The 57671-nt window shown below is 43.2% G+C and carries 51 protein-coding genes and 1 tRNA gene (2 of these 52 cut by a window edge); 6 read left to right on the top strand and 46 right to left on the bottom strand.

What is annotated here, in order from left to right:
• The 25 genes from fliD to ACW6PM_RS00400 all read right to left on the bottom strand — a co-directional run.
• Nucleotides 1-1554 carry the 5' portion of a flagellar filament capping protein FliD gene (gene fliD / locus ACW6PM_RS00520; protein WP_456055834.1) on the bottom strand. 1149 nt of this gene lie to the left of the window's left edge, so the window shows 1554 of its 2703 coding nt (coding positions 1-1554); it begins with the start codon at nt 1552-1554; its stop codon lies beyond the left edge, outside the window.
• A gap of 9 nt (nt 1555-1563) precedes the next feature.
• Complete coding sequence (locus ACW6PM_RS00515; RefSeq protein WP_456055833.1) at nt 1564-2025, bottom strand: flagellar protein FlaG; 462 nt, start codon at nt 2023-2025, stop codon at nt 1564-1566.
• Between the two features lie 227 nt (nt 2026-2252).
• Entirely contained in the window at nt 2253-3584 is a 1332-nt protein-coding gene (gene dnaB / locus ACW6PM_RS00510) for a replicative DNA helicase (protein WP_022293521.1), read from the bottom strand.
• Between the two features lie 11 nt (nt 3585-3595).
• Nucleotides 3596-4042, bottom strand: coding sequence for a 50S ribosomal protein L9 (rplI, locus tag ACW6PM_RS00505; RefSeq protein WP_012744013.1), 447 nt, complete (start codon nt 4040-4042; stop codon nt 3596-3598).
• A complete protein-coding gene (locus ACW6PM_RS00500) occupies nt 4039-6096 on the bottom strand; it encodes a DHH family phosphoesterase (protein WP_456055832.1) in 2058 nt (685 codons plus the stop codon). Before ACW6PM_RS00500 ends, rplI begins: the two co-directional genes overlap by 4 nt.
• A 296-nt stretch (nt 6097-6392) precedes the next feature.
• Nucleotides 6393-7328, bottom strand: coding sequence for an SPFH domain-containing protein (locus ACW6PM_RS00495; RefSeq protein WP_015515859.1), 936 nt, complete (start codon nt 7326-7328; stop codon nt 6393-6395).
• Nucleotides 7329-7334: 6 nt separating this feature from the next.
• The gene (locus ACW6PM_RS00490) at nt 7335-7778 is read right to left on the bottom strand and encodes an NfeD family protein (protein WP_012744016.1); all 444 of its coding nucleotides are present in this window, start codon (nt 7776-7778) and stop codon (nt 7335-7337) included.
• A gap of 154 nt (nt 7779-7932) precedes the next feature.
• Nucleotides 7933-8190, bottom strand: a complete 258-nt coding sequence (rpsR, locus tag ACW6PM_RS00485) for a 30S ribosomal protein S18 (RefSeq protein ID WP_012744017.1) — start codon at nt 8188-8190, stop codon at nt 7933-7935.
• Nucleotides 8191-8229: 39 nt separating this feature from the next.
• On the bottom strand, nt 8230-8673 hold the full coding sequence (locus tag ACW6PM_RS00480; protein ID WP_012744018.1) for a single-stranded DNA-binding protein: 444 nt from the start codon (nt 8671-8673) through the stop codon (nt 8230-8232).
• A gap of 24 nt (nt 8674-8697) precedes the next feature.
• On the bottom strand, nt 8698-8988 hold the full coding sequence (rpsF, locus tag ACW6PM_RS00475) for a 30S ribosomal protein S6 (RefSeq protein WP_015515858.1): 291 nt from the start codon (nt 8986-8988) through the stop codon (nt 8698-8700).
• A gap of 123 nt (nt 8989-9111) precedes the next feature.
• Nucleotides 9112-9306, bottom strand: a complete 195-nt coding sequence (locus ACW6PM_RS00470; RefSeq protein ID WP_456055831.1) for a DUF951 domain-containing protein — start codon at nt 9304-9306, stop codon at nt 9112-9114.
• Between the two features lie 69 nt (nt 9307-9375).
• Nucleotides 9376-10110 carry an NAD-dependent protein deacylase gene (locus ACW6PM_RS00465; protein ID WP_456055830.1) on the bottom strand — a complete coding sequence of 245 codons (735 nt, stop codon included), beginning with the start codon at nt 10108-10110 and terminating at the stop codon, nt 9376-9378.
• A 137-nt stretch (nt 10111-10247) separates the two neighbouring features.
• Entirely contained in the window at nt 10248-10898 is a 651-nt protein-coding gene (locus tag ACW6PM_RS00460; RefSeq protein WP_308651218.1) for a potassium channel family protein, read from the bottom strand.
• A gap of 11 nt (nt 10899-10909) precedes the next feature.
• Nucleotides 10910-12271 (bottom strand): TrkH family potassium uptake protein, encoded by a 1362-nt coding sequence (locus ACW6PM_RS00455; protein WP_308651217.1) that lies wholly within the window; start codon nt 12269-12271, stop codon nt 10910-10912.
• 42 nt (nt 12272-12313) lie between these two features.
• On the bottom strand, nt 12314-13150 hold the full coding sequence (rsmI, locus tag ACW6PM_RS00450; RefSeq protein WP_308651216.1) for a 16S rRNA (cytidine(1402)-2'-O)-methyltransferase: 837 nt from the start codon (nt 13148-13150) through the stop codon (nt 12314-12316).
• Between the two features lie 12 nt (nt 13151-13162).
• Nucleotides 13163-13921 carry a tRNA1(Val) (adenine(37)-N6)-methyltransferase gene (locus tag ACW6PM_RS00445; protein WP_456055829.1) on the bottom strand — a complete coding sequence of 253 codons (759 nt, stop codon included), beginning with the start codon at nt 13919-13921 and terminating at the stop codon, nt 13163-13165.
• On the bottom strand, nt 13899-15146 hold the full coding sequence (locus ACW6PM_RS00440; RefSeq protein WP_456055828.1) for a PSP1 domain-containing protein: 1248 nt from the start codon (nt 15144-15146) through the stop codon (nt 13899-13901). Before ACW6PM_RS00440 ends, ACW6PM_RS00445 begins: the two co-directional genes overlap by 23 nt.
• A 4-nt stretch (nt 15147-15150) precedes the next feature.
• Nucleotides 15151-16140: a DNA polymerase III subunit delta' gene (gene holB, locus ACW6PM_RS00435; RefSeq protein ID WP_456055827.1), complete on the bottom strand. Its 990-nt coding sequence runs from the start codon at nt 16138-16140 to the stop codon at nt 15151-15153.
• A gap of 51 nt (nt 16141-16191) precedes the next feature.
• The gene (locus ACW6PM_RS00430) at nt 16192-16632 is read right to left on the bottom strand and encodes a YaaR family protein (RefSeq protein WP_022293527.1); all 441 of its coding nucleotides are present in this window, start codon (nt 16630-16632) and stop codon (nt 16192-16194) included.
• A gap of 52 nt (nt 16633-16684) precedes the next feature.
• Nucleotides 16685-17272 (bottom strand): nucleoside/nucleotide kinase family protein, encoded by a 588-nt coding sequence (locus ACW6PM_RS00425; RefSeq protein WP_308651212.1) that lies wholly within the window; start codon nt 17270-17272, stop codon nt 16685-16687.
• Nucleotides 17273-17436: 164 nt separating this feature from the next.
• Nucleotides 17437-18909: an aminotransferase class I/II-fold pyridoxal phosphate-dependent enzyme gene (locus ACW6PM_RS00420; protein WP_456055826.1), complete on the bottom strand. Its 1473-nt coding sequence runs from the start codon at nt 18907-18909 to the stop codon at nt 17437-17439.
• A 36-nt stretch (nt 18910-18945) separates the two neighbouring features.
• A complete protein-coding gene (locus tag ACW6PM_RS00415; protein ID WP_456055825.1) occupies nt 18946-19878 on the bottom strand; it encodes a hypothetical protein in 933 nt (310 codons plus the stop codon).
• A complete protein-coding gene (locus ACW6PM_RS00410; protein ID WP_456055824.1) occupies nt 19869-20474 on the bottom strand; it encodes a type IV toxin-antitoxin system AbiEi family antitoxin domain-containing protein in 606 nt (201 codons plus the stop codon). Before ACW6PM_RS00410 ends, ACW6PM_RS00415 begins: the two co-directional genes overlap by 10 nt.
• Nucleotides 20475-20506: 32 nt before the next feature.
• Complete coding sequence (locus ACW6PM_RS00405; protein WP_456055823.1) at nt 20507-21355, bottom strand: patatin-like phospholipase family protein; 849 nt, start codon at nt 21353-21355, stop codon at nt 20507-20509.
• Between the two features lie 33 nt (nt 21356-21388).
• Nucleotides 21389-22831, bottom strand: a complete 1443-nt coding sequence (locus ACW6PM_RS00400) for a D-alanyl-D-alanine carboxypeptidase family protein (protein ID WP_456055822.1) — start codon at nt 22829-22831, stop codon at nt 21389-21391.
• 224 nt (nt 22832-23055) lie between these two features.
• On the opposite strand from ACW6PM_RS00400, the gene trmB reads away from it, so the two are divergent.
• Entirely contained in the window at nt 23056-23697 is a 642-nt protein-coding gene (gene trmB / locus ACW6PM_RS00395) for a tRNA (guanosine(46)-N7)-methyltransferase TrmB (protein ID WP_308651206.1), read from the top strand.
• Here the strand turns inward: trmB and ACW6PM_RS00390 are convergent.
• The gene (locus ACW6PM_RS00390; RefSeq protein WP_308651205.1) at nt 23689-24159 is read right to left on the bottom strand and encodes a tetratricopeptide repeat protein; all 471 of its coding nucleotides are present in this window, start codon (nt 24157-24159) and stop codon (nt 23689-23691) included. The genes trmB and ACW6PM_RS00390 overlap by 9 nt on opposite strands.
• A 184-nt stretch (nt 24160-24343) precedes the next feature.
• Nucleotides 24344-24416: transfer RNA gene (locus ACW6PM_RS00385), tRNA-Lys, on the bottom strand.
• A 215-nt stretch (nt 24417-24631) separates the two neighbouring features.
• On the opposite strand from ACW6PM_RS00385, the gene pepT reads away from it, so the two are divergent.
• Together pepT and ACW6PM_RS00375 are read left to right on the top strand one after the other, a co-directional pair.
• Nucleotides 24632-25861, top strand: coding sequence for a peptidase T (pepT, locus tag ACW6PM_RS00380; RefSeq protein WP_456055821.1), 1230 nt, complete (start codon nt 24632-24634; stop codon nt 25859-25861).
• A 285-nt stretch (nt 25862-26146) separates the two neighbouring features.
• Nucleotides 26147-26290 (top strand): hypothetical protein, encoded by a 144-nt coding sequence (locus tag ACW6PM_RS00375; RefSeq protein ID WP_155514874.1) that lies wholly within the window; start codon nt 26147-26149, stop codon nt 26288-26290.
• Between the two features lie 117 nt (nt 26291-26407).
• Here the strand turns inward: ACW6PM_RS00375 and ACW6PM_RS00370 are convergent, their stop codons facing one another.
• The 6 genes from ACW6PM_RS00370 to ACW6PM_RS00345 all read right to left on the bottom strand — a co-directional run bounded on the left by ACW6PM_RS00370 (nt 26408) and on the right by ACW6PM_RS00345 (nt 40481).
• Complete coding sequence (locus tag ACW6PM_RS00370; protein ID WP_321112289.1) at nt 26408-28000, bottom strand: DEAD/DEAH box helicase; 1593 nt, start codon at nt 27998-28000, stop codon at nt 26408-26410.
• A 156-nt stretch (nt 28001-28156) separates the two neighbouring features.
• The gene (locus tag ACW6PM_RS00365; RefSeq protein ID WP_456055820.1) at nt 28157-29416 is read right to left on the bottom strand and encodes a hypothetical protein; all 1260 of its coding nucleotides are present in this window, start codon (nt 29414-29416) and stop codon (nt 28157-28159) included.
• Between the two features lie 168 nt (nt 29417-29584).
• Nucleotides 29585-32023: a lectin like domain-containing protein gene (locus ACW6PM_RS00360; RefSeq protein ID WP_456055819.1), complete on the bottom strand. Its 2439-nt coding sequence runs from the start codon at nt 32021-32023 to the stop codon at nt 29585-29587.
• Nucleotides 32013-35063 (bottom strand): transglutaminase domain-containing protein, encoded by a 3051-nt coding sequence (locus ACW6PM_RS00355; protein WP_456055818.1) that lies wholly within the window; start codon nt 35061-35063, stop codon nt 32013-32015. Before ACW6PM_RS00355 ends, ACW6PM_RS00360 begins: the two co-directional genes overlap by 11 nt.
• A 76-nt stretch (nt 35064-35139) precedes the next feature.
• The gene (locus ACW6PM_RS00350) at nt 35140-35733 is read right to left on the bottom strand and encodes a hypothetical protein (protein ID WP_456055817.1); all 594 of its coding nucleotides are present in this window, start codon (nt 35731-35733) and stop codon (nt 35140-35142) included.
• 227 nt (nt 35734-35960) lie between these two features.
• Entirely contained in the window at nt 35961-40481 is a 4521-nt protein-coding gene (locus ACW6PM_RS00345) for a starch-binding protein (RefSeq protein WP_456055816.1), read from the bottom strand.
• A 297-nt stretch (nt 40482-40778) separates the two neighbouring features.
• On the opposite strand from ACW6PM_RS00345, the gene ACW6PM_RS00340 reads away from it, so the two are divergent.
• A complete protein-coding gene (locus ACW6PM_RS00340) occupies nt 40779-41324 on the top strand; it encodes a biotin transporter BioY (protein WP_456055815.1) in 546 nt (181 codons plus the stop codon).
• Here ACW6PM_RS00340 and ACW6PM_RS00335 read toward each other — a convergent pair.
• Nucleotides 41321-41938: a Maf family protein gene (locus tag ACW6PM_RS00335; RefSeq protein WP_456055814.1), complete on the bottom strand. Its 618-nt coding sequence runs from the start codon at nt 41936-41938 to the stop codon at nt 41321-41323. The two genes, ACW6PM_RS00340 and ACW6PM_RS00335, sit on opposite strands and share 4 nt — an antisense overlap.
• A gap of 348 nt (nt 41939-42286) precedes the next feature.
• Here ACW6PM_RS00335 and ACW6PM_RS00330 point away from each other — a divergent pair, with 348 nt between their 5' ends.
• A complete protein-coding gene (locus ACW6PM_RS00330) occupies nt 42287-42577 on the top strand; it encodes a hypothetical protein (protein WP_456055813.1) in 291 nt (96 codons plus the stop codon).
• A 26-nt stretch (nt 42578-42603) separates the two neighbouring features.
• Nucleotides 42604-42834 carry an EAL domain-containing protein gene (locus tag ACW6PM_RS00325; RefSeq protein ID WP_456055812.1) on the top strand — a complete coding sequence of 77 codons (231 nt, stop codon included), beginning with the start codon at nt 42604-42606 and terminating at the stop codon, nt 42832-42834.
• Between the two features lie 106 nt (nt 42835-42940).
• Here ACW6PM_RS00325 and ACW6PM_RS00320 read toward each other — a convergent pair whose 3' ends face one another.
• The 12 genes from ACW6PM_RS00320 to ACW6PM_RS00265 all read right to left on the bottom strand — a co-directional run.
• Entirely contained in the window at nt 42941-43990 is a 1050-nt protein-coding gene (locus tag ACW6PM_RS00320; RefSeq protein ID WP_456055811.1) for an FUSC family protein, read from the bottom strand.
• Nucleotides 43991-44050: 60 nt separating this feature from the next.
• Complete coding sequence (locus tag ACW6PM_RS00315) at nt 44051-45091, bottom strand: ATP-binding protein (protein WP_456055810.1); 1041 nt, start codon at nt 45089-45091, stop codon at nt 44051-44053.
• Nucleotides 45091-45762, bottom strand: a complete 672-nt coding sequence (locus ACW6PM_RS00310; RefSeq protein ID WP_448754833.1) for a response regulator transcription factor — start codon at nt 45760-45762, stop codon at nt 45091-45093. The genes ACW6PM_RS00315 and ACW6PM_RS00310 overlap by 1 nt, the downstream gene beginning before the upstream one ends.
• A gap of 19 nt (nt 45763-45781) precedes the next feature.
• On the bottom strand, nt 45782-47215 hold the full coding sequence (locus ACW6PM_RS00305) for a phospholipase D-like domain-containing protein (RefSeq protein WP_456055809.1): 1434 nt from the start codon (nt 47213-47215) through the stop codon (nt 45782-45784).
• A gap of 156 nt (nt 47216-47371) precedes the next feature.
• Complete coding sequence (locus tag ACW6PM_RS00300) at nt 47372-49090, bottom strand: glycoside hydrolase family 13 protein (RefSeq protein WP_456055808.1); 1719 nt, start codon at nt 49088-49090, stop codon at nt 47372-47374.
• Between the two features lie 185 nt (nt 49091-49275).
• Nucleotides 49276-50997 (bottom strand): M56 family metallopeptidase, encoded by a 1722-nt coding sequence (locus ACW6PM_RS00295; RefSeq protein ID WP_456055807.1) that lies wholly within the window; start codon nt 50995-50997, stop codon nt 49276-49278.
• A 3-nt stretch (nt 50998-51000) separates the two neighbouring features.
• Nucleotides 51001-51366, bottom strand: coding sequence for a BlaI/MecI/CopY family transcriptional regulator (locus ACW6PM_RS00290; RefSeq protein WP_012744050.1), 366 nt, complete (start codon nt 51364-51366; stop codon nt 51001-51003).
• Nucleotides 51367-51605: 239 nt separating this feature from the next.
• Nucleotides 51606-53576: a hypothetical protein gene (locus ACW6PM_RS00285; protein WP_456055806.1), complete on the bottom strand. Its 1971-nt coding sequence runs from the start codon at nt 53574-53576 to the stop codon at nt 51606-51608.
• Nucleotides 53577-53706: 130 nt separating this feature from the next.
• A complete protein-coding gene (locus ACW6PM_RS00280; RefSeq protein ID WP_456055805.1) occupies nt 53707-55161 on the bottom strand; it encodes a GH25 family lysozyme in 1455 nt (484 codons plus the stop codon).
• 336 nt (nt 55162-55497) lie between these two features.
• Nucleotides 55498-55890, bottom strand: a complete 393-nt coding sequence (locus ACW6PM_RS00275) for a hypothetical protein (RefSeq protein ID WP_456055804.1) — start codon at nt 55888-55890, stop codon at nt 55498-55500.
• A gap of 212 nt (nt 55891-56102) precedes the next feature.
• Nucleotides 56103-56672, bottom strand: coding sequence for a VanZ family protein (locus ACW6PM_RS00270; protein ID WP_456055803.1), 570 nt, complete (start codon nt 56670-56672; stop codon nt 56103-56105).
• Between the two features lie 126 nt (nt 56673-56798).
• Nucleotides 56799-57671 carry the 3' portion of a sensor histidine kinase gene (locus ACW6PM_RS00265; protein WP_118372501.1) on the bottom strand. 402 nt of this gene lie beyond the right edge of the window, so 873 of the gene's 1275 nt are visible here — the last part of the coding sequence; the start codon falls outside the window, past its right edge; it ends in the stop codon at nt 56799-56801.

Here is a 57671-nt window from a genome sequence, read left to right as displayed (position 1 = left end):
GAGCTTACTTATGGTGTAATCATCATAAGCCTTCAGCACTGTATCCTCTGATGATTCAAAGGCTGTGACTGTTGACAGGTTGGCTGTGTATGTGTTCAGATCCGCCTCTGATATACCATTTGTGAGAGCTGTATAGGCTGTGTTTGCTGCCTCCGCATTTGTAAGCGACTCTCTATTGGATGTGTAATCTGCTTTTGATGTGATTGTTATGCCGTTTTTCGAATCATCCGGTTCACCATCTGCATAATATTTGCCGTCTGCACGCTTGGTATATACTTTTCCGTCTGCATCCTGAAGCTTTTCATCGGTGTCTCCGACCTTTGTGTATGACACTTCCTTGGCATCATCACCCTCTCCTGTTGTGGATGTGTAGGATATTTTTTCTGTAACCTCATGATATGCCACGTTTTTGGTCAGCTTCGCTGTATCTCCGCTGTATTTATCTGTTTCATCAGCTACATTAATATAATTGCCATCGGAATCCTTCTTGTAAGTTTTGCCGTCTGCCATATATGTCTCTTCTGCTGAGATGTACTTGCCGTCTGCTGATTTGTATACCGCATTGCCCTTTGCATCTTTTGCTGTTGTCAGGCTGTATGTGGTATAGCTGTCATCACTGTTTTTCATTATGACAGCTGAGTCTCTTCCTGAGCCAAGCTTTGCAAGTGTTTCAAGCTTTGTCTTGTCTGCACTGCTGTGCGCTGCATAAAAGTCCTGAACATCCGCATATGCATTGCCATATGTTATGGCATTGAGCAGGTTGCTGCTCTGCGCATTGTACTTTGCGACATTGTCTGACGCTGTGACATATGCACTTCTGGCGTCTTCTATATTCTGCTGTGTGGTTTTTGTGCTGCCACTGTTCTTACCGGACAGACTTGCATACTCTCCATATGGGTTTGGTCTGGTTCCGTCTGCCGATGCTCCCACTGCAATTCCGAGCTTATAGAGTGCGCTCGCTCCTGCAGCATTTGCTCCTGTTAGTGTGAAGTCATTCTCCACTCCTGTGTCCTTTGAGCTTATGTAAAAACGCTTGTAGTTGCTATCATAGCTGGCGTTAAGTCCTGCCTCCTTGAGCTGCTTCTCCACGTCTGACATTGTGGATGTAGCGCTCAGTGTGATAGTCTTTGTGGTGCCGCCTGTATTTACATTTATCTGTGCATCTCCACCTGTATAGCCAAGCTGAGCCAGTGTGGTCTTTGAGCTTGTGGCATTTATCTGCGCTCCTGTGAGCGAACCTGCCTTTGCGGTCTCCTTTATCTTAAGCGACTGTGTGCCATTTGGTGCTGTTGACGATGCTGTGACTGTGGCCTTTGTCGTATCTGAAACCGATGTCTTTTTAAGGTTGTAGGCGCTTGAAAATCTCAGGTTTGATATGTTGCTGTACAGACTGTACACCTTGGTATTCAGTGACTTCCAGGATTCCTGCTTCCAGCCAAGCTTTGTCTGTGCTTTTTCGTATTTTTCTTTCTTGGTTGTATAGCCTGATACAAGTGCTTTGACAATTGAATCCGTATCGAGGCCCGAATTCATTCCCGATAATCTGATTGCCATGATGTCCTCCTATCTCTTCTCATCTACCATGAGTCCTGCCATCTCCCAGACCTTTGCTATCATGTCGAGCGTCTTCTCCGGCGGGAACTCTTTGATGACTTCTTTTGTCTTTTTGTCTATTATCTTTATTGTGATGCGGTTGGTCTTGTCATGGATGCCGAACACTGCCTCCGACTGGTCATCTACGGCTCTTTTGTTGATGTCATCCACCGCCTTTTTAAGCTGCATGTTCTTCTCGTTCTGCTTTTGTGCAGCAAGCTGTGCCTGTCCCTGCGCACCGGCATCTCCGGCTGATTCACCGCTTGCTTCCTTTGTATTCATCGCCTGGATATTCCTTGCGATGCTATCAGACACGACCTGATTGTCCTCGCTTGACACCTCTGTCCTGCCCTGTGCCTGTTCCTTTATCTGTGCAGTTGATGTACTTCCCTGATAGACCATTCCTGCACCTTTGATTGCCTCTATTGCCATCTCTAACACCTCCGTGTGAAAATATGTTGCAATTGACTGTTGTTCTTACCCTATTCTAAGGAATATATCGGATGAATTGCGGGAAAGTTTATAGCTTTCTTCTCTTTTTAAGTATAAAGAGATTTTGAAAAATCCCGGCTCACGTCAGGATACTTAACTATATCCTATGACGTGAGCCGGGATGGGTTGTTTCTTTATGCTCTTTGCAATTTATTTTTAATTTAATTTTAATGCTCCAGATTTGCAAACTTCGTGTACTCAGGCAGCCATGCAAGGTTTACGGTGCCGATTGGACCGTTACGCTGTTTAGCTATGATGATCTCTGAGATACCCTTGAGCTCGGTGTCCTTGTTGTAGTAGTCATCACGATAGATGAACATAACGACGTCGGCATCCTGCTCGATGGCTCCTGACTCTCGAAGATCGGAAAGCATCGGTCTGTGGTCCGGTCGCTGCTCTACGGCTCGTGATAGCTGGGAGAGCGCCACTACAGGGACTGAAAGCTCTCTGGCGAGTGCCTTAAGTGAACGTGATATGTCTGAGATTTCCTGCTGACGCGATTCCGAGCCTCGTCCTGAGCCTGTCATGAGCTGCAGGTAATCGATGATGACGAGCTTTAAGTCGTGTTCGAGCTTGTATTTACGGCACTTGCTTCGAAGCTCTGAGATGCTGATACCCGGAGTGTCGTCTATGATGAGCTCGGAGTCTCCAATGATTCCGGCTCCCTCGACCAGCTTTTCCCAGTCGGCATCAGACAGATTTCCTGTACGCAGTGCCTGCGCATCTACCTTTGATTCGAGTGAGAACAGACGGTTTACGAGCTGCTCCTTCGACATCTCGAGTGAGAATATGGCTGTACACAGATGTGCGTGAAATGCCACATGCTGTGCTATGTTGAGGACGAAGGCTGTCTTTCCCATTGACGGACGTGCTGCCACGAGCACGAGATCTGATGGCTGAAGTCCCGCTGTCCTGTAGTCAAGGTCTATGAAGCCTGTCGGGATTCCTGTTACGGTGCCCTCCTGCTGTGCTGCTTTTTCGATTTTCTCGAGGGCATTCATGACTACCGTACGGATTGGCACGTAGTCACCTGTCTGCCTTGTGGAAAGCAGCTCAAATACATCGTGCTCTGTCTTGTCGAGCACGCTCTCGAGCGATTCCTTGCCGGCGTAGCACTCGTTCTCTATGTCCTCTGTTACATGGATGAGCTTTCGCTTTATGGCATTTTCTTTTACGATATTGGCATAGTACTTGATGTTGGCAGAGGTCGGCACACTGGTGACGAGAGTTCGCACAAAGTCAAGGCTTTGTATTTCCTGCGGCACATCCTTTTCCTTTAAACGGTTCTGGAGTGTGACGAGATCTACAGGCTGACCCTCTGTAAAGAGCTCAACCATGGTCTCAAATATGATGCCGTACTGCTGATGATAAAAATCCTCCTTAAGGAGCATCTCGCTGGCGGTCACTATGGCATCCTTGCTCATAATCATGGAGCCGACCACGGACTGCTCTGCCTCAAGGCTGTTTGGCATTATTCGTTTGATTAATGCTTCTTCCAAGGGGATTCCTCCTATCCTTCAACTACTGATACTGTGAGGTTTGCTGTTACCTTTGGATGAAGCTTGACAGGCACCTCATAGTTTCCGAGTGCCTTGATTGACTCGTTAAGCTGCATCTTTTTCTTGTCGAGCTCTAAGCCATGCTGCTCCTTTGCCGCAGCCGAAATCTCCTTGGTGGAGATGGAGCCGAAGGTTCTGCCGCCCTCTCCTGAGCGTAGCTTTACTACTACCTTTGTGTTCTCTACTACCTTTGCGAGTGCAAGTGCACTCTCGTAGTTTTCCTGTGCCACCTTGTCAGCGTGCTGGTTCTGAAGCTTTAAGTCATTTAAGTTCTTTGGAGTAGCCTCTACTCCGAGCTTTTTAGGTATGATATTGTTTCTGGCGTAGCCGTCACTTACGTTTACTATCTCGCCTTTTTTGCCTAATGGTTTTACGTCCTGTAATAAGATTACTTTCATTCTTCTATGTCTCCTTCTTTTAGCATTTCATCCAGTGTATCCTGTATCATGCGCTTTGCCTGCACGATAGTGACGCCCTCAAGCTGTGCTCCTGCCACATTTAAGTGTCCGCCACCGCCCAGCTTCTCCATGATTATCTGGACATTTATCTCGTCGATTGAACGAGAGCTGATATAAATCTTGTCATTGTACTCCGTGAGCACAAATGATGCCTTGATTCCTATTATGTTGAGCAGCTCATTTGCCGCCTGTGCACCGACGATTGTCGGGCTCTCCACATTCTCGCTAGGGCATACAGATATGGCAAACGAGCCCCTGTATACCTCTGCGTGGCGTACTGCCTCGGCTCTTGCCTTGTAGCATGCCATGTCATTTCTAAGCATCTTTCTGACGCGTGTTACCTCTGCGCCTGAGCGCTTCAAAAAGGCTGCCGCCTCAAATGTACGCACGCCTGTCTTCGTCATAAAGTTGTTGGTGTCAATGAGGATGCCTGCGTAGATGCAGTCGGCCTCTGTTGCATTGATCTTGACTCCGTCGTTATAGTACTGCAGCACCTCTGCGACCATCTCACACGCACTTGATGCATACGGCTCGATATATGAGAGTATAGGATTCTCTATTATCTCGCTGCTTTGTCTGTGATGGTCAAATACGACTATCTTTCCTGTCTTTCTGAGGAGCTCAGGACACTCTGTGTAGCTTGGCCTGTTGGTGTCCACCACCATGACAAGCGTATCCCTGCTCACCATCTCAAGAGCCTCTTCGCTGTTTATAAACATATCCGCCGGGTAGCCCTTTGCCTCTGAAAATGTCTCCATAAGAGGTCTGACTGAGCTTGTCGGGTCATTTATTACTATCTGTGCCTTTTTGTCGAGATTCTTGGCTGCACAGTATATACCTATGCCTGCTCCAAGCGAGTCTACATCTGTGATGCTGTGTCCCATGATAAGCACGTTCTCACAGGTCTCAATGATTTCCTGAAGCGCCTGTGCCTTGACTCTCGCCTTTACCCTTGTCTTGCTCTCCACCTGCTTTGACTTGCCGCCAAAGTACAGGATATCGTCGTGATCCTTTATAACTACCTGATCACCGCCTCGTCCGAGGGCCAGGTCTATGGCATTTCGCGCATATACGTAGTTTTCATTGTACTTATCGCTCTTTATACCGATTCCGATACTGAGTGTGACCGCCATCTCGTTGCCGACCTTTATAGCCTTGACCTCGTCGAGCACCTTGAACTTGTCCTCCTTCATGCTGTCAAGGTACTTGTACTTGAACACCACGAAGTATTTGTCGTTTTCTATCTTTCTGACAAGTCCGTCATACTTGGCAAAATACTGGTTTACACGCCTGTCGATAAGTGCAACGAGCAGTGACCTCTTTACGTCCTCTATGCTGTCGAGCGCCTCATCATAGTTATCAATATAAACAAGCGCTGAGACCTGCTTCTGCTCTGTGATTTCCTTCTTGCAGTGATAAAGCTCCGACTCATCAAATACGTACAGCGCCGTCAAAAACTGGTCTGCTTCATTTGTGTCGATTATCTCATTTTCCTCTGCGATAGAGTTGAAATATATTCGCTTGACGGACAGACGGACTATGCTGTCCTCCTCCTCATTTACTATCTTGAAGTCTGTCGGCGCATCACTCTTGGTGAGAAGCTCTCTTGTCACTGTCGGGAAAAGTGTCGTGATGGATTTGTGATAGTTTTTATCTACTCCCATGAGCTCTGCGAATTTGTCATTTACCCATAGTATCTTGCCGGAGTACTCAAGCAGGGCATACGGCACCTCAAACTCATTAAGCAGCCTCTTCTGCACCGATGAATACTGTGTTGCAAAGCTTATCAGCTCATTTGCAACGACTGACTTGCTTCTGACATACAAAAACAGCACGAGCGCAAAGTAAAACACTGTAAAGCCTACCATGCCATAGCCAAGCCTTCTGTCATAGCGCAGTGCTATTCCGTCAGCACATATCCACACAAACGTCAGATATAGCGGCCAGCACATGTAGCTTTTCAGCCTGCCCTTGAATTTTATTTTTTTCTTCATTTTACTCTCCTTATCCCCGGTGCGTTGCGCTGATGCTGCCGGTGCAACGGTTGCGGTTTCGAGAATGTACTACAAATTAATAGTTACCGGCCGCACCCTTGTGCAACCCGTATCGATTGATATACCTACTAGAGAGTATACCACTTTGTGAGGATTATTCCTAGTACTATATTTATCAGTTGTGCTTATGGAAGGTAATTTAAAAAGCACCGCATATATCTATTACATATACATGCGATGCTTTTCGTGTGCTCTCATCTTTTGGTATTGATTTAATTAATTCTAATTACTTCTAATTACTTCTCAGTCTTATCCGCAGCTATCTCTGCAATCGACTTTGTAAGACCTGCTATTCCCTGAATCTCTGAAGGGATGATTATCTTTGTAGCCTTGCCGTCTGCTGCCTTGGCAAATGCCTCTAAGCTCTTTATCTGGAGCACTGCGTTATCCGGATTTGCTTCCTTTAACATGCGCAGTCCATCTGCGTTGGCCTGCTGTATCTTGAGGATAGCCTCTGCCTGACCTGCTGCCTCCTGGATTGTTGCCTCCTTCTTTGCCTCTGCGCGAAGGATGGCTGCCTGCTTTTCTGCCTCGGCATCGAGGATGACTGACTCTTTATTTCCCTCTGCAACAAGGATTGTTGACTTTTTCTCACCCTCTGCACGAAGAATGGCCTCTCGTCTCTCACGCTCTGCCTTCATCTGCTTCTCCATGGCATCCTGGATGGCCTTTGGAGGTATGATGTTCTTGAGCTCGACACGGTTTACCTTGATGCCCCATGGGTCTGTTGCCACATCGAGTGTTGCGCGCATCTTGGTGTTGATGGTCTCACGGCTGGTGAGTGTCTCATCAAGCTCCAAGTCTCCGATGATGTTACGAAGTGTTGTGGCTGTGAGATTTTCAATTGCCATGATTGGATTCTCTACACCGTATGCATAGAGCTTTGGATCTGTAATCTGGAAATATACTACAGTGTCTATCTGCATTGTTACATTATCCTTTGTAATTACAGGCTGTGGTGGGAAATCTACCACCTGCTCCTTTAAGATGACTCTCTTTGCTATTCTGTCGATAAATGGCACCTTGAGGTGAAGTCCTACGCTCCATGTAGTGAGATATCCTCCCAAACGCTCAATTACCATTGCATGTGCCTGTGGCACGATTTTGATGCAGTTTACCAGTACTATAAGTACGATTACGAGTAACACTGCAAGTGCTATTAATCCTTCCATTTCCGGTTAAGCCTCCTTTACCCTTTTTACAATTAGTTTTACTCCGCTTATCTTCACTACCTCGATAAGCTCGCCTTTTCTTATGACCTGGGTCTCGTCCTGCGGTCTGACTGTCCACTCCTGACCGTTTACAACGGCTTTTCCCGTCTGCTTCATGCTGTCAGCATCCTCGGTGAGCACAGCTCTTTCTCCGACCAGACTGTCCACGTTTGTCTTCACTGTCCTGGAATTGATGTACTTCCCGGCCCATGGCTTTGTGAGAGCTAAAAGCACGACTGAAACGAGTATAAATGCAATTCCCTGAACCACGACATTGCCGCCAAGCAGTGCGATTATAAACGCTACAAATGAGCCTGCCGCAAACCATATGGATGTAAGCCCTACTGTCATAAGCTCAACTAAAACAAAAACTACGGTGGCTGCCAACCAGAAAACAATGTATGTATCCATTTGAACCCTCCCTTTTTATTAGTATTTGTTTTATATTCATTTTATACTATGTAATTTGATTATGCAACAAATATTAATTTTTTAAACATAAAACATTTTTAACCTAAAAAATCCCGACCACCATCCGGTAGTCGGGATTTATCATACATTTATCTTATTCGCAAACGTATGGCATAAGAGCAAGATGACGTGCTCTCTTGATTGCTACTGTAAGAGCTCTCTGGTGCTTTGCACAGTTTCCTGTGATACGGCGTGGAAGGATTTTTCCTCTCTCAGAGATGTATCTCTTTAATTTGTTTGTATCTTTGTAATCAATGACATTGTCTTTTCCACAGAATACGCAGACTTTTTTTCTTCTACGCATTGGTCTTCTCTTCATTGATGAACCATCAGCTGATTTATTGTAAGCCATTTTTGTTACCTCCTTGAATATTTGTCCTTGTGGACACTACTAATTGAATGGAAGCTCCTCGTCGATTCCGTCCGGAATGTTCATGAAGCCATCCCCAGCAGCCTGGCTTGGTGCAGGTCTGTCTGCCGGTGCAAATCCGCCTGCATTTCCTGATGCGGCTGATTTGGACTCTGCAAACTCTGCGTTCTCAACCACGACGTCAGTGGTGTATACCTTCTGTCCGTCCTTGTTTGTATAGCTGCCGGTCTGGATTCGACCCTCAACAACAAATTTTGTTCCTTTACGGCCAAATCTCTCAAAAAATTCTGCTATCTTTCCAAAAGCTACGCAGTTGATGAAATCCGTTGACTGCTCCTCTGCATTCTTGCTATAGCGTCTGTCTACCGCAAGTGAAAATCTTGCTATTGCAAGTGAGTTATCCCCCTGGGCATAGCGGATTTCTGCGTCTCTGGTTAATCTACCCATAAGTATTACTTTGTTCATAATACAATCTCCTATTTTCTTATACTATGCCTCGTCTTTTCTAACGCATAAGAAACGAAGAACATTGTCCATGATACGAACGTCCTGCTCGATTTCTGCTGGGACTGTTCCCTCAGCATCGAACTGGATGAAGTAATAAAAGGCCTCAGTCATGTGCTGAATCTCGTAAGCTAATCTCTTCTTACCAGCCTCCTCAACTTCTGTAACAGTACCGCCGGCACGTGTGATGTACTCTTTTGCCTTCTCGACTACTGCTGTTCTCGCATCATCCTCGATCTTTGCACTAACGACGAGTGCTAATTCATATTTGTTCATGCGAATGTTACCTCCTTTTGGTCTCTGGCTCATAAATCTGATTATGAGCAAGGAATTTTATATCACGAGTCTAGATAATAACATGAATCGTGGCACTTTTCAAGGGGTTTTTGCAATTTTTCTTTAATTTCTTTTAGGTCGGGACGTGAGGCCGCGGTCATTTTTCTCGACCAGCTTTCTCGGCACCATAACCTGGTGTCCGCAGCCCATACATTTCAGGCGGAAGTCAGCGCCGACACGCATGATTTCCCACTCGCTGCTGCCGCACGGATGCGGTTTTTTCAGTTTTACGATATCTCCTACTGCGTATTTATCCATTCTATATTCCTTCTATATTCCATTTCTACCTATGCTTGCCATTTAATATGCTATAAAAACATCCTCTGTTTACACCTCTATCTGCTCAAATACCGAGCCCAGTCCCTGCTGTATCAGAAGGTCGGCTCTTGCGTCCATCGGTGTGGTGGACTTGTTGATGAGCACAAGCTTGTTTCCGTTGTAATAGTCTATGAGGCCTGCTGCCGGGTATACTGCAAGGGAGGTTCCTCCCACTATGAGCACATCTGCATGACTGATGTAGTAGATTGCATCCTCTAGTGTTTTCTGATTTAAGCCCTCCTCGTACAATACGACATCCGGCTTTACCGGGCCGCCGCACTTCGGGCATTTTGGCACGCCTGTCGAGTGGAGGATTTCCTCTGCACTGACAAACTGCAAGCATCTCTCACAGTAGTTTCTCAGCACGCTGCCGTGCAGCTCCATTACATTTTTGCTGCCGGCCTTCTGGTGCAGTCCGTCTATGTTCTGCGTCACAACACCCTTAAGCTTTCCTGCTTTTTCAAGCTCTGCAAGCTTGTAATGTGTGATGTTTGGCTCTGCATCAAGGCATAGCATCTTGTCACGGTAGAAGCGGTAAAACTCCTGCGGATGCTTCCTGTAAAATGTATGGCTCAGGATGGTCTCGGGCGGGTAGTCATATTTCTGATTATAGAGTCCGTCCACGCTTCTAAAATCAGGTATGCCGCTCTCGGTTGATACACCTGCTCCGCCGAAGAATACGATATTGTCCGAAGCCTTTATCCACTGTAAAAATGTTTCTACACTGCTGTCACTGTTTCCCATATGTGTCCATCCTTTCTTCTTTTAATTTTAATTGCTGCCAATTATTATTTGAGCCATCTTCAGGACAAAACTGCAGCGCACTTGCAAGCTGACTCATAATTTTCTATTCTCAGTATTTCTGAATGGTCAACTTATATTTATAGCTTTCGCACCAGCTTGTCCACGTCTGCATTAAGTCCGAGCACCATCACTGCATCGTCTGCCTTGAACACATAGTCCGGTAACGGAAGCACGCGCTTCTTTCCGGCTTCTTTTACTGTAACGATATTTACATTGTATTTCTGACGCACATCATTTTCCCTGATGCTCTTTCCTACCCAGTCTTCAGGTGGATTTATCTCGTAAATTGAGTAATCGTCATTTAATGCCACATAGTCGAGTACATGGTTGGCGCTGTATTTCTTTGCCACGCGTTCTGCCATGTCGCGGTCAGGATAGATAACCTCATCCGCACCGTTTCGAAGCAGGAACTTGGCATGCACATCCCTGTTTGCCTTGCTGATGACATATTTTCCGCCCATCTCCTTCACGAGACTCGTTATCTCAAGTGAGCTCTGGAAATTGGTGCCGATGCATACAAAAATCAAATCGAAATTGTTGATTCCGAGTGCCTTTACGACCTGTGGGTCGGTACAGTCACCTATCTGAACCTTGGTCACGTCATAGATTAAGTCTCTGACCTTGGCCTCGTCCTTGTCCATCACCATAATGTCATTTCCGTTTTTTATCAAATCCGCACACAGATGGTGTCCGAATTTACCCATTCCAATAATTAAAATTGATTTCATTGCGTTTCTCCTTATCCAATGATAACTTTTTCCTCCGGAAGCTCTATATTGGCTTTTTCCGGTCTATGCACAAACGAAAGCACAAAGGTCATGCTTCCGATTCTTCCACAATACATCATAATTATGATAATTATGCGTCCTGCTGTATTCAAATCCCTTGTGATGCCTGTTGTCATGCCGACTGTACTGATTGCAGAGTATACCTCAAACAACACATCGTCCATCTTCAAATTGGATGTGGCAAGTATGGCAATCACCGCTGTAAGACCAAGCACCAGATTGATGATAAGCACCATTCCGGCCTTTTTGATTACCTCACTGCTTATTTTCCTGCCAAACACATTGCAGCCGTTGCTTCCTCTCAGATATGAGAAAATATAGATTATCATGACCGCCATGGTGGTGGTTTTGATTCCGCCGGCTGTAGAGCCCGGGCTTCCTCCGATGAACATGAGCACTATGGTCAAAAGCTTGCCCGCCGGTGTCAGCGCTCCTGTGTCTACTGTATTGAAGCCTGCCGTTCTCGCCGTGACCGAGCCGAATAACGATGCAAATATGGCACCCGGTGTGTCCATGCCTGCTATGGTATTATTTTTTTCAAAAATATACATAAACAGTGCACCGCCGAAGACGAGTATCAGCGTGGTTGATATTACTATCTTGGCATGCAGCGAGTATCTGCTAAGCTTAAGCTTTTTGGTTCTGACCTCATTCCATACAGTAAAACCGATACCGCCTATGATGATAAGCAGCATGATCGTGATATTTACCAATGGGTCTGCGGCATATTTTGTAAACGATGAGTACTCCTCGTTTATGCCCATCAAATCAAAGCCTGCGTTGCAAAATGCGGATATAGAGTGGAACACCGAGAAATATATGCCTCTTAATATGCCAAAATCCGGTATAAAGCGGATTGCTAAAAGCACTGCTCCTATACCCTCTATAAGGAAGGTTCCGCCTATTATTATCCTGAAAAGCCTTACTATTCCGCCAATCTCGAGTGCATTGATGCTCTCCTGCATCAAATCCCTCTGTCTGAGTCCGATTTTTTTGTGCAGAAGCATGGAAAATGCCACACCGATTGAGATGAAGCCCATGCCGCCTATCTGTATCAGCACGAGAATCACGAGCTGTCCTATGATGCTCCAGTGTGTGAAGGTGTCAAACACAACAAGACCTGTCACGCAGGTTGCGCTTGTTGCCGTAAAAAATGAGTCCAGAAAATTGGTCCACTGCCCGTCTCTTGAAGAAAACGGAAGGCTGAGCATTATAGCCCCCGATAATATTATCAGAAAAAAGCCAACTGCGATGTATCTGAACTCTGTCAGGTTTTTATGTCGTTTTTTTATGTCCTGTTTTATATCGTTCATGTCCAATCCTAACTATGTGCTGCAGAGAGTATTATTGTCAGCCTACAGAAGCTGCTTGTATATGTCCCTCTTGCTGACACCTCTGTCCTTTGCCACGAGCTTCATGGCTTCCTTCCTGTCGATGCCCTGTGACTCATAGTGTGCCATATGCTCTTCAAGTGGCATGGCTTCCCAGCTTTCCTGCTGCTCCTTTGCTATTTCAGCCACATTTCTGCCACAGATTACAAGCACATACTCGCCTCTTGGCTCCTGTGTCCTTGAACGCTCCAAAAGCTCCGAAAATGTGGTCTGAACCTTTTCCTCGTGCTTTTTTGTAAGCTCCCTGCACACGGTAAGCTCTCTGTCCCCAAGCGCATTGTAAAGCTCTGTGACTGTCTTTACAAGATGATGAGGTGCCTCGTAGATAATGATTGTACGAGTCTCGTTTTTTAGCTCCTCAATGACGCGTGCGCGCTCCTTTTTATCCCTCGGCAAAAATGCCTCAAAGGCAAATCGTCTGGTCGGTCTGCCTGACATGGTGAGCGCTGTGATGCACGCTGCCGCCCCCGGAAGCGAGGTGACAGGCACACCCTGTTCGTAGCAGATGCGCACTATATCCTCACCCGGATCGGAAATGCCGGGTGTTCCGGCATCAGTGATGAGAGCTATATTTTTGCCCTCCTTAAGCTTTGCCACAAGCTGGTAGGCTTTATCTATCTTGTTAAACTCATGATAGCTCGTCATGGGTGTCTTTATCTCAAAATGATTGAGCAGCTTTATGGAGTTTCTCGTATCCTCCGCTGCGATGAGGTCTACCTCCTTAAGTGTGCGCAGCACACGGAATGTGATGTCCTCCAGATTTCCTATCGGAGTTGCGCACAGATACAGTGTTCCTGTCATATGATTCTCCTGTTATTTTCCGTTATTCCGGGGCTTATCTCCGTATATCTCATATATCTCATCCGTGTATACATTAGGCTCCTTGTATACAACTAACGGTTTTTCTATGGTGATACGGCTTTTGCCGCCCTTGAGTCCCTCTATAAGCACCATGTTCGGCTCTCTGTCCACGTAAGGATGTACAAGGCGCATGCGCTTTGGCTCGATATGATATTTCATCATCGTGCCAAAAATCTCTGCAAGCCTGAACGGTCTGTGAACCATGTAAAAACGCCCGTTGAATTTGAGCATTTTCGCACTCTCCCTGACTATGTCATCCAGTGTACACCTGACCTCGTGGCGCGCTATAGTCATGGCATCGTCTGCATTTTTGATGCCGTGCTGGCCTATCATATACGGTGGATTTACCGTCACCACCTCCACGGACTCGCGCCCGAAAATCTCCGATGCATTGCACACATCGCCCTCTTCTATGGTCACCTTGTCCTCGAGATGGTTATATTTCACACTTCTTCTTGCGAGGTCTGCGCACTGCGGCTGAAGCTCGAGCCCGCTATAATGCTCTCCGCTATTCTTTGCCTCAAGAAGTATCGGAATCACACCGTTTCCTGTGCACAAATCCACAGCACGCTCGCCGCGCTTTACCTTTGCATAGTCAGATAAAAGCACGGCGTCTATTCCGAAGCAGAACAGCTTTGGATCCTGTATAAGCCTGTAGCCCTTGCGGCACAAATCGTCGAGGCGCTCATTACTGTGTATCAGTGCTTCCATGGTCTTTGTTCCTGTTGTAATCTTTGTTATAGTTTTTGTTCTTGTAATCCTTGTTTCGGTTGTATTTCTGCTTGTTTTGTCTGTTCTTGCCGCCCTTGTACGGCTTTTTATAGCCGTCCTTATTTTCTCTGCCGGCATTTGTGGCATTCGCTTCATTTGCTTCATTTGCTTCACTTGCAGAAGCTTCCGCTGCCTCTATGTCCGCCCTGTACGGACGTCTTTCTCTGTTGTCACGCTTATCACGGCGCTCGCGATATTCATTTTTGTTGTCCCTGTTATCACGGTTGTCGCGGCGTCCACGGTTTCTCTGTGGCTTCTCCTGCGGCTCGTCCTCCATCGTCTCGTCTCCGTTATCCTCGAGATCCTTAAGCTCGCGAAGCTCCTCCTCGGTGAGCTTTACATCCTTTTTCTGGCGTGGCTTTAATCGCAGGTCATCCACAGTATACTCACGAAGCTCCTTCTCCTCACCATTGTCTATAACAACACGCACAAGCTGTCTGAGCACGCTGACCGACTTGACCTCTCCGATGATTCCCTCAGGTGTCTTGACCTTTTCTCCTACCGACGGCATTCTGCTGTTCAGATACTCATATGTATCCTGCTCATACTTGAGACAGCACATGAGCCTTCCGCACACTCCGGATATCTTGGTCGGATTGAGGGAGAGATTCTGCTCCTTTGCCATCTTGATGGAAACCGGCACAAAATCTGCCATATAGGAATGACAGCAGAGCGGTCTGCCGCAGATTCCGATGCCGCCCATCATCTTGGTCTCATCCCTGACACCAATCTGACGCAGCTCGATTCTCGTGCGGAATACCGCTGCCAGGTCCTTTACCAGCTCACGGAAGTCAATTCTGCCGTCCGCTGTAAAGTAAAACAGCAGCTTGTTTCCGTCAAAGGTATACTCTGCATCCACCAGCTTCATCTCAAGGCCGTGCTTGATGATTTTCTCCTTGCAGATGGCAAATGCCTCTTTTTCCTTTTCCTTATTTCTCTCAACCGTTTTCTCATCCTCGTCGGTTGCCACTCTGATGACAGGCTTAAGCGGTGAAACCACCTTATCATCCTCCACCTCCTTCGGTGGAATGAGGACAGTTCCCATCTCTATGCCTCTTGCTGTCTCCACGATAACATGCATTGCCATGTCGAGGTCGAAATCAGCCGGGTCAAAATAATATATTTTGCCTGCTGTCCTGAATCTTATACCAACTATTTTTGTCATGTGATTAGTTCTCCTTTATGGTCATAAGCAGCAGCTCAATTACGAGGTCAAAATTGACGTTTGCGTTAATTCGTATCTTCGCCTTCTCAAGCGCCTCAAGTATTGCCTCGATTCCCTGATAGGAATGCTTTGCTGCCTGTTTCTTTATATCATAGACCTCATCCTTGAATATGAGTCCGTTAACATCGTTTGTTGCCTTCATATACAGCACATCTCTGTACCACACCATAATCAGGTCAAAATAATCCTGCACCTTAAGCTTGTACTCAGCTATCTGCTTTACTGCTGCGCCCAGCTCGTAGAGATCTATGTCATCGAGACGCTTTATGAGCGACAGTGCCGACTCCTTTAGCTCGTTGAACTCGTCTGATGAGGCGAGCTTAACAGCCTTTCCAACGATGCCCTGTGCAAATGCTGCACTGATGTCTGCCTGATAATCCGGAATATGCTTTTCGTTCATCAGATATGCCTTTATCACCTCGTCCTTTACCGACTTCATATTGAGCGTGATGCAGCGCGACCTGATGGTCTGCAGAAATCTGTCTGCATTGGTGGTAAGAAGCATGATGACCGCATATGCCGGCGGCTCCTCGATTGTCTTTAAAAGCGCGTTCTGCGCCTGCTGGTTCATTTTTTCAGCCTCATCAACAATGTAAATCTTGTATTTGCTGCTGTACGGCTTTATCACTATATCATTGTTGAGCTGTGTCCTGATGTCGTCAACCGATATGTTGTTGGGCTTTTCATGACTGACGTATATGATATCTGGATGATTGTGGTCGTCTGCCTGACGGCACGATTTGCACTCTCCACAACCGTCTGTGCCCTTACTCTCACACTGCAGCGCCCTGGCAAATGCCTCGGCTATCATCATTTTGCCGGACAACTGTGGTCCGTTTATTATATATGCATGTGAGACCTTTCCCATTGATATGGCATTTTGCAGATGCTCTATTATCTGCTCATTTCCTACTATATCCTTAAATCCTGCCATAGCTGCTGCCTCCGTTTTAGTCTTTAAATGAACTGTTATAGCTTTTATCTCCTACGTGAGTATATCAAGCAACAGTCCACGTATCTCTCCTATTCTTGCAAGTATGGACAGATGATCCTTCTCATCCTCCACCAGCTCTGATGCCAGCTCGTCCAGATTGCTGTCTATCAGTCTTATTATACCATAAACTCTGTGCCTTCCTCTCCTGTCGAGGAAATTTTCTCTGGAAAATTTATGGGATCTGTAGACCACCTCATTCAAAAAATCCTTTATGAGCCCGCGATATCTCTTCATATCCCTGATGTCCATATGCTCGGCTATTCTATTGCCCTGTGCTGTGATATCCTGCATCAGTGCATCTACCTTTGCCTGGAGATCAGCGTCTGTTATGGCGCTGGCCAGTGTGAATTTGAACGAGCCGTCTCCGGCCTGTGTTTTTTGTGCATCAGGGACCTGCGTCACCTGATTTACTTCATTTACTCTGACTGCCATGAGGCTGCCTCCTTATTCGTTGCCTGCCACGCTGCAATTATGAGCGCTGCAATTAAGAGTTCTGTCGTATGTATGCTGAAATCTCGGCAAGCACCGTGTCCATATCATCATTTATGAAGCGTCGTGTAATACCCGCCTCATGCAGCTTCTCCTCGGAAAAATCTGCCGCGTCTGCCAGAAAGCGGCGGCACATCTCCTCATATTTAGGCACCTGCTGCCCCTTTTCCCGGTGAATGGCGCGTATCAGACGGTCGCCGTCCTCCACCTCCACATAGATTGGCAGCACCTTGTCACTTCCAAAATAATCGCGTATCTTTGTGTAGGACTCGAGTGTTCCGACCGTCAGATAGCTTTTGCAGCGAAGGTCTATATCATCATCGTTTACCGTGAAATACTTCCACACACCGTACACCGTATTGTACTCGCGAAGCTCTATGATGCGCCCCTGTGCACTGAGCCTTTTTACATCCTCTTCATTGCAGAAATGATAGTCCTTATCCTGTGTCTCTCCGTCCCTTATCGGGCGAGTGGTATACGGGATAATCCTGCTAAGCATGAGGGAATCATCCTGCAGTATTTTGTTGTATATAGTGTCCTTACCTGATGCGCTTTTTCCCATCACGCAGAAAATCTTACCCATCTGTAAACCTCTTATATTGTAATTAGTATAAATATGATTGTTTGCTATGTCAAACTGTTGCTTGTAATGCTGCGTGACTATTCGTTACAGTTCACTCATAACAGTGTGACCCGCAACGATTACAGCCCATTTAGCACGCCTCTACCGGGCAGATTATCACCTGCTTACAGCACCGCAACAAACTTCCACATATGAGCATCCGGATCAAAGTACAGACCATCCACTTCAAGAGCTGAATTTACAGCCTTTATGACATCATCTATGAGCTTGTCGTTCATTATCTCTCCCGGCACCACAAGCGGTATCCCCGGCGGATATATATTTATAAAGGCGCCGCTCACCTTTCCGCTTGCCTTAAAGGCATAGACCGCCTGATGGTCTGCATCATATGCATCATACATTTCCATTACAGCAGGCAGCTTTTGATATATATCTGTGTCCATTTTGACCGGCAGGTAAAATTGATGTACTATGCCCTCTTTCTTTAATATATCATAAAACTCTTCAAAATCAGACTTATATTTTTCGAGCCGGCTGTCTATTTCAAGTAAAGCATCCGCAAGTCTGTCAAAGCCCTCATCCGTATCCATGACAGATGCCAGAGCCAGTACATAATTGCCTGCCGCCATCTCAAGCTGCAGCTCATATTTTTTAAGCAGAAGCTCAAGCAGCGTATGTCCGTTCATAGCCTCTTTTGTAAATATAATAATCTTTGACTCGTCAAAATCATATGCCTCGTCAGCAGAAAAATCACTTTTTCTGACCACGCTCAGATGCGAAAGTCCGCTGACCTTCTGATAAAATCTGTCAAGCCTGCTCCTAAGCTGTGCAAAGGCTGTCTCTTTGTTATCGCGCACATAGTGTATGCAGCGCTCTATGCCTGTCATAAGCACATATGACGGTGAGCTTGTCTCATAAATGCCGAGAAATTTCTCCACTGCAGCTTCTCGCATCCCACCCAGCAGCAAAAGCGCCGTCTGTGTAAATGCCGGAAGCGTCTTGTGCAGGCTCACTATGACCGCATCTGCCCCGAGCGCTATAGCATTTTGAGGAAAGCCTCCCCAAAAGCCAAAGTGTGCGCCATGTGCCTCGTCAACTATGAGCAAAGCGCCATGTGAATGTGCCACAGAGGCGATTGCCGCCACATCTGAAACCACACCATCGTATGTAGGTGAGGTTATCACGACCGCCTTTATATCGGGATTTTCATTAAAAGCCTCCCTTATCTGTGCCTCGGTTATCTGCCCCTGCAGCCCTGTCCTTGTAATTTCAGGATATGTAAACACCGGGTGAAGCTGTCTTAAGTAAAGTGCATGATACACTGCCTTGTGACAATTCCTCGCTACAAGCACCTTGTCTCCCCTTTTTGTGGCCGCAGAGATTGCCGCCAGTATGCCGCAGGTGCTTCCGTTTATGAGAAAATATGCACGCTTTGCACCGTAAAGTGCCGCTGCCTCAGCCTGTGCATCCTTTATAATGCCATCAGCGTGGTGCAGATTGTCAAAATTATCTATCTCTGTAATATCAATAGCATACGGGTCCAGCCCTGCACCTATATCACTGCCGCGGCGCTTATGCCCCGGCATGTGGAATGGATAAATATTTGATTGTGAATTATTTATCAGTTCTTTTTCCATATAAATTCCTATATATTCTTTTTGTAACTAGGATGTTTAGCCCAGAAATCTTCCAAGCTCCGGCATCCAGTCGTCATAAAATATTTCATCATTGCAGAACGCGCTCCAGACCGGCGTAAGGAAATCGAGTATCAAATCAAGCGTCTCCTCCCAGCCGGCATTCACATATTCTTTCTGATGTCCTGTCAGCCTCTTACAATACTGCTCCCAGCGCTTTTTCATATACGCATAGCTGCGATAGCCATACACCTGCTCAAGCCTGTGCATGCTCACTGCTTTCGGCTTTTTTTCCGCCTTTGCCTTAAAAATATCAATTATCTGCCTTCCACTGACAGAATACCTCTTAAGTATCTCATATGCAACTCCAAACGATTTCATGTCACTAACCAGCTCAAGTCTGTCCATTATCTCAAACAGCTGTTCTCCGAGCCTGGACTCAGGGGAAAAAATGCAGATATCGGCATCTCCGTAGAAGCTGTTCATAAAAACAATATTTTTAGTCGTGGGAACTCCTGCATCCGCTTCATTTAACCGCTCCAGCCTCACTGCAAACGGCACTTCCTCACCATCACACATAGCGCTTAGATTCCACGTGTGTATAAGCGGCTGTATATCACTGCTGCCCGGTGCATTACCTGATAGCGCTGCTGCCTGCTTAGATGCTGCTGCATCCGTCCATACCACATCACTGTGGCTGTTAAGCCCTGCGTTGCCTATGATGATATTGCGCAGTACATCAAACGGTGTACCGTTGTCCTCTGCCCTGCCGCTTGAGCTGCCATACACATAATAAAATGCGAGCTTTTCTCCTGTTGCAAAATACGGCTTTTGAAGCCACAGCACCTTTCCCAGACCGGCATTATTTATGCGCCAGAGAAAATCCTGTCTCACGTACTGCCATAACACATCGCTGTACGGTATTTTTTTCTCATTGCTTATATGTCTTAAATCTACCCTCACTACAACCATACTCCTATGAAGCTTTGCACCTTCTTCACTACACGCCTCGCCCTTGCGTAATCCATGAGCACGGAAATATCCTTATCAGGATCAGCTATGTACGACTGTATGGCTGCCTTGAAATCATTGCGGTCCATCCTCGTCTCATACTTTAAGCAATCGCATATCACACGCTCCTTATCATAAATGCCAAAGGTATTACCGCCAAGCTCAATGGTTGAGGCACCAAGCATAAGCGCATCCGGCTCCGTATAAAACGGGATAACTCTCGGATAGTCCATCTTAAAGCGTGATTTTGATGTATTTTTGTCCACAGCAATCGTCCATCCGTAAGGCTTTTCCTTTATATAGCCATAGGCATATAGTGCACTTTCCATGCAAAGCATTGCATCCGGAAAGAGCGCTGCGACGAGCGCGTCCTCAGAAAAGCCCTTCACACGGTCTGTGTAATAGCCGTTTCTGATGCGGACAAGCTTTTTCTCCCTGACAAGCGCATCAATACGTCTGTAGTCTATACCAAGCCTTGTAAGCTCTTCTTTTTTCACTATTCCGTTGTGCTTTTCCATGGCTTCAGCTATGATAGCCTGTACCTGTTGTATATTCATTACCGCTTCTCCATCCCTTGTGTCACATTATTCTATATTTTCACACCATGCTTATCCGCCAAAAGACTCTTGGCATCGCGTATACCAAGCTGGTACAGGCTCTCAAGCTTCTCTGGATCCTTTTCCACCTTGCTTATTTTAATGTGCTCCGACGGCCTTAGCACCTCGGCAATGCCCTGCTTTTCAAGCTCCTTAAGATGCTCAAGCTGGGAATTGTACATGATATGCCTGTTTGAAAATGCCTCATAAAACCTCGGAAAACGCTTTTTGTATACAGATGTAAAGAGCCTTGGCATAGGCTTTTTTACATAGTCGGCAGGCTTTGTCAGCACGACAACCACTCTGTCATAGCCCATATCAAGCATATGCTCATATGGGATGCTGTCCGTCACCGCACCATCCAGATACCACTCATGCCCCAGCTTCACCGGCTTTGACACTACAGGCATGGAGCCAGATGCCCTGAGCACATCCATCTGTTCAAAGACGCTCTTTATCTGCACATATTCAGGCTTACCAGTCCTGATATTCGTCACAACCGCATAAAAAGGAATATCCGACTTCTTGTATTCCTCATCATCAAACGGGTCAAGCTCTCTTGGTACTGTATCGTAGGCATATTTCGTGCTCACTATGTTTTTCTCACGAAGCAGTGGCCTTATACCCATATAATTTTTGTCACTGTTAAACCTTTTATTATATCGTATAACCCTGCCGCGCTGCTTTGACAGCAGATTCACACCAAAAAGTGCCCCTGCCGAAACCCCGATAACAGCATCAAAGCTAATATCATGGTCCATAAAACAATCGAGTACTCCGGCTGTGTACATGCCTCTCATGGCTCCGCCTTCAAGCACGAGGGCGCATCTTTCATCACTCATTTCTGCCTCCATCTATAATGTCATAAAAAAATACTAATATTTGTGTCGTCCGCTGAACTTCAGATTGTCTCTCCTTCTGCGCCGTTTTCTCTCAAGCTTGTGCTCCCTGAAGCGCTCACGCTGCTTCTTCTTCATGCTCCATCTGTGTTTCAGCACGTAGATATTGTCTGACACTCTTCTAAGCATGAAAATGCTCAAAATAACCACTGCGATAAATATAAGCACCCAGAGGAAATATACCAGCTTTATCCTTATTATATCACTGTCCCTGTTCTGTCTGCTGTCCTCATCAAAATACGACAGATCTACCTTTGCTCCGGATTTCAGCAGATCCACACAGCCTACCACATGATCCCCGTACTTGTATCCGACAGTAGCAAGAGCATCCGCGTTGTCAGACTTCATGTCTGTTGCTTCCCTTTTAACACTTGAAAAATCTGCATTGTTTGGCAAAACAACATAATTTTCCGATACCTTTGCATACATGCCGTGCTCATTCATCACACCCAGATCCGGTGTGTCATCAGCTGCTGCGCTGTTTTCATTTTCAGCTATGCTAAGTGCCTTGAAGTTGCTGAAATAGTAATTGAGCAGTGTGTTTGTGTCTGCGTACTGGTCAGGTGACTGTGCATTCATAATGACCGCGCACAGTGTCAATCCATCCCTCTCCGCATACGTGACAAGCGTGCTGTTGGCCACTGAAGTGTAGCCGGTCTTGCCGCCTGTGCAATCCTGATTCACAAACTGTGAATACGACTTAAAGGGATGTAGCATCGCATGATGATTGTACAGCGGAGTATCTTCGGTGTGCTTGTTTGTAGGTGGTATGAAATAGGTCTTTGTGCCTGTAATCTTTCGAAACTCATCATTCTTATATGCCGCACATGAGATAAGCCCCATATCGTATGCGCTTGTCCAGTGATTCTCATCCGGCAGACCATTTGCATTGTTGAAATGTGTATCTGTACAGCCTAATTTTTTGGCTTCCTTGTTCATCAGATCAATAAATGTGCTGTAGTCTCCTCCGAGCTTTTTGCCTGTATGCTCTGCTGCGGCATATGCACACTCGTTTGCCGACTCAAGCATGACTCCATAGAGTGTCTGCTCCATTGTCATCTCCTCGCCCACATCCCTCTTGATGCTCGATGAGCCGTCGCTGCTCTCCTTCACCGCCTCTTTTGAGAATGTGACCTTCTCATCCATCTTGCAGTTGAGGATAGCCAGATATGTGGTGAGAATCTTTGTGATGCTCGCAGGATAGTGCTTTTCGTGTGAATTTTTCTCATAGAGCACCGTACCTGTATTTACCTCCATCACCACTGCGCACGGTGAATTTATCTGCGGTCCCTCCGGCCAGTATGTGTCATCACCATCTGCAAATGCCACAAGCGGTCTCGTACAAAGAGTCGTAACCATAGCAAACACTGCCATTATTAGTATTCCTGATTTTTTTAAAATTATATTTTTATGCTTCATATCTGTTCCTGTTGATTCTAAAATTGGGGAATTGTTCAGTACCATAATCTAAAATATACTATGATATGAGGGTCAAAAGGTATTTTGCCACTCATTTATGATTATAATGTATGAAAAACATGTTATCAAGGGCATGTGCAACGTATTTTGCCATTTTATTTTGACACCCGCACAATTGTAGGGTATTATCTATATAAAATTTTACGTTTTATAAGGAGATTCACATGAGACTTAGAAATATCCCGGGCGCTGGTGAAGTCATCGACAATAGCCCTTATTGCATAAAGGAGCCTGTAGAATTAAAAGGAAAATGGCATGATTTTTTAGGAAACGAAAATCCGATTCATATAGAGGTTGGTATGGGAAAGGGCAGATTTCTGATGGATCTGGCAAGGCTTCATCCCGAGATTAACTATGTAGGCATCGAGCGCTACACCAGTGTACTGCTTCGTGCCGTACAAAAGATGCAGGAGGACGAGCTGCCAAACGTGCACTTCCTGTGCATTGATGCCGCAACTCTTCCGGATATTTTTGACAGTAATGAGGTTGACCGCATTTACCTGAACTTTTCCGATCCATGGCCGAAGGACAGGCATGCAAGAAGACGACTCACATCAAGCGAATTTCTGGCCAGATATGATTTGTTTCTCGCACCTGACGGTCGCATAGAGTTCAAGACTGACAATCAGGATCTCTTCACCTTCTCTCTGGAAGAGATTGAAGGCTCCGATAAATGGCATCTCGACGCCAGTACACGCGACCTGCATCATGATGCTGTGATGAACGAGGGCAACATCATGACAGAATACGAGGAGAAATTCTCTGCTGCCGGAAACCCTATCTGCAAGCTTATTGCTTCAAGATAATGCGACATATCTGTCGTTAATCGCATGATTTATATAGTCAAACATGACCCAGCTTTTATGACATTCTTCAGATTTTTCTGAAGAACTGTCATATTCGTCTCTGGCATCATTGAAATATCTCTGCGCTTCCTCATCTCTTCCCATCTTGCTATAGCTTGAACCTATATTGCTGTAAACCATAGCCTTAAGATCTCTCGAGCGGATAAGCTCCGCCGTGGCAAGACTCTCCAGATAACATTCAAAGGCATTTGCCTCATCATTTTCCAGCTCATAGACCAATCCCAGAATATTGAGATACTCTGCATATTTTTCCACGTGGCCTGTGCTCTTTAAGCGCACAAGTGCTTTCTTTATACGCTCAACCGCACGGTCATAATCCTTATTCACCACATAATCTACTGCGATTATCATTTCGTTGTCTGCTATATTGTCTGTTGAATATTTGTCTGCTGTGTTCATCATATTTTACTCCGACCAAAACATCTTCCCGAATGTTACTTTTGTCCTATTCAACAGTATAAACTCTTTATTTCAAAATTTCAATATTAATTTCACTTTTTATGGTACTATTAGACCACCTAAAAATTATGCAATAAAAAAGCACCAACCCTATGGCTCATACGTCCATAAAACCGGTACCTTTGAGTGCGCCTCCAGGGGCTCGAACCCTGCACACCCTGATTAAGAGTCAGGTGCTCTACCAAATGAGCTAGAGGCGCGTTTTTTAATTTTGTTTGCGTTTTCCTTAACGCGAAATTTATTATATAGTATAGTTTATAGAAATGCAACACTTTTTTTTAATTTTTTTAAATTTTTTTTAGATTTTTTGTAAAACAGTTGATTTTACACCGTTTTAAGCTATATTATTTTCTATATAAAGAGACTTTTTGTACCCGTTTTCCATTAAAGGTCTCTCAGAAAGGATTTACAGATAATGAAGGTTGAAGAAAGATTATTAAAATATGTGGGCTATCACACCACATCAGATGAAGACAGTGATAATATACCAAGCAGCGACAGGGAATTTGCCCTCGCAAGGGAGCTTGAGTCCGAGCTTAAGGAGCTTGGCTTATCTAAGGTTGTGCTTACTGACCACTGCTACGTGTATGGTCTGCTGCCTGCCACTGCCGGCATGGAGCATAAAAAGGCAGTTGGATTTATTGCACATATGGATACCGCACCTGATTTTTCCGGGGAAAATGTCAAGCCACAGCTTCTGCGCCACTATGACGGAAGCGATGTGCTGCTTAGAGGCTCCGGCGATTATCTGCGTGTAAGCGATTTTCCTGAGCTTAAAGACCTCGCCGGACGCACTCTCATCACCACAGACGGCACTACCTTGCTTGGTGCCGATGATAAGGCCGGTGTGGCTGAAATTATGACTGCCTTAGAGCAGATTATTGCAGAGGGCACACCTCACGGCGATATCTGGGTTGGATTTACCCCGGACGAGGAGGTCGGAAAAGGTGCGGATTTGTTTGATCTGGACTATTTTGAGGCCGATTTTGCCTACACCGTGGATGGTGATTACGAGGGCGAGGTGGCCTATGAGAACTTTAATGCCGCAAGCGCCGAGTTTACCATAAAGGGAGTCAATGTGCATCCGGGCGAGGCAAAGGATATCATGGTCAATGCGGCTCTTGTCGGCTGTGAAATTGCCGCAGCACTGCCTGCAAACGAGACTCCTGCCACCACCGAGGGCAGAGAGGGCTTTTACCATCTGTGCGACATGAGCGGTGATGTGGCTTCGGCTCATCTGTCATACATCGTGCGCGACCACGACAAGGCTCTTTTTGCCAAAAAGCTTGATACGCTCCGCTCTCTTGAGATAGAGATGAACAAAAAATATGGTGAGGGCACTGTTTCTCTCACTATCACTCACTCTTACGAGAATATGCTTTCAATCATAAAGGACAATATGTACATTATCGACCTGGCAAAGGCCGCTATAGAGGAAAACGGTCTAAAACCGCTCTCACGCCCGGTCCGCGGCGGTACAGACGGTGCACGTTTATCCTTCATGGGACTTCCTTGTCCAAACCTCGGTACCGGCGGCTACGGCTTCCATGGTCCATTTGAGCACATATCAGTGGAGGGCATGGAGACTGCGGTTAATATAATCAAATCAATCATGAAGCATGTGCTGATGCTGGCTGACGCGTGATTTCGTGACCAGCAACGATTACAGCCCATTTAAAATGCCTCTACGAGGCAGGGGCTGTAATCACTCAATAATTAGCACTATGGCGCATAGCTTGACAGCGTAGTATCAAGCTTGCGTCTGAACAATAACACCCGGCGCGCTTTAGTGTAAACAATAGTTGATTTGTATATTGACTTATCTGATAATTTTGCTATAATGATGACAACCAATTGTTTTTCGTTTATTTTCGAACGAATAGTTACAACGTTTTTTTGAAACTGACAGATGTTTCAGAAGGGAGACCATATGGTAGTACTTGCAGCACTTATCATCTTTGCAGTTGTTGGTGGAATATTTGTAAATTATCTTCGCAGAAATCAAAATGATATCGGCGGTGGAATGGGAAAGGATTACATGAAAGAGCATTGGGGAATCGATGACGACAAGTAATCAAAAATACCGGGCAACACATTTTGTGTCCCGGTATTTTTTTATACAGCCATCGTAACTATTCATAACCACTGAGAACAAGAAAAGCTGATGCGTAATCAGAAAGGCCTGACGTTGCTAACGTGAATTTGCAGGCTCCATGTTCACAGAGCGCCCCTTTATCTTCGCATTCTTCATGGCATTGAGCACTTCCTTGCCATACTCAGCCGGCACCTCAACAAATGTATACTTATCGTACATGTCGATTGCACCGACAAGCCTGCCGGGCATGCCTGACTCGCCTGCAATGGCGCCTAAGATATCGCCCGGCTTTATCTTATCCTTCTTTCCGACGTTGATAAACAGGCGGACCATGCCATCCTCAGCTCCTGTATTGTGGAAATCATAATCGTCCTTTGATTCAGTTGTGGATATCTCAGATGCGCCCATAGCCTGGTATAAAAATGCCGCTGCAATATCCATTGCTGTGTAATCCGACTCATTTATCTGATTCTCTATAATATCAATGACACTTGTGAGATTTTCCTCATCTATAATGGTAGAAATCTGGTCCATGATCTTTTCTGCCCTGATTTTGGCAACATCATCCGATGAAGGGATTGGCTGTGCATAGATTTTTGTCTTGCAGTAGCGCTGGATATCCTTGAGCTTATATACCTCCTTGCCCTTTACAAAGGAGAATGCCTTTCCACAGCGGCCGGCTCTTCCTGTACGACCGATTCTATGTACATAATACTCGTCATCCTGAGGCAGATCATAGTTGAAAACAGCCTCCACATCATCCACATCAATTCCGCGCGCCGCAACATCTGTGGCAATAAGAATATCTGTCTTTCCGTTTCTGAAGTTCTTCATGACACGATCCCTCTGCACCTGCTTCATATCGCCATGCAGTCCCTCTGCACTGTAGCCGCGTCCGCAAAGCTCATATGCCAGCTCGTCAACCATCTTCTTGGTGTTGCAGAATACAAGTGAGAGCTTTGGATTATAGTAATCCAACAGTCTCGTGAGCACATCTATCTTGTCCTTGCGCTTCACATCATAGTAATACTGGTCGATATTTGCGACTGTCAGCTCTTTTTTCACAATCTTGATGTTGATAGCATCATGCTGATATTTTCTTGTGATTTCCAAAATAGGCTTTGGCATAGTTGCCGAGAAAAGCACTGTCTGATGCTCCTGTGGCAGGTATTCAAGTACGGTCTCTATGTCCTCCCTGAAGCCCATGTTGAGCATCTCATCTGCCTCGTCGAGCACGATTGTCTTTACATGGTCAGGCCTGATTGTCTTTCTCCTGAGATGATCCATCAGACGGCCCGGGGTTCCGATGATAATCTGCACACCGCCCTTAAGTGCCTTAATCTGGCGGCTGATATCCTGCCCTCCGTATACCGGAAGCACCTTCACTCCATGCATATATTTTGCAAGCTTCCTGATTTCATCTGCCACCTGAATGGCAAGCTCCCTGGTAGGAGAGAGGATGATAACCTGTGTCTTGTGGCTTGATGCATCGACACTCTCAAGCACCGGAATACCAAAGGCTGCTGTCTTTCCGGTTCCGGTCTGTGCCTGACCGATTACATCCCTGCCCGAAAGCACTGCCGGTATTCCCTGAGCCTGTATTGGAGTCGCCTCCTCAAAGCCCATGTCCTTGATGCCTCGCAAAATTTTAGGGTTTAGTTCTAATTCATCAAATCTGATTGTTTCCATATATTCTTTTATATTTCCTTTCAAAAATAAAGTGTGCATATTTTTATAACATGCACACTTTAACATATTTGTGAGATAATTACAAAATATTATTTCTTCATTTTTTTACAAAATATGCGGTACCGCATATTTCTTTACTTAATAGTTACCAAAATACTACATACTGCTAAATAAAGCTGCTATCTCATCCGGTGTAAGATTACGATTTGTATTATTCAAATCTACAACCGGAGGCTTGGCAGGCTCCGGTTCACTTGCAGGCTCCGGCTCAGATGCCTGAGGTGCCTCTGTGACCGGTTCCGTAATCGTTTCCTCTGCCGGCTTTGATTCAGGTTCAGCCTCACCTGCATTTGCACTTGCAAAAAGAGCGGCTATCTCATCTGCACTCAGCTGGCGGTTTGGGTCACTGTTTGTCGTATCTGCAACAGCTTCCTCTGCTGCCGGCTCTGATTCAGCTTCACCGGTACCTCCGTTTGCACTTGCAAAAAGGGCTGCTATCTCATCTGCACTCAGCTGACGGTTCGGGTCACTGCTGCCGGAATCTACCTGCGCTTCCTCTGCTACAGGCTCTGTAACTGCTTCTTCTGCCGCAGGGCTTGGCTCTACTACAGGCTCCGGTTCAGGTGCCTCTATGACCGGCTCCGGCTCGATTACCGCAACAGGCTCAGGTTCAGGCTCAGCTGTCGCAGCTTCCTCTACGACCGGTTCAGGTATGGCCTCCATGACCGGTTCGGGTATCGGCTCCATGACCGGTGCTGCTTGTGGTGCGTCAGTCGGTTGCTTTGGCACCTCAACATTTGCCGTAAACTGAATAGGATTTGCTGTGATTGCCTGGCTCAGACGGATTTCCATATCCTTTATGCTGTCAGATAGAGCCTGCTGTTTTTCCATAATATCCTTGAGGTTCTCATAAATCACATTTTTCTGGCTCTCAATAATAAAATCATTGCTCTCCTTGAGCCTGTTCTCAAGCTGCTCAAATGTCTCCACAAGCTGTTCATTAGAGCTCATAATCGCATCAGCATTTTCCTTATTCCTGTTGATGACAACCTTTGCGATTGCCTTCTGCGCATTGATAATATCCTCAGTCGGAATCCTTGACTCCTTCTGCAGCATCTCAATCTTTTCCTCTATCTCATCAAAGTACTTCCTGAGCATGAGATAAGATGCCTTTTCAGACTTGAAAATACTGTCATACTGTTCCTCTCTCCTGTCCTCCTTTAGCGCATTCAGTGAGAAAAATCCACTTATTACTCCCCACAAGCAAATCATAAAGATAACTGTGATTGCTGCAATGAGCATGTATTCCTTTGGATAATTAATTATCGCATAAAAATCCGCCAAAAGAACCAGCGTGGAAATAAGAATTAGAAATATAACCTGTATTTTTGCCTTTTTTTGCTTTTTATCCTGCATATGATTCCCCTTCCCGGGGCCTGACGCTATCCGCAACAGCCGTACCTCATGATGGCTGTGGATTATACAAGTCCCAGTACATTTATCCTAATATATCTATTATAGCGTTTATTGGCTGTAATGTCGATTGTTTTTAATGATTTTTCAGACATCACACAGCTTAATGTATTACGAGGCAGCACGCCCATATAAATAAAGTGCTTTGCATAGATTTCGAAGCTGTATATCATCCCCCTGTACAGCCCTTCGGATATAAGAATACGGACTCACAACTCCATAACTGCTTACGCCACTATTTGAGAATGTAATTGTATAATCAGTTGACAGAAGCTTCGGCAAAATTGACTTTATTCTGATGCAAAACAGCTTTCCATCAAGCTCAGCTGAAAATTCGCTGCTGTCAAGTCTGCCGGTTTTCTCATTCGTAACATCTATATTATATTTCTGCAGTATTTCATCGAGTGCAAGTGAGTTTTTATTAATGAAATACAGCTTAATGTCAGTTCCGTTTCTGCATACAAGCGATGAGCCTATATACTCCAAATCGCCATTACTCATTGATGCAGTATTTCCATCCACTGTCATTTTTAGGATTTCCTCAGTCGTTAAATCCCCCACTACATCATCTGTCAGCTCCTTATTCGCCAGATCAGATGTATCCACATTGAAATATAACTGTGCATATGCTCCATAATCCAAAAGAGCCTTTGCTATATTTTTTGAAACAGAATCAGAATCTGTTTTGATTAAATCATTCAGATAATCTGCCGGCGCGAAGGCAAAACCATTGCTTTTCGTTCCATCACTCTTTATGACACTGATTTCAACCTTTTCCGTAAGCTTCGCAGGAACAGCCTCGTATGTGATTTTCTTTACCTGAGTATGATTATACTCTGTTGTCTCAAACGCTGACAAAGGCTCCTCTGCGAAAGTACCATCCGGATATGCAAACCTAACCATTGCCCCTGCATCATCCATAATATCTGCCGAAAAAGCAGCATATAGATTTGCACGTACCAGCGCTGTCAAATCTACAGAATAGCCCTTTGCCGTAAGCTCATTTTCCGGCTCTGCATGCCTGGTTTCATCTGACGTAAAAGCTTTAATACAGAAATTGCCATATAGATATACTGTGTATCCGCCACTGCTATAATACAAGCTCTTTCCGTTTCCCCGGCTCACCTGTCTGTCCCAGAGGAGAGTGTCACCGGTTGCTATCTTTGTTGCCTGCTCATAATCCAGGGCGCTCTTATCAACCGATACCACTACAGCAAAGGTACTTCCCGGCTTAAGCTCCACCGGTTCTGCCAGCTCCACACTGTATATGCCCGCAAAGGCTGTATTGCCTGTCGTTGTAGCCTGAGTCTGTTTCTCTCCGCTTAATGGATCAGACGGATTCGTAAGATCTGTATACACATCTATTGTATAGCCTACATCCGCTATTCTGGTAAATGACAGCGATACCTCTCTTAGCTTTTCATACTCTCCATCAGCCTTCTTTGGTACCGTAAATACGTTTGCCAGCCTGTTGGTAAGCTTAGTATTGTATACCTCAATCCCACCATCCAGCTGATAGTTGTGGTCTAATCCGTCATCATCTGAGAAATCAAATACCCACGCTGTATCTAACAGTGATTCATTATCATACGACATCCAGAAATAATCACAATATGTTCCCCAGCTGTTTCGCACAAGCCAGGCTCCATCATTTTCCGGTCTCAATGACTCGGGGAAATTCTCTTTTGAAAAATTATCATCCCATCCAACAAGTATCACTGCATGTCCTAAACCTCTTCTTGCAGTATCATAGTAGGTATAATGCCCTGCACTGTCAAATGAATAAAACCTCATGGCACTGTCATTGTGATAATACATCACACCGGCAGCCCCATGCTCCATAATATTAGCCTTCACCTCGTCAGCATTTTCATGGATATTTATCTCATAAGCATTTTTCAGATGAGCCTTGCTGTAAGAGTATGCATATTTATCATCTAGGCCACTATCCAGTGTACTGTCAGCCTGAGAATATGGCACAACAGCCTCATCAACCGGACCTATCCACTGTGCCAGACGCCTTGAGCTGTATTCAAAATTGCCACCTCGTTGCAGGTATGAGAGTCCATTCTCATTATAGTATTTAGCCACATCCCCTGCAGTACCGCCCAGCGGATCTGTCACAAAATTGTATGCAAAATACGCAAGCTGAAGCTCACTAAAGTCGACATTCTTATCCACGGTTCCATCATTTATCAGGTCATACTCTGCAAGCCCCATACTGGCAAATGACCAACAGGTACCATATGGATTCTGGTCTCGAGTCTGTGGATACATGGTATCAAACACCGAAGCATCATCCGGAAAAGCCAAAGGCAGCTCTGCAAAGGTTGAAATTCCCGAGTCATATACAGGAGTATTGCTGTCCAGCTCACTCTCTATATATCCTCCCTGATATGACTGCAACAGATTTTGGGTCTGTGTCATCTCAGTTCTTCTTCCGTCCTCATTTATTACAGACTCCGTTGCTGCCACCGGTGTGGTTGATATAAGCAGTGCCGCCACCATAGCTGAACCGGTTATTCTTGTCAAATGTTTATTAAATACCATTTACCTTACTCGCCATCTCAGAATACATATACAACACATTCATCAGATTCTTTAATTCCTTTGATGAGTCTTTACTGTTTGCAACACTGTATGCATAGCTTAACGGGCCATAATCAAGCTCTATGATTTGTGAGCTGTCCATACCTGTAACCCTGCATACATAGTTCTTATTCAGGCTGCATGCCATTATTCCGCTTATATCTACACAGTACACTCCGCCATCTGAAGCTTTTTTAGGTGTCAGACTGACCTCATAACCATCTGCGTCAATATAGCTGAACTTATAATTATTAATATCACTGCCATTATCTAAAATAAAATAATGTCTTACCGTCATCTCAGACTTACATATCAGGGAGCTTCCGTAATATGACAGTCCATCGTTCTGACCATTTGCACTATCCGCTTTAATAACAGCCTTATATGCATCAAAATCAGCCGCATCTACAGCCTTATCGGCATCGCTTAAAATACCATTTGCCGGCTTGTCAGTGTTATATTTAAAGAAGGTCTGCGCTGCTGTTCCATAGTTTAAGAGTGCCTTCACGAGCTTAACTGTTTCTGCCGGATACTCGTTTGATTTTGACAGGAGCTCGGTGGCATATTCCTTTACACTGTAGGAATACTCTTGCTCGGTATTGTTATCAATCACTATTCTTGTCTCGATGGTATCAGACATCTGTGCCGCATTCACCGGACATGAGAACTTGTATAAGATTTTACCGTTCTCATTTACCTCAGCGGCATCATACGCATTAAGCTTATATGTCTGACCACCGATTTTAAATTCCAGATAAGCGTCATGCTCAAACACCGAATCAGACATTTCCATGTAATAGTTTACATCGATGTTGTCTTTAAGGGTTATGCTTCTGCCATACAAGCTGACCGCAGGACTCTCTGAAGCGTATTCGGCTGTAAATGTAAAGCTATTTGCGCTTCCTGTTGCATTTAATGTTACCGCTGCCTTGTCTGTCGTCCATGTCAGCTGATTTATCGCATACGCTATAATACCATTTTGAATACCTGAAATACTCGGTGGATAAGAAGCATTGTCCGCTGCTATTTCAAACTCTGTCTTTCCTGCATCCAAATTTTTCTGAATCCTGTCTGAGTAAGCTTTTGCCCACTTCTCGGCATCTCCTGTCCTGACAAAATAATTGTCGGCAAGGCTTGTTGAACGCGTTGCATACTTGTCTGTGGTATAAATTTTGCTATGCCCCGGATGAGCTATGGCCATCAGCTCATCGGTCAGACCAAAATACAAACGTCTCTGGTCAAAGCTATACCAATTATCGCTGCTGTCATCCCAGGTGCAGTCCGTCTGATACCACTGTCCGTCCAGCTTCATGGCATTCCAGGTGTGTCCATCATATTTATCCCTTGTCTCACTGTTTTCTATTCCTGCTGCTGTAAGGAGCTTTGCATATGCACTCTCATACGACTGACAGGTGCCAAGCCCTCTGGTCAGCGCACTCTCAGCCGAAGACCATTTCAGGGTTTTATCATATTCAAGCTGGTCAAGCAGCCAGTCATGCAGCCAAAGGGCTTTTGCATACTCTGAGCCATCAGTCTTACTGTTGCACTCAGCTACTGCAGATTGGACAATTGAGTCAACGCTCGGATATTTACTATCAGATACGCCTATATTGAAGCTCAAACGCAGATAATATACACCTGCTGCTGTATCCATCACATAAAACCTAAAGTTATAGGTACCTGTAGCAGTCATGGTAAATGTATAATCGTTTGAATCACACTCTGATGTATAATTCAACCACTCACCGCGGCTTGGATCCGCTACTGATTCGAATGCCCATTGATTTGGGCTCGAATAGCTCGGTGCATCCATTCTGAATTTATAGTTTCCTGAGCCGCCTGTTGCAGACACATGGAATGTAGCCGGCTGTCCAAGTACAGGATCATTCCATTGTGCTTTTAGTGTTACCGCACCTGACGTAGCCTCCTCGCTATGCGCATATGTAGTTTCATCCGACTCCTCCCAGGATTTTTCAGCCATAGGATACTGAGCGTTAAACTCAGCTGACGTATAATCCAGATAGTGGCTGCCTGCCACATTCCATGATTCGCGGGTATGATCCTTAAAGTCTGCTTCTGACTTCAACAGGTACTCATTATAGGTGGTCGCATCCTGTCCATCCCAGGTACAGTCCACGTTATAGTATTTACTGCCGATTCGCACTATATTCCACCCATGCGCTCCTCCATTGCCGGTACCGCTGATAATTCTGACCGATAGCCCTGCTTCCTTGCACAGTCTGTAGAAAAGCACAGCATATCCCTGACAGACAGCTTTTCCGGTGCATAGAGCTCCATAAGCTGTATATATCTGCTCCTCGGTTGAATTGTATGCATAATCCACATGATTGCAGATATAATCATGAATCTTTATGATTTTTTTGGCTTCGCTCAGTCCATTAAGCTGCAGTGTTGTCATTGCCTCAGCCACAGCCGCTGTCAGCTTCGCTTCCTGCTCTGCATCAGAATGATATGACATAGTATACTGTATATATCCTGCATCACTGTATGAAAGACGACAGCCTCCAAAACCATATATGAGTGCATCTCCATCCTGTCCGGTAGAGCTTTCGTCGCACTTCATTGCATCATATAATAAATCCCAATATAGCTCATCTTTGTGAGAATCAAACCAGGATGCAGGAAAATTCAAGGTTATTTCCGTTTCTCTGCTAACCATCTGCTTTCTGAGATATGAAACGGCACTGTCATAATCCGAAAAATACTGTCCTGTGGATGCACCAAACAGCTGCTCATCATTTGAGGAGTCAAGCTTTTTCTTTAAATCATCAATGCTGATAACATCCTCATACAGCGGATTTACCATGTAGATAATATTTTCATCCGATTTATCAACCTCAGACCGGTTGCTTTCAGATTGGTTGCTCGAAGCTTCAACACCTTCCATTGTCCGAACTTCACTTGCTGCCACAATAGTTGATGGAACCATTGTAATCAGCATAATAAGTGTTAAAATAAGGCTAACTATTCTTTTGTGCATACATAATCCTCCCGGCATGTTCTATTGTTAATAAATACTCTATCCCACAATGTAAAACTACATGGTAACCTATTAATTAATCTATCGGTATAATCGGAAGCTCTATCACTCCGTTATCTGATTTATTATCATCGCTGTCAGTTCCTGAATTGTCACTGTTTGAGTCACTGTTTCCGAAACCATTAGCGTCTGTATTGTCTGTTACAGAACTATTATCCTTTTTGTTATCCTTTTTATTATCAGATTTATTACTATTTTTATTATCGGATTTAGTATCGGTTTTATTTACATCATCTGTAGCAGCTGATTCATCATTTTTCATGATATCGGTCTCGTATGCATCTTTTGAAGAATTATCCTTGTTTACATCTGATGAACTCTTTGAATCTGTCGAGTTGCTGTCAGATTTCTTTTTATTATCGGATTTGTCTTTCTTACCGGCTACTGCTGCATCATCTTTTTGGGAATCAGCTGACTTCTTAGACGTATCATCAGTATCTGCAGCTTCTGTATCAGATTCTGTACCCGCAGCTGACACTGCCTCTGTGGCTGTTAACGAGTCGATTTTCTTTTTTTCATTGGCTCCCAAATTCTTTGCAGACAGTGCTGATACCGTAATTACTGCTCCAAATATTAAAATAACTACTGTGTTTATTATATGTTTTTTCATTTCATTTCTCCTTAAATACGAAGCACTGCTATCCCCATGTCTCCCTGTCCAGTTGATATCACAGCGCTTTTATAGTTCTATATTACTATCTCTCTTTTAATTATGCAATATACAAAATGAACATGTTCTCTCATTTTTTCTGCAAAAAATCCGCTAACCACAGCGTCACAGCCATAGTTAACGGATTCTTATTGAACTGCATTTATTTAATTGACTGATTTAACTGACTATCGTCCCAAATACTCCAATGCTGCTCTATTGTACAGGTACATTGCCTTGCACAGATTCTGCTGCTTTGTATCTGAGCTCTGAACTCCCTTTCTGACATATGCCATCGGGCAGATGTCACCGGAAATAGTTCCATTTGCTCCATTAATTACGATTGTATACTTAGCAGACAGGTTTCCAGGATAAACATTGTTTATTCTGATGCACAGCATGCCCTCATCAAGTGTGATGTCGTACGCATCAAGTGCATATTTGATTTTGAGCTGCTCAAGTGTAAGATTGTTCTTATTCTTGAAATAAAGCTTCATGTCTGTTCCACTCTTACATACCAAAGCTGAGCCGATATACTCTATATCTTCATTATTTAATGCTGCTGCATCATCTGCAGGTGCGTTCTTAAGCACTGTATCTACACTGAGTGCTGCAACCGCATCGTCTGTGAGCTTCTTATTAGCCAGGTCAGATGTATTTATGCCGAAATACAGCTGTGCATATGCACCATAGTTGAGTAATGCCTTGGCCAGGTTAGCTTCCGGCAGCTTTTGCTCTATACACTTGTACAGATAATCTGTAGGTGCAAATGAGAAGCTATTGCTTGTTGCTCCGTTGCTTCTGACTGCGCAGATGCTTATGCGTGATGTCAGCTCTGCCGGAACTGTCTCATATGTAATCTTCTTTACATCTTCATTATTATATTTCACAGTGCTGTAATCACTTACCAGCTTCTCCTTAGAAGAGCCATCAGGATATGTGATTCTAAGCTTTGCGCCTGTATCTGACATGATATCCGATGACAGTGATACATAGATATTAGCCTTTATATTCTCTGCAAGTGTCAATGAATAGCTCTTTGCAGTAAGTACATTTTTATTTACTATTTCACCGCCCTCACCTGTAAACTGCTTGCTGACAGTTACCTTATGTCCTTGTGAATCGGTTACAACTACCTGCAGTGTGTGGGCGCCTTTGGCTGCCTTCCATGAGTATGTAGCACTTGAACCACTCTGTACCTCTGTGTTATCAATCTTAAACTGATACTTGTAGCTTCCAACTCCGCCGGCAGCAACAGCCTTAAGTGTCAGTGCTGTTCCTGTAGCCTGTGGTGCACTTCGGTCTGCTCCGAAGTTGACTGTCATACGGTTGTCAGGCTGTGGGGTAGGATCATCTCCACCCTCTGCTCCGAGTCTTGCAAGAGGAGCAGTAATTATATCAGTATCCTCTTTTTCCTTAGATGTAGATGAGTCTGTACTGTATTCCTCTGTTGCGTTATCAACCATTGACATATCCATAGGAGTAGAAGCAATACCACTCTCTCCAAATGTAGAGATATGCATTACACCAATACCGTTCTTCTCAAGCTTAGCCTTTGTCAGGTTGAGCGCTGACATAGGAATTGTCATTGTGTAGAAGGTATCCATTGATGTCTTGTGACCAAGGCTTAGGAAATCTACCCAGTTTGACGATGTGCTTGTAAGCTGGTCAACTGTCAGTCCTTTATAACCGTTGGAATTGATACCAATCAGTGATTTTCCAAAGAATCCATCCTCTGCCTTGAATGAGATACCTGCCTTTGTAAAGCCTGTGCAGTATGGTGCATCATAGCTGAACTCTCCTGATTTTTTTGTAGTGAACAAAGCCGGCTTTCCAACGCCACTCTTACTTGAGAAGCAGAGCATTGCATCAATCGGTGTATCATATTTAACCTTTAGGCCCCAGATATTTCCACCATTGTCAAGTGTACCATCTCCGGTCTTTCCGGTTCCCAGGTTAAGTGCAATAACCTGTGGAATATCACCATTGTTTGGCTTGCCATTATCTGAATTAGGATATGTCTGCTCAGGTGATGTAATATCAGCCACGTTTACAAACTGCCAGCCGAGATAAATATTCTCATCATCCCATGCTCCGTAAAGTGCATAGCTGTCGTATACAGGTCCCTCATGGGTTCCTCTGAAATTACGTGCGTCATCATTTGCTACGCCCTGTGCAATAATCATTGAGTCATCAAAATCCGCTGCACTCTTGATAGTCTTATTCTTTCCAAGCTGCTTGCCAGGGTTTGTCGCATATTTGCCTCCAACTGCCTGTCTTGCTGTGCCTGAAGCCTTTGCGAGTGTCTCACCCTCGTAATCAACATAGCCACCATTCTTTACTGCATCAAATTTCTTCTTAAAGGTGAATGTCTCAGTTTTTGAATCCTTGTCGTTAGACGCTGTCACCTTAAGCGTTACATCACTGTCTGCAATCTTTCCTGTTCCGAGAGTAACTGTTGCACTGCCTGTAAATTCCTTCACAGGACCATTGTCCACACTGTAGCTTCCCTTTGTTGCATTCTTTAAAGTGATGGTCGTTGTTGTACTGTCAGTATTGAAGCTGCTTCCAGTAGCAAGAGAAGAAGTAATCTTGATATCATTCGTCTGCTTCTCTACCTTTTTCCAGCTGCCATTGATATATGCCATTGACTGACCCTTTGTAAACTCGAGTCCCGCCTGCTGTGCTGCCGGATACTGTGAAGCACCATCATTGAAAATAATGCTTGCAGTCTTGAAATCATCCGGTAAATTGTATGCATATACGCCCTCGCCCAAATATTTCATCTCTACGCCAGGCCATTCTCCGTTGTTTGTCTTCTCGTCAACGTATGCATAGCAGTTTATCTTGTCTCCCCATCCGTCAGGCTTCTTGATGTATACATCATAGCTTCCATCAATATACTTAAGATATGGGTCTTTCTCTGTCTTTTTGAACTTAGCGCTGTCAGTGACCTCGCCCTTTGTTCCTGTACCCTTTACTGTTACAGTGATTGTATCACCAATCTGGCTCTTTGCACCAACTGCGATAACCTCTCCGTCTGTGTAGCTTCCTGAAGCTCCCTCAGATGTGGTATATGTAGCGTTCTGCACATTTTTAGCCGAAAGCTTTACATCAAGTGTATCTGTTGAAAAGCTGTTTGAGCCTGTTGTAGATGAAACCCCTACGCTTTCCTGATCCTTGTTGTAAATAACAGCAACCTTTCTCTTGTCAAGAGTACCTGAAATCTTGCCGTTTGATACTGTAAAGGTTCTGTCTGAAACCTGATCCTTGTAGGTTCCGTCCTTCATCTTTGTATCGGAATTGATATTTACACTTTCACCTTTTAAGTTGATGATAACAGTTCCCTCGTTACCACGGTCAATCTGAAGAATCTGTGAATCGCCACCAGGATTGCGTAAATACTCAGACTTGCCGGCCATGGCATTACGAAAGAGATTTACTTCCCTGACTTCAGTAGACTTAAACTGATCATTTCCCTTGGCACCGAGTACATTGTTTCCCCAACGGTTGCCGCTGGCTCCATCTGATCCATCCGGACGGCTGTAGAATAATGGAGTTCCATCCTTTCTTGCTGCAATAACAGCCCATGCCAGACGAAGCTGCTCATCTGTCATCCTTGATGAAACACCTGCATTACAGTATGTGTCATGAGACTCTACCCATGTAACCAGTCTGCCCGGTGAAGCATGTCTCCAGTTTGAAATACTATCTACATCGAAGGAATTACCGGTAACGGCTCCTCTTAAGGTCTCACCATAGCTGCTGGCTGTCATACGCATATACTTGGCATACTCTGACTCAGGTACATTGTCACCCTGTAATACCTCACCGTATGTAAACACATTCTTATCGCTCAGTGTAACACCATTTGCTGACTCCTCGCCTGTCACAACAGGCCAGAAATTATTTCTGGTGCTCTTTGCATCACGAGGATCTGATGGCACACCGATATGCTTGGCTGTATCATAACGGAAGCCGTCAGCACCACATGCAATCAGGTCATTTAAATACTTAAGGAAATATGCCTGAAAATCCGGATTCTCTGTATTTACATCCGGAAGTCCGCCCATCTGTCCTGTGGTACACTCATAACGGTTGCCCCACTGTGTAATCTCCTTAAAACCATTTGCATGATACAGATTGTCCTTACCACCTACTGCATTGTAAAGATTCTGAGATACCTTTGGTAAATCAGGTGTGGTATGGTTTGGAATTACATCAACAATAACCTTGATTCCATACTTGTCAGCTTCAGCACACATCGCCTTGAAATCATCTCTTGAGCCCAGCTGATAGTTACCAATCTTCCAGTCAGTCGGCTGATACTGCCACCACCAGCAGCCGTCTGTACCATTTACCTCATCATTTCCCATAAGCTTCATATTTGAATAAGTGTCCTTGCACTCATTCGCCGGAGAGGTCTGGACTGTTGTAAAGCCTGCCGCTGCTATGTCCTTCATATTCTCCTTGATTGTGTTGAAGCTCCAACACCAGGCGTGCAGTATAGCACCATCCTGAATGTCATCCGCCAGTCCATACTTTGCTGCCTGTGAAGCTGTAGCTAAAGTACTTTCTGACGCTGTTTCTGCTGCCTGCACCTGTGTAATCTGGTACAGACTGCTTGCCGGTGTACCTGTAAAAGCGACTCCGAAGGCCAGACATGCGGCTGCCAATCGCTTAAGCAGATATGTTGTACGTTTTTTCATACTTCTTTTTCCTTTCCCTTTGATTTCTCTTTAAACTAACATTTTATATATTCATTATAACGACTTTAAAGCGATTTACAATATCATTATTATCAGAAATGTATAGTTATTATCATATTTTCGCATGTTTTCGATAATTTTTTATATAGTTTACGAAATCGGGCGAAATTATTTTTCTGATTTCATAGGCTATTGTAAACCTTTATCGCATATACGGTTGACAATCAACCTCTTTTCATGTTAATGTGTTAACCGTACAAAAATTACTATGAAATTTACAACAAAGGAGATTTTATCATGAACCAGACAGAAACTATAGACTATAAGCATGGGAAGACCTATGCCATAACGGTAACAGCACTCATGACAGCTGTCACCTGTATTCTTGCACCATTATCTATCCCGATTGGACCGGTACCGATTTCGTTGACAAACCTGGCTATATATATTTCATTATATCTGCTCGGATGGAAACGCGGAACAATCAGCTACCTCATTTATCTGCTTATCGGACTCGTCGGAATCCCTGTATTTTCAGGCTTCACCGGTGGCCCTGCTAAGCTAGCCGGCCCTACAAGCGGATATATCATCGGTTTTATCGCCATGGCAATCATTGCAGGACTTGTAATCGATAATTTCCACCAGCCTTGGCTCCAGCTCATTGGTATGATTGTCGGAACTATCATATGCTATGCGCTCGGTACAGCATGGTTCTGCTTTGAGGCAAAGAGTACAGTCAGCGGTGCACTCTCAATATGCGTGTTCCCATTTATTCCGGGCGATCTGATAAAAATGGTGATTGCCATGCTTATCGGACCTGCTATTAAAAAAAGACTTCGCTAAATATCAACTCCAAGCTTTCTAAGCTCCTGATACAGGCGCGCTACCGGAAGCCCTACTACATTATTGTAATCACCTTGTATTCCCTTAATGTGGATGGCAAAGCGCCCCTGTATCCCGTAGCTTCCCGCTTTATCCATAGGATCTCCGCTTGAAATATAGCGGTCAATTTCATCTTCAGTCAACGTATACATGCTGACATCCGTCTTCTCATAAAAGCTATGTTCTCCGGTTCTTCCATCCTTGTCAATAAACACAAACGTTACCCCTGTATAGACACTATGCGTTTTTCCCAAAAGCATCGAAAGCATACGCCTTGCATCTTCTTCATTCTTTGGCTTCCCAAGAATCTGATTTTCATAAGCCACTACCGTATCTGCTCCGATCACAAGTATATCCTGTGGTGTCACAAGCTCTGCGTGCTGTTCATTGTAGGTAAGCACTCCGGACGCTACCTCCTCTGCCTTTTGACGGGATAGCTCCATGACAACCGCAGACGGCTCTTTCTCCGTGATTATCTCCTCTCCCTTTGCAGGACAGACAACAAACTCTGCCCCTATCTGCTCTAATAATTCCTTTCGGCGCGGTGATGCCGACGCCAAAATAATCTGACTCATATTTGTTTTACCTTTTCTTTCAATTCTGATTTTGGGGTTGCTTCATCGCACGCTTTGCCCCAAATATTTTGTAATCACTGCTTTCAAATTTCTTTTTACATCTTATCACACATAAATAGCGAAAAAAAGAATAAATTAATCCCGAACGGCTTATGTATCTATTCTAAATATAAACCATTCGGGACTATTATAAATGCTTTATGTATCTATTACAGATAAAGCACTGCTATATAAATTATTCATTCTATACATTAACGAAAGAGTGCGCCTCCTCCTTTAAGCTTTGAGCAACGCTGCTGTTTTCGCCCATTTTGTCACTCACTGTTGAGATGGATTTCCGCCTCATAAATGAGTATTGAGGATGATTCAGTGATTCCTGCCGAAATAATCTCCCATGCCAATACGGTACGAAGACTTGCCTCCGAAGTCGACGGTAATGTATACATATACGGACCTCACATTGCTGAGATGGAGCAGCACCGTGCAGATGTTATCAACTCATTTCAGAGTGCAATTGACAATAATGATATATGCATTTATATGCAGCCAAAGATTGGCTGTAAAAGCAAAAAGATTGAAAGTGCTGAGGTTTTGGTACGATGGAATAAGGCTCCGGCTATTCTTCTCTCAATACCATGAAGGATATTCAGTTTGATGAGATAAAGATGGACAAACGTTTCCTTGACGGTCCGCTTTCTACCAACGGAAAGATTGTTATTGAAGAGATTTTTCACATGCTCAAACGCACGCATCACAGTATCGTGTGTGAGGGTGTGGAAACAAAGGAAGTGGCTGATTTCCTGACAGTGGCCGGCTGTAATGAGATGCAGGGCTTTTACTATTATAAGCCTATGCCATCCGAAAGCTTCTCAGAGCTTCTCAATAGCATGCAGTAGATTATCTGTTTTATGATTTTGACAAAAGGTAAAAAATAGAGCCAGTATTTCGACTGGCTCTGATTTACCTCAAGCATATTACAATTTATTTTGATGTTTCATTATCCTAATTAACCACTTCCTCTTTCACTAACATAATTCTATAAAATACAGCACAAAATACCAACGCAAAAACGACTCCAAACACATTCTGAATCACTCTGAGGCTGACTGCTCCCTTTAACCCATAGCTCTCTGCTGCTATAGCCAGGGCACCAAATGTATTAAAAACAGCCTGCCAGCCGTATTGTGCCGATAATCCCACGCCGATTCCGCCTAAGATTCCTATGTACGCATAGATTGATGGCGGAAGCAGGAAGTATAATGCCGTGAAGCATATAACCCCGGCGATATTACCGACAATCCTTTTTTTGACTCTGTACTGCATATCTTCCATAAACGGCAGGATGGCAGACATGGCTGCAATACCCGCCCACATTGCACGCGGCATATTGCAAAGCTGTGCAATACAAAGAACCAACGGTACACATAGTATCTGGCACAGCTGCCACTTTGTTCGCGAAGAAGAAAGGTCAAACTCCTGAATTACGGCTTTCATAGTTCTTTTATAGACTCTGTTTTTATGATTTCTGTAAAATACCAGGCATGTGAGGACACCGCCTGCAGCCATCCCTGCTATTCGAAGCATATAGCTTTTTCCTGTCACATCATATCCATATAATAATAAATAACCGAGAACCAGTGTGGATTGATTAAACATAAATGGATTATGGCATCCGAACAGAATCAGCACTGCAAGAGCCGCGATGTTTATAAGCAGCGCCGGAAGCGCTGAAAGCTGATTTGCCAGGTGCGGGCATACTGTCATAATTACAAAGAAAAATGCCAAAAGCCATGTAGAATGTCGGGTATGTATTCCCAGATCAGCGTTTCGAAATACCATAACGCATAATAAAACCACTACTCCCACAATACTGTTATCCTTTCCCAATATGATGCTTGAGGCAGTGACAAAGGCAAAGCAAAATACCATTGTGACAGCTATCTTCACCATATATACAAATGCATGGTATAGTTTTTCTTTCATTGTTTTACTGTTTTTCAACAGGCTTTTGGAGCCTGCCTGATTTAACTGCAGTTCCTGATAAAATGTCATGTAAATTCTCCTATCTTTTATCTTATTATTTTATTGTTGTAACTATCATGTTCTGAATAGCTACTCATTATAATTCTTTATAGGCAGTTGTACTACAAATCTGCATCCACCATATTCCCGGTTTTCAGCTTTGATTGTTCCACCGGCGATGTCTACAATTCTTTTCACAAGTGCCAGGCCAAGGCCGTTTCCCTCAGCTTTATGGGAACCATCCACCTGATAAAACTTATCAAATATTCTGGCTTTTACATCATCCGCTATTCCCGGTCCCTCGTCTTCCAGAATAAACTGTACAGAGTCATTTTCATGCCTTAGAAACATGGTGATTGTCCCATTTTCAGGGCTAAACTTGATTGCATTATCCAAAAGATTCATCCAGATATGCATAAAAAGACCTTCATTTCCAACATATCTTACTTCCTCCATCTCCACCTGAAAGCCAATTCCTTTTTCAGTCCATTTATCCTCCAATGAGAGAAATGCCTGACGGATTTGTTCATCCAGACGATATTCGGTTTTTTTCATTGGAATATTCTGATTTTCTAACCTTGATAACAATAAAATATTTCCAACAAGGCCGGAAAGCCTTTGAGTATTAAACAGGATTTTTTCTACATACCCCTCCTGCTCCTGTGACAGCTCATCTCCCTGGAGCAGCATCGTATAGCCTTCGATTGCATTGATTGGAGTCTTGAACTCATGGGAAACATTGGATACAAAATCCATTTGCAGCATCTCTGTTGCGCGGAGCTCTTTTGTCATGACATTAAAGCTCTGATAGGATTCTCCAATCTCAGCTATGCGGCTGTTTGTTTCCAGATGCTGCTCAAAATCTCCCTGCGAAACCGCCTTCATTGCTTTACTGAGCCTGGTAATCGGCTCCAGAAGCCTTGCATTGATAAATGATGTAATAAGTCCTGCTATCAATGTATTAAAAATCAAAAGCCAGCCAAGGCCCGGTATTTTTCCGGGCAAATCCAAAAAATGATTCAAAAACGCAAACAGCAAGGCTGATATCAGCATCGAAAATGCAAGTGCCAGCCAGATTGCACCGGTCAGACACGAGCGGATACGCAATTCCTTTTTCTTTTTATGTTCCATTATTTTTTCACCACCTTGTATCCCAGACCACGCATTGTTACAATTTCAATGTCCGGATTTTCCTTAAAACGCTCCCTGATTCTTCCTATATGTACCTCTATCGTATGCGGGTCTGCCTCCGTCTCATATCCCCATACCTCATCCATTAGCTGCTGCTTTGTAAATGTTCTGCCCGGTGAAGCTGCCAGCTTATATAAAAGCAGGAATTCTTTTTTGGGCAGGACAAGCGTTTCATCGCCGGTCACAACTGTCATTGCATCATAATCAAGCTCGGTTGAGCCAATCACAATTTTGTGTTCGTTCAGTATCTGTGCACGCCGAAGCAGTGCCCCTACCCTTAAAACCATTTCATTCACATTTACCGGTTTTACCATATAATCGTCACTTCCCGAAAGAAAGCCCTGACGCATATCATCAAAGCTGCTTTTTGCAGTAATCATAAGCACCGGTATCTGATATCCCGCCGAACGAAGCTCCGACACCAATTCATATCCATCCATAACCGGCATCATTATATCAGAAATGATCAAGTCAATATACTCCCTGTCCAATACCTCCAGTGCCTGTGCTCCATCCGATGCACTTTTGACCTGATATCCGCTCTTTTCAAGTACCTTTTGGAATAACAGGCTTAATTCCTTATCATCTTCTACAATTAATATCTTAAACACGCTTTATGTTCTCCTTTAATCAAAACAAATCCCTTGCCCATCCAAGCAGATGCTGTACCAGAAACACCTTTCTCTTATGTTTCTCTGTTAATTCAACCGGCTTTACATCATACGGATTATAATACGTTCCATCATCTAATACCTGTCTGGACACACTCTCATACTCCATCATGCCATCCTCCAGCTGTTTATTAATCTCTTTACTGCGTATTACAAGCATCAGCTCTGTATCCAGATAAGTACTTCTCATGTCCATATTAAATGAACCTATTACTGACAGATCATCGTCAATCAGAATACTTTTTCCATGGTACGAATAACCGCCTTCATATTCCCAGATGTCAATTCCTGTTTCTAAAATTCTGTTTCTGTTTTTGGCATAATCGGCTGCTCCAAATGGATTTCCGTTATTTGCAACAGAATTTGTCATAATAGAAAAATCCGGAACCTTCTGTGCAATTTCCTCCCATGTATTATACATCATATCATTGCAAATAATATATGGTGTATGAATTTTTACACGTTCCTTTGCATTTTTCATTAATTCTCCCAGCTGATACCATACCACCGGTTCCTTCGAGCCGGTATGGATCGGGTTCGATAACAATGTAATCTTTTCTGTTTCAAAGGTTTCATCCGCATAATCGGTATCACAAAGCCTTTCCTTATTATCGTCAAAATATTGCTGATACCCTTCCTGCAGCTCTAAAACTGCATTCTTTACAGATTTTCTGTCAGCTAGCTTTTTACTGTTATGAAAGTAGCTGCAGTCCTCCTGTTCCCATATTGTTTCAAAATAATCCAAAAGCTGATTGACCGAATTTTCTTCCTGCGGCTCATCGCAGACAACTAACACATCCCTGTCAAAATTCTTATGTCCCGGAAAATCACCTAAAAAATAATTATATGTGTTTCTTCCTCCAAGAATATATATTTTACCATCTGCAATCAGATATTTATCATGCATTCTTCCCATTGTCTTCCACGGTTTCAGCGGATTTGCCTTATTGTACAGCTTAATTTCAACATTCTCATTCGAAGATAATCCGTAAAAATATGGATTGCCCTCCATATCAATCCAGCTCTCCATGCCATCTACCAATATGCGAACATGTACTCCTCTGTCTGCTGCATCATGCAGTGCTCCTAAAATCAATTTTCCGCTTTCGTCTGATTTAAATGCAAATGTAGAAAGGATTATTTCATCCTTTGCATTTTGGATTAACCTCACTCTCTCTAAAAGAGCCTGCGAATTTTTTTCAATGATTACTGCCCTTTCCGTATTTTCTCTCCCCGCCACACTCATAATATTTTGTGTTTCCTTTATAGTAGCATCAGACACCGCCGGCTGTTTTTTATATGTGATGCATATGCCGATTAACTCATAAAAAGCCACACATAAAAAAACTGTCAGTATAACCAAAATGATTTTACATATTTTATGCCTTTTCATTGTACATCACCTGATTCCTTGGATTTTATACTCCTACAATACAATGTCAATCTCAATTTTACCTCAACAGAATTGATTTTATGCAAAAACTACTTTCCTTATACCAAAAGAAGACGGGCAAAACCCCGTCTTCCTATAGATAATCCATATAAATTTTTAAAGCACAATTACGGCAGCGTCAAGCCCCTCTACTTTTCCGCTAAATTCGCTATCTGTAAGCAGATTGTATTTCTTGGCATACTCATTAAATTCCTTTACACTGCTGCCACAATTGAAAAGCATTGCGATTGTCTCTTCGCCATTTTTTCTGATCATAACAATCGTATCCTCATCGTCATTTGTGATTGTCTCAATCATTTCGCCCTCTACAATGCATGCATGTGTTTTTCTAATCTGCATGAGCTTCTTATACCAGTTATACATCTCCTTGTCCTGATATTCCTCATCCCAGTACATGCCTCGTCTGCAGTCCGGATCGTTTGCTCCCGGCATTGCATACTCATCGCCATAGTAAACCATAGGCATTCCCGGCAGTAACAGCTGAAAGGCTGCTGCGAGATGCTGCTTTTTCTTATTATCGTTGCACAGATGTAGAAATCTTGCTGTATCATGGCTATCGATCAGGTTCCACATCAGAGGGTAGCACTTTTTGTTTAAGCGCCCCTTCAGATATCCCAGATTCTGTACAAACTGGCTGACATTTATCTTTTCATCTGCGAGCAGGTCTATCAGATTCAGGTAGAACGGATAGTTCATGACAGTATCCCACTCATCTCCCTCGAGGAAGTCTCCTGCGTAGTGCCATATCTCACCAATTATCAGCATATCCTTCTTAACAGCCTTGATTGCCTTTCTGAAATTCTTCCAGAAGAAATGACTGATTTCGTCTCCTACATCCAGTCTCCATCCGTCAATATCACATTCCTTAATCCAGTAGCAGGCAACATCAGTGATGTATTTCTCCACCTCAGGATTTTTCAGATTGAGCTTTGGCATTCCACCGTAGTAGCCGAAGCATTTGAAGTTTGGAATCTCTCCCCATTCACCCTTAGGCGGCAGCTCGTCGATAAAATACCAGTCCAGATATTTTGATTTTTCGCCCTTTTCAAGTATATCCTGAAATGCAAAAAATTCTCTTCCTGAGTGGTTGTATACCGCATCCAGCACTACCTTCATGCCGCGCTCATGAGATTTTTGTACGAGCTCCTTTAAATCCTCTGTTGTTCCAAATGATGGATCAACCTGATAATAATCAATGGTATCATACTTATGGCACGAATTTGATTTAAAGATCGGTGTCAGATATACCACATCGATTCCCAAATCTTTAATATAATCCAGATGCTCTATTATTCCTCTGAGATTGCCATGCAGATCATCCATAGGCGTAATCGGTGCCTTATACCACAGCTCTTTATCCACCGGCTGTGTTGCGGCAAAGCGCGATGGAAAAATCTGATACACAACCTTGTTTGCTGCCCACTGTGGCACCTCAAACATCTCTTCCTCCCTGAGGTTCTGCGGGCAGTCAAACATTCTGTCCCTGTTTGTGATGCACTCCTTGTCGAACTCATAATTGCCGTAATATACCTTTTCGCCCTGCATGTCTGTAAATTCAAAAAAGTATCTCAGACATATCAGGTTCATCTGAAGCTGTGCTTCATAATAGTCGTGAAACTGCGAGGTGGCTACCTTCTTCATAGGAAGAGTCATTCGCGTATCCTTGCGCTCCATAGGGATATACTTGTCCTCATAGTGAAGGATTACCTCCTTCATATCATCCTTTTTTACCTGCACGCGTATCACAAACAAATCCTTATCTATCGCATAGCAGAATCTTTTATCCATGTCATGAAAAATTGCTGAGTATTCCATAAAATGCCCCTTTACTTACGTATTTCGTTATTTTGTATTTTAACGCACTATCTCAAACAATTCTATCATTATATCCATGACATTTTTACACTATTTCTACTTTATGCATGATTTTAGATTAATAACATTTTATTTTTTTGACTTTATTCCCTAAAACACTGCGTTCATTATCAATCTTTGAAATCTCACTTTTGTGCCGAAAATTCGAGTGCCTTTTGTTCATTTTCTGCTGTCATTGCATCCACATAATCCTGAGGATTCCAGACTTCATCTAATATATCCTCCGGGAACTTTTTACGAATATCATCAGAGTATTGGCTGCCATCTCCCGGCTCCCAATATTCAGATAGTTCATATCCATTCTCTGTCACATTGAAAGTTAGGGCAACAGGACCACAACCTCCACCGACACTTTCAATCCCTTCTTCGGACAAATTATATTCCTCATAAAGAGTGAGAACATATACGGTCAATGTCTCATTCTCCTCAGAGTTTGCAGCCCCACCGGCTTCTGTAGCCAATACAGTATGGCTTTCGCAGGCAAAAACACCTTTGTAGTATCTATCGCTGTTATGTTCCATGATTGCATTATGGATTGCTGTATCAACATTGGTTTCGTTAATCGATTCTGTTCTGGTTTCCCCGGCACAGATGCGTTGTAAATAGCTGATAAAGTCAGAGTCAGTTATTCGGTAATACACATTCTCATACAGAATTGCTGCTTGATTTCCGTTGGAATCAAAACCGCTGAATGTGATTCTGTCGTTTTCCTTGGTATCCACATGAAGGGAATAGAAAGGTGTATGACCTTGCAAAGATTGGTCTTTGTGACCAATCTTTAAGTTTTTAATACGACTGCTCAACTCGTCAATTTCCGCTGCGGATAATTGGAATGTGGTCGGTCCGCTATTTGTTCTAAAGTCCATGGTGCTTGCTTTGGAAATTTGAACAGAATCAAGTTTCACTGGGAATGAACTCGGATTTGTCAGGAAACATACCCCAAGAACAATACTTGAAACCACAGCAATAGCAACAATCCAAAATGCAGGTTTCTTGTAATTCAGCACATTTTTCACCCTTTCTTTGACGCCAACCTCTCCAAAGGCAAGTGGACAAACCATAACTGTTCTTCTATTCACGCTACAAGAAAGCAGAGCTTCTGAATAAAAAATAGACTCGTTTTGATTCAGTCCACGAATAACTTTTTCATCGCAGGCAAGTTCAATATCTCGGCAAAGTAAAATATACGCAATCCATACAAGAGGATTGAACCAATGGATTGCCAACACTAAATACCCCAACGGTTTCCACCAATGGTCACAGCGTTTCAGATGAGCATTCTCATGGGCAATAATATAGGGCAACTGTGCTTCATCTGTCCCGGAGGGAATGTAGATGCTCGGTTTGAAGAAACCAAGAATAAAAGGTGTTTGTATATCGTCACAAATCCAAATGTTGTCCCGCACAGAAAGGGATGCACCGACTTTCTTTTGCAAGCGGAAATAGCTGACGGCAGCATAAACGAGCATGGCTATGATGCCTATTGCCCATACGATTGCCAGCACAGGAATCAAAAGCTGAAGTGGATTTGCGCTTGCAATTGGCTCTGGAGCAAAGGTGTCCGTAATAATTGGATTCACTACCTTGTCGATAGAGCTTACGCCTGTGGAGATTTCTGGTGTCCAGTCCATCATGATTTCAGGACTGATGGTCTCGGCACTTGGAATCAAGCTCAATGCGCTTTCAAAACTGAATGGGCAAATCAATCGAAAAGCTACGATACCCCACAGTAGGACATTGATCCACTTAGGTGCCTTTTTCAAAACCACACGCAAAAGTACGACCGCAAGGATCAGCCAAGATGCGGCGATACTCATATTTACAATTTTCAAAAAGAATGAACTCATAGATTACTCCTTTCCGGCGGCTGCATCAATCATGCGTCGAATCTCCGCAGCTTCCTGTTGAGAAATACCCTTCCTTTGTGTAAAAGCCGCAATGAAAGCAGGAAGGGAACCTTCAAAGGTTTCGTCAACGAACTGCTCGCTCTGAACGGCATAGAAATCATTTTTAGACAGAACAGAGGAAACGATGCCACCATTATTCTGGAAGATACCACGCTCACAAAGCTTGCGTAATATCGTATAGGTGGTGGAGCGATTCCAGTTCAGTTCTTTTTCACAGAGCTTTACCAATTCTCTGGAGTGCAAAGGCTCATTCGCCCAAATAATATCGGCAAAGTGTGATTCCACTACGCCCATCTTCATCTCAGCCATAAAGATTTCTCCTTTCAGTTTATCGCTAATAAACTAATTATAGTTTACTCCCGATAAACTGAAATGTCAATAGGAAACAGCCATTACTCTCACAGGTTTCATAAAGTTTTGGGAAGAGAATCCGCTGTCGCCACGAAGATAAGTTTTAATGCTCCTTTCCAGGTATTCTTGAAAAATAGATTCCATAAATTTATCAAAAAAATCCGCTATACTTTGTTTTAAAGTATAGCGGATTTTAGTTATTTTACGATCTGAAAGCTTCTTGTAATAGGAGCAGCCTGGTAATTGCCACCAATTGTAACTACTGTGACTACATATCTGCCCGGCTCTGTAGGAGCCTTTGTGCTTGAATATGGCTTCCACTTGCTTGTAAAGCCACTGTATAGATAATGCACATTGCTCTGGCTGATTGAGACATCACCATCATATGATAGCGTTGCTCCAAAATCAAAGGATGCTACATCTGAGGCTTTAAGCTTCCCATTTGTAAAGCTCTGATTCCAGTTAAGCTTAGTTCCTTTTGAATGCATCTTAACAAGTAAAGCACCAACTCCAACACCTGTCTCATAATTCTTGTTATCGGTAACCGCTGTCACCGTATAAAGACCGGCACGGTTTGGAGTACCAAATGACACTCTCACTGTGTCTGCAACAGAAGGAAGCTTATTTATTATCTCAAGAATCTGTCCAACTGTACCCGTATCTATATGAAGCTTCTTCAACGTGTCAAGCAGCTCCTGTGTGCTGAAAAGTTTTCTAAGCTCTCCGACTGTCATACCGTCCTGCATCATCTGTGTAAAGGACTTTCCATATAGCTTTGAAACAACCGGATCTATAAGCTTAAGTACTGTGCTGTTTGTATACTTCTCAGGCATCTGAAGATAAATGCCTGCATTTACATTGCTTGTAAGACCGGCATAGATTGTATATACATCAAACCTGTCTGAAGGATTTGTTGTAACAAAATCCTGTGGTAGTGCATCTCCGGCATAAATGTTTGTTGACTTTACTTTAACATTTACCTTTGCCTTATTAACGGTCACACTAGTCTCTGCTGATGCTGATGGACGATACTCGGCATTGCCTTTATATGTTATACGGATTTGCTGCTCTCCTGCACCCATCTGCAGATAAGTAAGTAAATTAACCTTTCCGCCTTCTATCGGAGCCCACTGCCTGGTGACTCCCTCAACTCCGGCTACATCATCAACACCATAGTATTCCATTGTAAAATCATCAACACTTAACGTATCCTTTGCAGGCAATGTACTGTTGTCCCAATCAATTACCTGATCAAATATTGACTGTTTCATAACGGCAGTGTCCATATTGTATGAAAAAGATACTCCCTCCCTGCATACAACGGCCGCTGCTATACGGTTATCGGCTGTAGTCACATTTACCTGTGTCTGTGTACCTTTATAGTTCTTATTTCCATCCCACTTTATGCGGATAGTCCACTCTCCCGGACCAAATTTTTTAAATGCTGCAGTCCAGTTTGTAGAATTAAGTGGCTGCCAGTTTGGTATTATATCTGTTCCGGCATTGTACTCCATTGCCACATCATCATATGTAAGCCCTGCCGGATTTGTCTTTGCTATCACAGCATCATAAATTGCTCTTGCTGTAGCATCAAAATCATATGACTGATCCGCGTTAAAAGCCATGCTCACTTCATACGGAGCATCCTTTAAAACAAATGATGATTCATACTTGTAAGCTCTGTGGAGTGTAACAACCTCATCGCTTCCCTTAAGTCTGAATTTGAAATCTCCTTCACCGTTTTCTAAAAATGCCGGATGACTATATTCTGTTGTTACAGTATTCCAAAGTATTTTTTTCGTTGTTGTGCTCGTAAAGCCCTCTAAGCTTCCGAATGCTGTATTTTTCTGTAATTTAGTCTTATCCTTGCCCTCGCACTCGTACTCCCAATCAAGGTTTTTTACATCAACTTCGTCTGCGTTTACAACAAGCGCTTTTGCTATTGCCGCTTTAGCAGTCTCAATATCTGCACCCTGCGGAATAACTGCTGTTCCATTCTGAAGCTGTACTGTCACCTTCTGTGACTCATCTGTCAATAATGCACTGCCGCTGTCAACAGACTCATAAGCCACATCTGCTGCAAATATGACCTGCGTTGCAAGTGGTTCTAATGTAAGCGCCGCTGCAAATATAATTGCAAGACACTTTTTCCCTCTTTTTGTAATCATTTTTCTTTTACCTCTGTTTAATTATTTACTGCCGGAATACATCCGGCTGAATTATGGAATAATGATACAGGGTAAAAAATAAACCGTCAATAGGCTTTATAGCCCAATTTATCGCTTTTATTTACTTATATTACTGCACACTCAGATAGCTTGTCACACAATAAAGTGTCTGTCCATTATATTCCACGCGTGACCAGCCAAACTCCTCATTGATTCCGGTTCTGGTGACGGTTTCCCCATTTTTTATCGTTGCAACAACTGTAGCATCCGGATTTGTGACACTTGGAAGTGCACGCAGATTAACCTCTATTTTTGCAGTGACAGTATCATTACACTCCTTGAACTTTGTCTTCAGTCCGTCTCCGCTGCCACTTCCGTCCTGCCTGGGAACTACATAGTTCATATCTGTTGTGAGGTAGTTTGAAATGGCATAATATGTCTGTCCATTATATTCGACACGTGACCATCCACTGTCACTGACGCCTGTTCTTGTTGCTGTATCACCGTTATTCAGCGTTACCTTAATTGTGCTGTCATTGCCCTGACTTGGAATATCCCTCAGATTGACGCTCTCCTTGGCAGTTACGGTCTCATTTACATCCGAAAACTTCATATTTGCTTCCGGGTCAACTGTTGCATTGTCAGCCGCATCACCATTTTTTGCAGACTCTGTCTCATCAAACCCAAAGTATGCCACATTCAAATCTACCGGCTTATCAATTCCTGACACCTTTCCCTTATTGGTATACTGCCACATGGCATGTGTGCCCTCATATGATGACTTCGGTGTTTCCGGGTAAGCTGTATCCGGATATTGTGACACCCATATTTTGTAGCTGCTCTCAAGCGCTTTAGTATCCCACTGGCTGTTTTCCGACAACTCATTCATGGCAGCGTAAAACATAGGCGTGTATCCTTTTTTATATATTTCCTGCAAAAATGCCTCAGCTACTTTGGTACGGGCCTCTGATGACATGCCATACTGTCTGCTTGCTGAGTCTGTGAAGCCCTCGCAGTCAAATGCCACCGGATATGTAATCTGATATTTTGAGATGTAGTCTGCTACCCAGTCTGCCTCCTCAATGGCTTCTGTTTCATTTACTGCTGATGAGAAAAAATATACTCCAACCTTTATGCCATTTTTCTGTGCCTCCTGCATGTTGTATCTGGCATTTGTATCAACACACATCTCACCTGTTTTCTGGGTTCTGTAGCCCACACGTATCATCGCAAAATCAATTCCGCCTGCGGCAACCTTGTCCCACTTTATGGTGCCCTGATATTTAGATACATCAATTCCGAAGGTCAGATTACTATTTTCCGCAACAGTGCTTGCAGACAGTATCTGTGTCTCATCCGCAGAAGCTCCCTCATCAGTTGTAACACTCATTGAGCCGGCATTGTCGCCCGTATGCTGCGGGTCTTCCTTGTCTGAACTATCCTCTGTGGCTGTTTCCGTCATCTGTGACGAGCCTTTAGACTCGTTTTTTGCTGATTTAATCACAAAAAATGTGGCAACTGCAGCAAACGCAGCTACTATCGCAACAATTATAAATATTGCTATTATCTTTCTTTTATCGTTCATAGCTTTTCCTCTTCATCAATGTATATACCATGTATAAGCAACCTGTTTTTATGCAACAAAATATATCATATAATCCAGTATTTTTCAAATATTTCTCGCTTTTTCATACCTTTTCAAAATCCTTTTACGATGATTTAAGAACACATATTTGTCAACTGGATTTGAAACACGCCAAAGTCTACAAATATAATAGAGCCGACAACCCATGAGTTTATCTCAGAAGTTCACCGACTCTACCTTTATACATCTGTGTGTCTGGCTTTGTAATAGGAAATATTTGTAGTTTCTTAACATATCTAATATATCATTGTTTACTCTTTCGACAAGAAAGAATAACTAACTTATTTCATCAATATTGACTACTTTCCAAACATCGTTTTCTTTTTCTATATCCCACCGAGATATTACCTTCTCTGCCCCATAAATAAGAGTTTCATTCAAATCGTAATACTTTGTTGAATATTCGACCCAAATATAGCCAGTGTTTCCATTTTGGTTTGTTGTTATTAACTTAATGTCTGCTACAGCCTTCTTCACTTCCAAATTGAAATAATAATATCTGACTAACGCCCCAACGCTATCCTGATTATTTATATCATTTTCTGTTCCTATAAATTGCATAATTTCTTTTGCTTGCGAAACAATTCCATTTGCTACATTAATTTGCTCTTGGTCGTAACATTCCGTTTTCATCTCATCGTATTTTTCTTGACCAAAATGCTTTATCAATGTTACATCGTCTGTTTTATTTTTTTACCGCAAGCAATAAGGCTTAATAACAAAACAAATAGAACCATAACATATACTGTTTTTTTCATATATACCTTCTCCATATAATACCTACATACACTATACTAATTTTTCTAGTAGTTTGTAAATCAATCGACTACACCAATTAGATTGTTTTTTTCTATATTTCTAATCATAATATTAAAATATTTTTACTTTATACTAACAGAATCACATGTTTTATATACATGTTTCCAAAATGCATTTAAATTTTCTTCTTTCATTTTTATAAATAGACGTGAGAAAACATACAATACAAAAAATCCAATCACCGTTCCAGTAAAATTAAAAATAACATCATTAATATCAATTATCCTATACGAAAAGCCTTTTGTCAAAAATGTTTCTAAATACTGTATTGTTTCTATTCCCAGACCAAAACATAATCCTAATAATAGTATTTTCTTAATGTTGTTTATCTTTGTTATAAATGGAATTCCAATTCCTAATGGAATAGTCATAATAAGATTCAATATGTCAGTTCTATTAATACCATTATGAAATGGAATAATGTTTATACTTTCTTTAATATTTGCAGGCAGACCAATCATAACAATCGGAAATAACGTCAGCTTAACAATACACATAAAATAGCAAAACATAATTGTACTGAATACGTAATATATTTTCTCTTTTTTGTATTTCTTATGAATAAATATACAAATTAATATGTAAATTACTATTCCGATAATAATTGTCAATCCATCAAAGTCAATTAACATATTCATCCTCTTTTAATTAACACTTCATATTTGATTGTTACCATGACTTCATTTTACCAAAGTACATCTAGGGAAAAATATAATTGTAGTAAAACAACAGTTTTATGCAGTCAAATACTATTTCATCTATACATATAGCATAACATAGATTTTAAACCAAATATTATCATAAGAAATATCAACAGTACCTTTATATTTTTCCACAACCATACCAACATTTTTCAATCCTACACCATGTGAATATTCATCATTCTTACTGGTAAATAACTGTCCCTTATTCATTTTTATTTTTCCAATATAGGTATTTTCTACTGATAATATCAACCGTCTTCTATCATATATAAGTGATATATTTATTTTTTTTTCGGAATTCAATTTCTGTGTTGCTTCTATGGCATTATCCAGTAAATTACATAGAATAACGGTAAGATCAAAAGAATCTATTTCTAATTGCTCAGGGATCTGCACTTTCACGCTTACATGAATGTCATTGATTGTGGCCTCGTGCAATTTTAAATTCAGTATGCTGTCAATTACAGAATTTCCCGTTTTTGAATATATTTCTTCAGCTTCTCCATTATATTTCTTCATTTTATTTATATATTCCAGTGCTGAAGATGTATCTTGTATCCTTAAGTATGACTCTACTGCAATCAGATGATTATTCAAGTCATGCTGTATAAAATTGTTTAATTTCATTGCAGCTTCCATAATGTCAATCTGTCTTGCATAATATTTATTTTGCTGCTCCAATAACAGATTACTGGTCCGTTCCGACATAATATTTAATATAAAATCATATAAAAATAAGATTGAAAAATTGATTATCAATAAAAACGAAATTAAAATAATGGTATTTACCTTATTCAAATTTCCAATATCTAAAATCGTTACTAAAAAATACAATGAGAACAATGGAATGATGATAATACAGAACCAATATACCGCTGGAATCGAAACTATCTTCTGTTTCTTTCTAACTCTTAAAAAATTAACAAC

This window comes from Agathobacter sp., from assembly GCF_977054825.1.
This window is presented reverse-complemented; position numbering and strand designations above follow the sequence as displayed.

What these genes read in the sequence shown, in the direction of transcription:
- ACW6PM_RS00490 (WP_012744016.1), bottom strand. Translation starts at nt 7,778, where the DNA reads ATGGATACATACATTGTTTTCTGGTTGGCAGCCACCGTAGTTTTTGTT.
- ACW6PM_RS00355 (WP_456055818.1), bottom strand. Translation starts at nt 35,063, where the DNA reads ATGCACAAAAGAATAGTTAGCCTTATTTTAACACTTATTATGCTGATT.
- ACW6PM_RS00350 (WP_456055817.1), bottom strand. Translation starts at nt 35,733, where the DNA reads ATGAAAAAACATATAATAAACACAGTAGTTATTTTAATATTTGGAGCA.
- ACW6PM_RS00290 (WP_012744050.1), bottom strand. Translation starts at nt 51,366, where the DNA reads ATGGCTGAGATGAAGATGGGCGTAGTGGAATCACACTTTGCCGATATT.
- ACW6PM_RS00440 (WP_456055828.1), bottom strand. Translation starts at nt 15,146, where the DNA reads ATGACAAAAATAGTTGGTATAAGATTCAGGACAGCAGGCAAAATATAT.
- ACW6PM_RS00325 (WP_456055812.1), top strand. Translation starts at nt 42,604, where the DNA reads ATGGACAAACGTTTCCTTGACGGTCCGCTTTCTACCAACGGAAAGATT.
- ACW6PM_RS00315 (WP_456055810.1), bottom strand. Translation starts at nt 45,091, where the DNA reads ATGGAACATAAAAAGAAAAAGGAATTGCGTATCCGCTCGTGTCTGACC.
- ACW6PM_RS00285 (WP_456055806.1), bottom strand. Translation starts at nt 53,576, where the DNA reads ATGATTACAAAAAGAGGGAAAAAGTGTCTTGCAATTATATTTGCAGCG.
- ACW6PM_RS00415 (WP_456055825.1), bottom strand. Translation starts at nt 19,878, where the DNA reads ATGGTTGTAGTGAGGGTAGATTTAAGACATATAAGCAATGAGAAAAAA.
- trmB (WP_308651206.1), top strand. Translation starts at nt 23,056, where the DNA reads ATGAGACTTAGAAATATCCCGGGCGCTGGTGAAGTCATCGACAATAGC.
- ACW6PM_RS00280 (WP_456055805.1), bottom strand. Translation starts at nt 55,161, where the DNA reads ATGAACGATAAAAGAAAGATAATAGCAATATTTATAATTGTTGCGATA.
- pepT (WP_456055821.1), top strand. Translation starts at nt 24,632, where the DNA reads ATGAAGGTTGAAGAAAGATTATTAAAATATGTGGGCTATCACACCACA.
- ACW6PM_RS00455 (WP_308651217.1), bottom strand. Translation starts at nt 12,271, where the DNA reads ATGAACGATATAAAACAGGACATAAAAAAACGACATAAAAACCTGACA.
- ACW6PM_RS00335 (WP_456055814.1), bottom strand. Translation starts at nt 41,938, where the DNA reads ATGAGTCAGATTATTTTGGCGTCGGCATCACCGCGCCGAAAGGAATTA.
- ACW6PM_RS00305 (WP_456055809.1), bottom strand. Translation starts at nt 47,215, where the DNA reads ATGAAAAGGCATAAAATATGTAAAATCATTTTGGTTATACTGACAGTT.
- ACW6PM_RS00295 (WP_456055807.1), bottom strand. Translation starts at nt 50,997, where the DNA reads ATGAGTTCATTCTTTTTGAAAATTGTAAATATGAGTATCGCCGCATCT.
- ACW6PM_RS00370 (WP_321112289.1), bottom strand. Translation starts at nt 28,000, where the DNA reads ATGGAAACAATCAGATTTGATGAATTAGAACTAAACCCTAAAATTTTG.
- ACW6PM_RS00400 (WP_456055822.1), bottom strand. Translation starts at nt 22,831, where the DNA reads ATGAAGCATAAAAATATAATTTTAAAAAAATCAGGAATACTAATAATG.
- ACW6PM_RS00460 (WP_308651218.1), bottom strand. Translation starts at nt 10,898, where the DNA reads ATGAAATCAATTTTAATTATTGGAATGGGTAAATTCGGACACCATCTG.
- ACW6PM_RS00430 (WP_022293527.1), bottom strand. Translation starts at nt 16,632, where the DNA reads ATGGCAGTCAGAGTAAATGAAGTAAATCAGGTGACGCAGGTCCCTGAT.
- holB (WP_456055827.1), bottom strand. Translation starts at nt 16,140, where the DNA reads ATGGCAGGATTTAAGGATATAGTAGGAAATGAGCAGATAATAGAGCAT.
- ACW6PM_RS00425 (WP_308651212.1), bottom strand. Translation starts at nt 17,272, where the DNA reads ATGGGTAAGATTTTCTGCGTGATGGGAAAAAGCGCATCAGGTAAGGAC.
- ACW6PM_RS00445 (WP_456055829.1), bottom strand. Translation starts at nt 13,921, where the DNA reads ATGGAAGCACTGATACACAGTAATGAGCGCCTCGACGATTTGTGCCGC.
- ACW6PM_RS00300 (WP_456055808.1), bottom strand. Translation starts at nt 49,090, where the DNA reads ATGGAATACTCAGCAATTTTTCATGACATGGATAAAAGATTCTGCTAT.
- ACW6PM_RS00375 (WP_155514874.1), top strand. Translation starts at nt 26,147, where the DNA reads ATGGTAGTACTTGCAGCACTTATCATCTTTGCAGTTGTTGGTGGAATA.
- rsmI (WP_308651216.1), bottom strand. Translation starts at nt 13,150, where the DNA reads ATGACAGGAACACTGTATCTGTGCGCAACTCCGATAGGAAATCTGGAG.
- ACW6PM_RS00420 (WP_456055826.1), bottom strand. Translation starts at nt 18,909, where the DNA reads ATGGAAAAAGAACTGATAAATAATTCACAATCAAATATTTATCCATTC.
- ACW6PM_RS00405 (WP_456055823.1), bottom strand. Translation starts at nt 21,355, where the DNA reads ATGAGTGATGAAAGATGCGCCCTCGTGCTTGAAGGCGGAGCCATGAGA.
- ACW6PM_RS00470 (WP_456055831.1), bottom strand. Translation starts at nt 9,306, where the DNA reads ATGGATAAATACGCAGTAGGAGATATCGTAAAACTGAAAAAACCGCAT.
- ACW6PM_RS00480 (WP_012744018.1), bottom strand. Translation starts at nt 8,673, where the DNA reads ATGAACAAAGTAATACTTATGGGTAGATTAACCAGAGACGCAGAAATC.
- ACW6PM_RS00365 (WP_456055820.1), bottom strand. Translation starts at nt 29,416, where the DNA reads ATGCAGGATAAAAAGCAAAAAAAGGCAAAAATACAGGTTATATTTCTA.
- ACW6PM_RS00495 (WP_015515859.1), bottom strand. Translation starts at nt 7,328, where the DNA reads ATGGAAGGATTAATAGCACTTGCAGTGTTACTCGTAATCGTACTTATA.
- rpsF (WP_015515858.1), bottom strand. Translation starts at nt 8,988, where the DNA reads ATGAACAAATATGAATTAGCACTCGTCGTTAGTGCAAAGATCGAGGAT.
- ACW6PM_RS00500 (WP_456055832.1), bottom strand. Translation starts at nt 6,096, where the DNA reads ATGAAGAAAAAAATAAAATTCAAGGGCAGGCTGAAAAGCTACATGTGC.
- ACW6PM_RS00345 (WP_456055816.1), bottom strand. Translation starts at nt 40,481, where the DNA reads ATGAAAAAACGTACAACATATCTGCTTAAGCGATTGGCAGCCGCATGT.
- ACW6PM_RS00330 (WP_456055813.1), top strand. Translation starts at nt 42,287, where the DNA reads ATGAGTATTGAGGATGATTCAGTGATTCCTGCCGAAATAATCTCCCAT.
- ACW6PM_RS00465 (WP_456055830.1), bottom strand. Translation starts at nt 10,110, where the DNA reads ATGGGAAACAGTGACAGCAGTGTAGAAACATTTTTACAGTGGATAAAG.
- rplI (WP_012744013.1), bottom strand. Translation starts at nt 4,042, where the DNA reads ATGAAAGTAATCTTATTACAGGACGTAAAACCATTAGGCAAAAAAGGC.
- rpsR (WP_012744017.1), bottom strand. Translation starts at nt 8,190, where the DNA reads ATGGCTTACAATAAATCAGCTGATGGTTCATCAATGAAGAGAAGACCA.
- ACW6PM_RS00320 (WP_456055811.1), bottom strand. Translation starts at nt 43,990, where the DNA reads ATGACATTTTATCAGGAACTGCAGTTAAATCAGGCAGGCTCCAAAAGC.
- ACW6PM_RS00360 (WP_456055819.1), bottom strand. Translation starts at nt 32,023, where the DNA reads ATGGTATTTAATAAACATTTGACAAGAATAACCGGTTCAGCTATGGTG.
- ACW6PM_RS00340 (WP_456055815.1), top strand. Translation starts at nt 40,779, where the DNA reads ATGAACCAGACAGAAACTATAGACTATAAGCATGGGAAGACCTATGCC.
- ACW6PM_RS00390 (WP_308651205.1), bottom strand. Translation starts at nt 24,159, where the DNA reads ATGATGAACACAGCAGACAAATATTCAACAGACAATATAGCAGACAAC.
- ACW6PM_RS00515 (WP_456055833.1), bottom strand. Translation starts at nt 2,025, where the DNA reads ATGGCAATAGAGGCAATCAAAGGTGCAGGAATGGTCTATCAGGGAAGT.
- ACW6PM_RS00270 (WP_456055803.1), bottom strand. Translation starts at nt 56,672, where the DNA reads ATGTTAATTGACTTTGATGGATTGACAATTATTATCGGAATAGTAATT.
- ACW6PM_RS00410 (WP_456055824.1), bottom strand. Translation starts at nt 20,474, where the DNA reads ATGAATATACAACAGGTACAGGCTATCATAGCTGAAGCCATGGAAAAG.